This is a genomic window from Macrococcus epidermidis (assembly GCF_003259695.1).
Lineage (GTDB): Bacteria > Bacillota > Bacilli > Staphylococcales > Staphylococcaceae > Macrococcoides > Macrococcoides epidermidis.
The window spans coordinates 115,344-173,014 of the sequence record NZ_PZJH01000004.1 but is presented as its reverse complement, the minus strand read 5'-3'; the positions used below and the strand labels follow the sequence as shown (position 1 = coordinate 173,014).

Genomic DNA, 57,671 nt, shown 5'->3' with positions numbered 1-57,671 from the left:
CATTTTTTTGGTGCATTAAATCTTCTGATTCTTTAAACATCGCACCAAATGCTACACCTTTTTCCAGGTTACGTGCATATGTTCCACCACCGATAGTATACGGTTCTGTCATATCTCCAGTCTGGTTACGATATGCTGTTAATAACTTTTGAACGAATGGATCATTTTTATCGACATAGTGAGGAACCTGGTGCGTTTCAATTTCAATTTCAAAGCCATCTTTAGCAATCTGTTCTTCAAATTTCTTAATTTCAGTTTCAAAATCAAAACCGTTTGGATAGCGTAAGTTTACACCATAATGTCCGCCATCAACGTCCGTATAACTAATTACACCATAGTTAGTAGTTAACTGACCCATTTCTTCAGTTTCATAAGCCATACCTAGCTTCTCACCAAAGTGAGAAGCAAATAAATATGTATCACCAAAGTTAACGAATGACTTTGCTTTCTTATCTAGATCTAATGTATTTAAGAAATTAACAAGATATAGACCAGCGTTCACACCTTTAAATGGTTCCATACCATGAACTGACTTTCCTTCAATTTGAAGTGAAATCTGACCGTTCTCTACGAATTGTTTCCCTGTTAATTTGTTGTTTAATAAATATCCTTCAAAAGCTTGAATGACAGCATCCATCTTTTCTTTAACTTCGATTTTTGCTTCTGCAAAATCCGGGACCATATTGTATCTTTCACCAGCTTTAAATGCCTTTAATTCCACTTCTGGTGCTGTTTCGCTTTCTTCATCACTATTTTGAATAATATCAAATGTTGTGATACCTTTTTCACCGTGAATTAATGGGAAATCAGCATCCGGTGCAATCCCTAGATCAGGCATCGGTTCAGTTTCAAAATAACGGTCCGTACATTTCCAGCCTGATTCTTCATCAGTACCGATAATGATATGGATGCGTTTTTTCCAGTCTACTTTCATGTCGTCTAAAATTTTAATAGCGTAATACGCAGCAATTGTTGGTCCTTTGTCATCTAAAGTACCACGTGCAATAATTTTATCCTCAGTTACGACAGCCTCAAATGGATTACTATCCCATCCACTACCTGCAGGTACTACGTCAACGTGACATAATATACCGAAAATATCCTCACCATTACCTGCTTCGATACGTCCAGCGATATGATCGATATCCACTGTCTCGTATCCATCACGTTGTGCTAATTCATACATATAATCTAAAGCTTTTCGTGGGCCTGGTCCAACAGGATTTTCACTATCAGCTAAACTGTCATCACGTACACTTTCTATATTTAATAAACCCGTAAGGTCTTCAATAATTTTATCTTCATATTGTGCAACTTTTTCTCTCCACATAATGATTCCTCCTAATGCTTGTATATTCCTATATTACATGATACATAAAGGAATTCAAAATAATAATCGTAAAATTTATCAAAATAAAAAGCCAGCATGCGCTGACTTTTATAGCGTTATTATTTTAATTCGTCTTTAGATACGGCATTAGGATTTTTTTCAGCAACTTCTTTGTCTGTTACGACATGGATGTTGTTCGCTCCACCTTCGTCGTCAAAGTTTTGTTTTTCTTCTTCAACAGTAACATCTTTTTTAGTTAATTTATCAGCTAATGGTGCCGCTTTTTCTTTTAACGGAGCAACTTTTTCTTCAACTTTAGAAGTTAAGTTTGCTTTGTAAGCATTTGGATCTTCTTTCGCTTTGTTGATTTCTTCTTTCGCTACTTGTTGTAAGTTAGCAGCTTTGCCTTTAGCGTTATCTGCATAACCTTTAGGATCTTGTTTCGCTTTGTTGTATTCTTCTAATACTTTATCTCTGTTTTCTTTTTTTGAAAGGAATGCTGCTACTGCAGTACCACCAATAACTAATGCTGCTTTTAATAAACCTGTTTGATTGTTGTTCGCCATGTTAAACACCTCTTCTTTTGATTTGTACTGTAATTATACCCAAGGTGTAATGGTCTAAACATTTATAATCATTTTCTTACTAAATTAATTTCATTCTGCATTAATTTCTTATATTCTCCAGGCTTTAAGCTACTATCTAAAGACAAATCACCCATCTTAATACGTTTTAGGTAAGTTACTTTCATACTTACTGCCTCAAACATTCTTTTCACTTGATGAAACTTACCTTCCTGGATTACAAGTTCTATTTCACTTGTATTATTATTCGTATCAACTGAAAGACACGTTAAATCACCAGGCATAGTATGATACCCATCATCTAAAGTTACGCCTTGAGCAAATTGTTCCACCGTGTGATCAGTGACAATGCCGTCAATTTTGGCATAATACGTTTTATTCACATGTTTCTTAGGACTCAGCACGTCATGCGAGAACTGACCATCATTGGTTATGATGAGCAACCCTTCTGTATCTTTATCCAGTCTGCCGACCGGATGCAGGTCATAATGATCCAGCCCTGTAATAAGGTCAATGACTGTCTTATCTTTATCATGTGTGCTTGAAACTACGCCAGCCGGTTTATTAAGCATAAGATAGATAAAGGGTTCAAAGTGAATCATCTCACCTTGAACCTTTATGATATCTTTTTCCGGATTAATTTTAATATCTGATTTCGTGACAACTTCCTCATTAACCGTAATCACTTTTTTCTTGAGAAATGCCTTAACATCTTTTCGTGAGCCTACGCCATGGTTGCTTAAAAATTTATCAAGTCTCATCGCGTTAACCTATTTCTTAAAGATTGGATACGTGAACCGAAGAATTGATCGGCTAAACGTGATTTCATCGATAATGATGCATAGACTAAAGCACCGACTACTGCTCCAATCACTAAAATGATAAGTGCATCCAGTTTATTGGAAACTGTGAGGAATTGCATTAAAATGACATAAACGATTTGTACAACTAGTACCATAATTAAGCTGTATAACGTAATCATCAACATTTGACGGGCAGTCGTTCGATACTGGAATCCCGCATATTTCTTGATGACATAAAGATTACAAACAATATTAAAGGTCATCGCAATCGCAGTCGCAAGTACTGCGCCTACTGTATGGAATACCATAATTAACGGGATATTAATCACTAATTTAACAAGGAGCGCAGCAAGCACGATATAAACCGTTAAATTTTGTTTATCAATACCCTGCATCATCGCAGCAGTTACAGAAACAAGCGCAAGTAAAATGCCTACAGGTGCATAATAAAATAGAATATTATTCGCAATTGGATTATAGCTGTAAAATACCGTATAAAGTGGTGCAGCTAATACCATAATACCTAATGAAGCTGGCACTGTAAGAAACATCAGTAAACCGAAAGTCGTTTTAATCTGATGATGCATTTCTTTAATCTTGCCTGATGCATGTGTTCTTGTAATTGACGGAACAAGACTAATTGCAAACCCTCCAGCAAGTGAAGTCGGAATCATAACAAGTTTATTAGATGTCGTATTTAATATTGTAAGGAGCATATCATTCATTTTTCCAGGCACACCTGCTAAACCTAATGCATAGTTATGTGTAAACTGATCAATCGTTGTATAAAGCGGCACACACAAACTTACGATAACGAATGGAATACTGTACTTTAATATTTCTTTATACATACTACCGTAACTAACATCAGTATTAGAATCATCGGAATCAACCATCTTGTCGATAAATGGTTTACGCTTTCTCCAGTAATACCAAAGTGTTAGAATTGCAGCGACCGCACCGATTGCTGCTGCAAATACAGCAATCTCATTAGCCAGTAGCATTGATTTATTCATAACGTTAAGGACAACGAACGTACCTCCTAGTAAAAATAGTATACGTGCAATTTGTTCAATAACTTGTGACACCGCTGTTGGTCCCATTGAATCATAACCTTGAAATATTCCACGCCATGTCGCTAAGAAAGGAATAAACAACACTGCAAATGAGATGATGCGAATAATCTCGGTAATATCTTCAACAGTCCATTTACCTTCAGAACCAGCAAGTGATGCCTCAGCAATCATCGGACTTAAAAAGTAAAGAATAACAAAGCCTAAGAAACCAGTGATACCCATTACTAATAATGATGACTTATATAGTTTATAGCTAACTTTATAGGCACCAATCGCATTATACTTCGAAACATATTTAGCTACCGCTAACGGTATCCCACCTGCAGCTACAGTAAGCATAACTACATATGGTGGATAAGCCATATTATATGGTGCTAAATTTTCTTCACCACCGATAATGGCATAGAACGGAATAATATAAAGTATCCCTAAAATCTTAGTAATAAAAATACTTGCCGTTAATAAGAACGTACTTCTGACAAGTGAATCTTTCTGTGACATAACTTCATCCCTATCTTTTTTAAAATAAAAGCTTCATAAATGATTAAACCCATTTTCAATGTAGATTATCATACCACCATTATAAATTTTTAACTACTGAATTCATATATTTTACCATAAATAAAATGTATAATAATTGAAAATGGAGGTATCAAATATGTATCAGACAATTGTCATAGGTGGTGGCCCTAGTGGATTGATGGCTGCAATCAGTGCGAGCGAAAATAATAACAAAGTCTTACTTATCGATAAAAAAGATCAGCTAGGTCGTAAATTACAAATATCCGGTGGTGGACGTTGTAATGTTACAAATAACGTCACTCATGAAGAACTAATTAAACATCTGCCTGGTAACGGTAAGTTTTTATATAGTGCATTTAATACATTCGATAATTATGCCATCATCGAATATTTCGAAAATCTTGGTGTCGCTTTAAAAGAAGAAGACCATGGTCGTATGTTCCCTGTATCCAATAACGCAAAGGATGTTGTCAACGCCCTTAAACAACAACTTATCAATAATAAGGTGGAAGTTCGAACAACGACAAAGGTTGAATCTTTAATCATAGAAGAAGATAAGATTAAAGGTGTGATGCTATCAGATAACATACCTGTATATTCAGAAAAAGTCATTATCGCGACCGGTGGCAAATCTGTACCGCATACCGGTTCTACTGGAGATGGCTACGTATTTGCACAGCAAGCAGGACATACGATTACCGAGCTGTTTCCTACCGAAGTACCAATCACATCAAGTGAACCATTCATAAAATCTAAGATACTACAAGGACTTAGTCTGCAAAATGTCGGGTTAAGTGTATTGCGTAAAAATGGTAAACCACGCATTACCCATCAAATGGATATGTTATTTACACATTTCGGAATATCAGGACCAGCAGCTCTTCGCTGTTCACAATTTATTTATCACGAGCAAAAAAGTCAGAAGAAACAAGAGATACAGATGATGATTGATGTATTTCCAGACATGACTATCGGTCAACTTACACAACACATCGAAAAAATCATTAATGATAATAAAGATAAAGCCATCAAAAATAGTCTAAAAGGTTTGGTGCAGGAACGTTATTTACATTTTTTACTGGAACGTGCTGAAATTAACCTTGAAGAAAATGGTCATCATATCAAAAAAGAAAGTCTTAAGACATTTATAGCTCTATTAAAAGGATTTGCATTTACCGTTAACGGTACATTATCAATTGATAAAGCGTTTGTTACCGGCGGTGGTGTTACTGTAAAAGAAATCGTACCAGCAACGATGCAGTCTAAAATACATGATAATCTTTATTTTTGTGGTGAAGTGTTAGACATACATGGCTATACTGGTGGTTATAATATTACAAGTGCACTAGTCACTGGTTATGTTGCCGGAATGAGCTGCAGATAAAACTAAATATAATGAAACAATTCCGGATACGCTTAGTATCCGGAATTGTTGCTTTACATATTATTAAATTTGGTTTCATCTTTGCCGGATACTCCTAGTATCCGGAAATGTTGGCTACATATCCATCAAATTTAACTTCATCTTTGCCGGATACTCCTAGTATCCGGAAATGTTGGCTACATATCCATCAAATTTAACTTCATCTTTGCCGGATACTCTTAGTATCCGGAAATGCCTGCCACACATTTATTCACTTAACATCGGTTCAATAACTGCCATGCCACCTTCTACATTCACAGCTTTATAATCATTTGCTAATAAATAATGAGTAACATTCGCACTTCTTACTGCATGTGCACAAACAATATAATATTCTTTTTCACGATCTAAATTTTCCATCTGTTCAGGTATATCATTCATCGGAATATGCATTGCACCTTTGATCATACCTTGTTCTACTTCAAATTGCTCACGCACGTCAATAATGTTCATCGCTTCATTAGCTTTAATCTTGGCTACAAAATCTTCAGTTGATATATTCATCATAACTCCTAGTTTGCCACAATATTGACTAATTTATTTGGTACTGCGATAACTTTGCGAATCGTCTTACCTTCAATTTGTGTTTTTATAGCATCCTGCTCAAGAGCAAAAGCTTCTAACGCCTCTTTATCAGTATCTTTTGATACTTTCGCTTTAAGTTTTACTTTTCCGTTTACCTGAATGACAATTTCTACTTCGTTATCAACAAGTTTACTTTCATCATATGTTGGCCACGCTTCATAAGTAATTGTTCCATCATGTCCTAAAATTGACCAGATTTCTTCTGTAATATGAGGCGCAATTGGAGATAATAACTTCACAAATCCTTCAACGTATTCACGACTTACAGCATCTTGTTTATAAACTTCATTGATAAATACCATCATTTGAGAAATTGCGGTATTAAATCCTAAAGTATTATAATCATCTGTTACTTTCTTCACTGTCTGATGATAAACTTTTTCTAATGCTGGTGTCTCTGTATCTACAACTTTAGCAGATAAAGTACCCTCTTCGGTAATAAACGCACGATATACACGGTCTAAGAATCGGCGAGCACCGTCTAATCCATTCGTACTCCATGCTATGGATGCATCAAGTGGCCCCATAAACATTTCGTAAAGTCTTAATGTATCTGCACCGTGACTTTCAACAACATCATCAGGGTTTACGACGTTTCCTTTAGATTTACTCATTTTTTCGTTGCCTTCACCTAGAATCATCCCTTGGTTAAATAACTTCTGGAATGGTTCTTTCGTTGGGACTACACCTAAGTCATATAATACTTTATGCCAGAAGCGCGCATATAATAAATGAAGTACAGCATGCTCTGCCCCACCAATATATAAATCAACTGGTAACCAGTATTTTAATTTTTCAGGGTCGGCTAACGCTTCACTGTTATGTGGATCGATGTAACGTAAATAATACCAGCAAGAACCTGCCCATTGCGGCATCGTATTCGTTTCGCGTCGGCCTTTCATACCAGTAACAGGGTCTACTACATTAATAAATTCATCAATATTTGCAAGCGGAGATTCACCTGTACCTGATGGCATAATCTTATCCGTTTTCGGTAACATCAAAGGTAATTCGTCTTCTGGTACAGTCGTCATTGAACCATCTTCCCAGATGATTACTGGAATCGGCTCACCCCAGTAACGTTGACGTGAGAATAACCAGTCACGTAATTTATAAGAAACTTTCTTCTCACCGATTTGTTTCGCTTCAAGCATTTCGATTGCACGCGCAATACCATCTTCTTTGTTTAAGCCGTCTAGTTCACCAGAATTAATATGAACGCCGTCACCAGTGAATGCTTCTTTGTCGATATCTCCACCTTCAAGTACCGGTTTAATTACTAGTCCGAATTGTTTCGCAAATTCATAGTCGCGTTCATCGTGCGCCGGTACAGCCATTATCGCCCCAGTGCCGTATGATGCTAATACATAATCAGAAATCCAGATCGGCATCTGTTCATTCGTAAATGGATTTATCGCATAGCTTCCTGTAAATACACCAGTCTTATCTTTCGCTAAGTCTGTACGTTCTAGATCTGATTTTCGGCTTGCCTGCTCCTGATATGCCTGAATCGCCTCGCGTTGTTCATCAGTAGTGATTGATGCTACAAGTGTGTGTTCTGGTGATAATACAGCATAAGTTGCACCAAAAATAGTATCTGGACGTGTCGTAAACACTTTAAATGAAGCATCTTTCCCGTCTACTTTAAATTCAACTTCTGCACCTTCAGATTTACCAATCCAGTTACGTTGCATATCTTTTAATGATTCCGGCCAATCCAGCTCATCCAAATCCTCTAGCAGTCGATCTGCGTATTCAGTAATTTTAAGTACCCATTGACGCATCGGTTTACGGATTACTGGATGTCCACCACGCTCTGATACACCATCGATTACTTCCTCATTTGAAAGTACTGTACCGAGTGCAGGACACCAGTTAACAGCAACTTCATCGACATAAGCTAACCCTTTATTGTACAGCTGGATAAAGATCCACTGCGTCCATTTATAATACTCAGGATCTGTCGTATTTACTTCGCGATCCCAGTCATAACTGAAACCAAGTTCCTGAATTTGTCGCTTAAATGTTTCGATATTTTTCTTTGTGAATTCAGCAGGGTCATTACCTGTATCAATCGCATATTGTTCAGCAGGTAAACCAAATGCATCCCACCCCATCGGATGTAATACGTTATAACCTTGCATGCGTTTAAATCTAGAGACGATATCAGTAGCCGTATATCCTTCTGGATGACCAACGTGTAATCCAGCACCAGATGGATAAGGGAACATATCTAAAGCGAAGAATTTTGGTTGTTCCATGTCTTCTCCAGTTTTAAAAGTTTTATTATCTAACCAATATTTCTGCCATTTCTTTTCAATACTTTGATGATTATAGCTCATAACTTTTCCTCCTTTAATATATAAAAAGACAGCCATCCCTAAAATAAGGGACGACTGTCATATATGACAACCGCGGTACCACCCGCAATTCACTTTAATAAGTGCAGCTTTTGTTATTTATTTCAACACTAGCAAGTTCACAAGTTTCAAATACCAGTTCACAGCACCCACTGGCTTTCTTTAAAATGATTGCTTGTTACTACTCTAGATACATTTACTATAAAGGAGCTTTAAATCTTTTTCAAGTCTTTTTACTAAAAATAAAATACATCTCAATCAATTAATTTGAATTATGCAAATATTTTAAATTTTTAGTGTAAAATTAAAACCTTATCGATTATGTCGTCTGTTTTATATTTTTATCAAATATTGACAAAAATATAAATCCGATTAAGACAAATCCAATCATCGTATAGAACATTGCATGCATATTGTATAGGTCAACGATAACGCCACCTAAAACTGGTCCTATCGCTCTACCTAATGTTGCGGTTGAATTAACAATACCCTGATAGACACCAATTCTCCCTTGAGGTGCCAGTTCATTGGCAATGGTCGGAACTGCTGGCCAGACAAACATTTCACCGATCGTCAATATAACCATCCCAACAATAAACATTGAAAAATCCTGTGCAAAACTCGTTACGATATATGAAATAATAAATATAATCAAACCTGTTGCTATCTGCATCTTTATCTTTTCACTCATAAAATTAATCACCGGTTTAATCAGTGGTTGTCCAACAATGATTAATACGCCATTGATGGCCCATAATAAACTGTACTGTTTAAGCGATATGCCGAGATCTTGCGTATAACTTGAAATCGTTGACTGCCACTGTACATAACCAATCCAGCATACACAATAGGTAACACAAATGAGTATGAGTGCTGTAAAGCGATCCTTATCTTTAATATTGCCGACATCTTTCATTACATTCCCACCACTATGGACTACACCAGCTGTTCGGTAGCCAAAGAATGCGATAAAGAAAAATACGACATACAGCAATAGATTTAACATGAATATATAATCGAAACTCAGTTCAGCGATAAAACCACCAAGTGCTGCCCCTAATGCCACACCTATATTTTGAGATAAATAGATGGCATTAAATGTTTTACGTCCTCCTTGTGGCCATGCTGTACCTGCCATTGCATAGATAGAAGGAAATACGATACCTGATCCAAAACCTAAAATGATGAGCCACACAGCATACCATGGCCATCCATGTAAGAATAAAATACCGATTAAACTAAGCATTGAAATAACGATACCAATCAGTATCGAACGGTAGCCACCGTATTTATCGAACATCGTCCCGCCTAACAAGTTGCCAAGCACAGAAGCACCAGAATTAAGCATTAATACTAATCCTGCTAAACTTAAACTTTTCCCTAGTTCATTATGTAAATAGATGGTATTAAGCGGCCATACTAAACTTGCACCTGTAACGTTTACTGCCATTCCGATGACAAGAAGCCAAACGAGTTTTGGCATTTTCATTGCATTTACCTCACTTTCTTAAAATTTATTTTTTCCGATTTCCTCTATTATATGTTAAAATCCATATGTTAAGAAAGAGGGAGACATAATGACACAATTTAAATATGCACTAGATTCAAAACTTTATCATACATGGAACTATCATTTAAGACAAAAATTCGGTACAAAGATATTCAAAGTTGCTTTAGAAGGTGGATTCGATTGCCCCAACCGTGACGGCACTGTAGCGTTTGGCGGTTGTACGTTCTGTTCTGCTGCGGGAAGTGGTGACTTTGCAGGTGATCGTGTAGACCCTATCCCTGTCCAATTCGAAAAAATAAAAAATAAAATGCACGAAAAATGGCATGATGGTAAATATATCGCCTACTTTCAAGCTTATACGAATACACATGCTCCACTCGACGTATTAAAAGAAAAATATGAAGCCGCATTAGCGCAACCCGGCGTTGTCGGATTATCTATTGCAACACGTCCCGACTGCCTGCCGGATGACGTCGTTGAATATTTAGCAGAATTAAATGAAAGAACATACCTCTGGGTCGAACTTGGTCTTCAAACCGTTCACGAAAAAACTTCTAACATCATCAATCGTGCACATGATATGCAGTGCTATTATGACGGTGTTGCGAAACTGCGTAAACACAATATCAATATTTGTACGCATATTATTAACGGATTACCGTTAGAAGATTACGACATGATGATGGAAACAGCACGTACTGTTGCACAAATGGATGTACAAGGCATTAAGATCCATCTACTTCATCTATTAAAAGGTACACCAATGGTAAAACAATACGAAAAAGGCATGGTCGAATTTATGAGTCAGGAAGATTATGTGAAACTTGTTGCCGATCAGTTAGAAGTTTTACCGGAAGAGATGATCATACATCGTATCACAGGTGACGGACCTATTGACTTAATGATTGGACCGATGTGGAGTGTCAATAAATGGGAAGTATTAAACGGGATTGATGCAGAACTCAAAAATCGAAATAGTTATCAAGGAAAATTTTATAAGAAGGAAACAGTATAAATGAAAGCCTTAGGTATACTCCCTTATGCACGTGCACTTTTAACAAATTATATCGAACCGGACGATATCGTTATCGATGCAACGTGCGGCAATGGCAATGATACTTTATATTTAGCCCAACTTTTGAATAATACAGGTCATATACACGCATTCGATATTCAGGCGCAGGCAATTAACAATGCTAAAGAAAAAACGAAAGATTTTAATAATATTAGCTTTCATCAGACAGGTCATGAAAATGTGCTGGATGTGTTAAACCAAACTGTAAAACTTGCTATTTTTAATCTTGGTTATTTACCGAAGGGTGATAAGAGCATTGTAACGGTACCAGAGACAACTATTCAGGCTATCGACAATATATTTTCAATACTTGAAGTTGGAGGCATCATCATACTCGTCATCTATCCTGGACATCCTGAAGGAAAGGTTGAAAAAGATGCAGTATTAGACTATCTTAAACAAATAGATCAGAACAAGGCGCATATCTTTAAATATGAATTTATTAACCAGAAGAATAATCCACCATTTGTCGTAGGGATTGAAAAAAGATAAAAAAAGCAAGTGTTTGTCATTAGACATCCACTTGCTTTTTCTATAATCCACAAATCTCTAATATCGAATCAAATTGTTGCTTTAACTTTTCTTTCTTACCTTTCAGGTTAGAACAAGCTGCATCTACTATCTTTTCTTTTTCAGGTAGACGATCCTCATTGTAATATATCATAACAGTACGCTCATCATCTGCCGGACGAACTTTCTTAATCCAGCCATTCGCTACTAGATTATTGTAGAAACGCGTTCTTTTATATGGCTTAATATCCAAATATTTGTCTAATTCTTTCATCGGCATCGGTCCCTTGTCCCAAAGTGCCACCATTACGATATATTCTTCTTTCGTTAAGTTAAATTCTGAAGATATCATTTCGAAAATTTCATCTATTTCTTTCTGTAAGTCATTTAACAGAACCATATCACTTACTTCATGTTTATCTTTTGACATTCATTTTCACCCTCTAAATTTGCAATATCTTATTCTATACCCACTTCCTCTGTAATCAATCCAATATAATTCATTCTATTGTTCATAAATGATTCGATATAGTATAAAACATTGTCTTTTTCAGGCTCATTGTGAAGTTCATGAAATAGCGTACGCCAGTTTTTAATGTATATTTCAGAAGACTTAATTTCCTGTGAAAATAATTTAATCTGATCGATATCTGCAATACGGTCTTGTTCTGAATACATTATTAGTACCGGGATATCATTGATTTTGTGAATATTCTCCATCGTTTCCTTCATGATTTCAATAATTGACTTGTACCAATTAAAACTAACTTTTTGGAGCATCAAAGGATCACTTTTCATTTCAGCAATAATTTCTTTATCACGCGAGAAATCTTCTAAAGGAATATTCATATCAAACTTCGCATCCTTTGATATAGAACTTAAACTTGATGCGAGGAAATTTTTACGTGTAGTAACTGTGTTCTGAAATCCAAATAAAGGTGAAATCAACATCACACCTTCTAGTTTTATATTGACCTTTTCAAGTAAATTGACAGCGATTAAGCCTCCTAATCCAACACCTAGTAAAAATACCGGAAGATGATATTCTTCAGCAACTTCAATCCATTCCAATACTTTCTCTCGATATTCATCGAAATTTTCGATATGTCCTCTATTTACACGGGAAGTTTGTCCTTGTCCCGGTAAATCTCCCATAATTACATGATAGCCATCACGTCTTAAATGTGTGATAAACCATGCATATCTTCCATGATGCTCTAATATATTATGTACAATTACAACTATCCCTTTCGGTGCCTTTTCAGTTTCCCATTTCCACATAATGATACTCCTTTAATAATTTCTTTATCCGTCTTTTTAATGATATTATTATTATATCAAAACTTATGAAAGGTGGTTACAATATGTTATATGAATATGATGGTAAGTATCCTGAAATTGATGATAGTGCGTTTATCGCACCGAATGCAGTGATAACTGGCGATGTAAAAATCGCAAAAGATGCTTCAATCTGGTACGGTACAGTAATCCGAGGAGATGTCAGTCCAGTTATTATCGGAGAACATTCAAATGTTCAGGATCTATGCTGCCTCCATCAATCACCGGATGCACCGCTTATCATTGAAGAGAATGTAACGGTCGGACATCGCGTCACGCTTCATTCAAGTATGATTCGTAAAGGCGCACTCGTAGGAATGGATTCTACAGTTCTCGATGGAGCAGAAATTGGTGAGGGTGCATTTTTAGGAGCAGGATCTTTGCTTACACAAGGTAAAAAGATTCCACCAGGTATGCTCGCGATGGGCAGACCAGCCAAAGTAGTAAGAGCTTTAACAGAAGAAGATAAACAAGATATGGCACGCATCCAGCAGGAGTATGCTGATAAAGCGAAAGTTTATAAGGCGATGCACGAAAATAAAGCATAAAAAAGGTGAAGCCGAATCGGCTTCACCTTTTTTAAAATAATTATGCAATTCCAAATTTCTTATGCATGAATGGTAATCCAGCGATAATATAGCTGAATACGAACTCATAGAACATTGAGAAGAAATTAGCAAAGAAATATGTGAATGTATGACTAATCACTGCACCCATACCTTCAGCAGCAAAAGCAAAGTTTGCATCAATTGCACTATCGACTAAGTTTAATAAAATAATTACAATTCCCATTAACCACGCTTTTTTTGTTACCATTGCAACAATCAACGCGATAATTGTAATAACAATCGGTTCAAATACGAATAATTGGAAAAATGGATCTAACCCACCGAAAATATAATATGCCATATCTTTAAACATGTAGACACCTCTTCATTGATATACTTTATAATTCACTTTTTATTCTATCATTGAAAAGGAATAATCAATATTAAGATTATTTAAAGATTACTCAGTTACATTTACAAAGAATTTACAAATGACTGGTTATGTTGATTTAGAACCATTGAATCACTTCGTCAACAGACTTTCTAGATTTTTCCTGTCGGGGGTCAAACTTTCGATAACCAAACGAAACCATTACGGAAATTCCTTCTTTCTGACGATCGATGATACCCGCTTCTTCTAAAATAGCATTTACCTTACGATAATCGAACCCTTCTATCGGACAAGAATCAATACCGATTTGTGCAGCAGCAGTCATCATATTCCCAAGCGCAATATATGTCTGTTTACTTGACCAGTCAAATAAAGCACGCTCTGAATCTACTACTTCAATATGTTCCGTCTGAAATTCTTCATAGATCGATAACATACGCTTTAATTTATCTTCATCCGGTTGACGTTGTTTAAAATGCTCAATAAAATATTCCGAATCATAACGTACATCCTTTCGCGCTAAAATCAATACGAAATGACTTGAAGTCGCCAGTTGTTTCTTTGCACCCCAGGCTACATCGCTAATGCTATTCTTTATTTCTTCATTCTCCAATACAATAAATCGCCACGGCTCTAAACCCACTGAAGATGGACTAAGTCTTGCCACTTCCAGAATAAAATCCATATCCTCTTTAGGAATTTTCACTTCATTATATTGTCTTGCAGCATGTCTAAAATGATGTGCTTTTAATATTTCTTCCTTGATTATTGATTTATCCATTATTGTCACCTCTTACATTATATATACAACGCCTATGTTTAAAATCAAAATAAAAAGACTCAACCGAGTCTTAAATTAATGCTTTTGTGTTACCGCAAAGTAGTTACCTTCAAAATCTGAGAAGTTGAATACTTTACCTGTCGGCATCTCAACAAGCTCACCTACTGTTACATCCATTGACTTCATTCGCTTATATAATGCTTCTAAATCATCTACTTCAAACATTAATGATGGTGGATCAAGTGTTACTCCAGGACTATATTTTTCGATAAATGCTCTATCAAATAACACAATCGTCGTTTCACTTTCTTTCGTCGCACCAATTTCATAAGATTTATATTCTTCTATTAGCACCGACTCATTAATGATTTCAAACTGCATAACCTCAGTCCAGAACTTAACCGCCTGCGCCTGATCTTTAACATAAAGCATCACACTTTGTAATTTCATCTGTATCTCCCCCTTTTTTATCCATTATATATGAAATATAAAAAATTCTCCCTTATATAAGAGAGAATAAAAAATTATTGTTGTGTTTCAATCTGAAGTTTCTTCCAGTAGTAGTATCCGTATACACTATTAATCAGGAATCCAATCCACATCACAACCATTGTAACACCTGTCGCATCGATTGCACCAGTATGCATCATTTTTCTCACCCAAAGTGTAATAGATACGATATTAACAACAATCCAGAAGAACCATTGTTCTTTAAATCGAAGTGACATCAATACTTGACCAGTTAAATTTAAACTGACATTTAAGGCATCAAGAAATGGTTGACCAGACTTTATACTTTCAAGATATTTAGCAAATGCGAAGTAAAAAGCTCCGCCAAGCAATAAAGTGATTAACCATTGTATCGCTGTTAAACCTTTCGTATCAACTTCCTGAACTTCAACTTTAGGTGTGCTTAACGTATGCATATTACGAATCCATGCATATAAACCGATAAATTGGAATACACCAAATACAACCTGTAAGTAAACTTCACCCATTAAATTTGCCTGGTAACTGATCCAGCCATATGTGATGACCTGAATTAAACCGTATAGGAACGTACTTAAACGACCTTTCGCACTCATGATCACACATAGGATACCAGAAATACTTGCTATGACGTTAATCCAGTCAATATCCTTCGTTTTGATAAAGAAATACACAAGAATAGCTACTTGCGCTAATAAAAATAACCCAAAAAATATTTTTTCATATTTCGTAAATCCTCTAAAATCTTTAATTAAAAACATACCCCATCTCCTTAGTTATCTTTTCCATCTGCTAAAATTTCATCTACAAGACGATGTGCTTCTTCATATTTTTCCTGGAAGCTGTCCCCTTTAAGCACAACCATCTTATCTTCCAGTCCTTGATATTTTATTTCATCTAAGAACATCTGATGCATATCAAGACGTGCTTTCTGATCCGCCATACTCATATCACGGAAACCATCATCGACATACTGCGTCGTAGGAGGTAATACGATGATCAATGCCCACGTCTGTAAAGAAATATAATAATCAAAGACCGGTGCAATTTTTTCGTAATCTTCTGGTAGTGCATATAATTTCGTATAAAGTTTTGTTGTCATTACGTCTGTATCTGCAAAGAATACTTTACGTGTACCTGGCGAATGAATATGCTTACGATTTAGTTCAAACTGACCAATTCCGATTGCATGTAAGTCTTTAATATCAAGTTCATCATCACGCACCTGGCGTGTCGTCTGGTATTCTCTTGAATATTCTAATGAATACGAAGTAGAATAACGGCGTGCTAAATCTCGTACGAGTGTTGTTTTACCCGTGCTTGCCGTTCCGATAATCAATATATTCTGTACAAAGAAACGTCTGAATGGGCGCGTTACAAAATCCCAGTTTAATATTGGATTCTCACGAATAGAAGTTCCGCTTATACCAGTGATACGACGATCCACTTTCGTAATCTGAACGTCGCTTGATTTGAATTCACCTTTAAAATACTCATCAAGCGGCTGAATATATTCTTCTTCACCAACATAAAATGTTACAGATTCCATCGCATAGTCATTTTCTTTTGCTGCTGTTTCAATCTTTTCCTGAAGTAAAGCAAGCCATGGACCCCAACCGTCAGGATAACGTGGAATATTCGTTTCATCCAATGTTAAAACAGTAACATTCGTGTCATCCTTTAATAATTCACGCATTGCCTTCACACGGTTTGTTAAACTCATACCTGCTAAATCACCACGATCGCCATCATATCCAGAAACAATTACTAACGCATGCGCATTTTCACGTTTCGCTCTAATAATCTGTTCCAGATGTCCAACATGACACGGTGCGAACGTACCAAAATAAATTCCTAAATCTCTCATCTGTCTTACCCCTTTTATGTAAATTAATATCATTATAGCAATTATACGATAATTATCTATCTTATTATTATTTACAATTTCTATATAAACACTTTACATATAATTCATTGCTTCTTCATATTCAAAGTATAAACTGAATTTAAATATGAAGGAGGCGCGTTATGAAATTTATAAAAAAATTAATCATCGTATTATCTATCTTTTTAGCTTTACCCCATTTTATAAAAATTAGTAACGAACCTATCGAAAAAACATTCGTCGCAGATATGAAAAAAGCTCAGTCAAATGACTAAGCTTTTTTCTTTGATTAAAAAGTGAAATTTTTGTGAATTTTGTGTTAAATGATACTTAATTTTTTATGATTATTTAAATTTTCCTTTGACCTTTAAAAGCGTTTTCATTATGATTATCCTATTAGGGGAGTGTAATCAGATGATTACTATAATTAAGGAGGAACAATAGATGGGATTATCAAGAGATTTTTTTATTGCTTTAAGTGAGAACGCAACTTTAAATGAAGCTGCAAAAAAGTATGGTTTAGCATTAGGTGCTAACAAAGTTGTTGCTGGAACTGATGTTAAAACAACAATCGAATCAATTCGTGCATTAAATGCACAAAACATTTCTGCAACTGTTGATAATTTAGGTGAATTTGTTTTCTCTAAAGAAGAAGCAACAGCAGCAAAGAACAATATTTTAACGATGATCCAGGCATTATATGATGCTGGTGTAGATGCACATATGTCTATCAAGTTAACACAAATCGGTTTAGATGTAGATCCGGAATTCTGTTACGAAAATGTACGTGAAATTCTGTTAAAAGCACATGAGTGTGGTAACATGCACATCAACATGGATACTGAAGACTACAATCATACAGTTCAAACTTTTGAAATGTTAGATCGTTTAAAAGGTGAATTTAAGAATGTTGGTACAGTAATTCAAGCTTACTTATTCCGTGCAACTGAAGAAATCGAGAAATATAAAGATGTACGTTTACGCTTAGTTAAAGGTGCTTATAAAGAAGATGCATCTGTTGCTTACCAATCTAAAGAAGATATCGATGCAAACTATATCAAAATTATCGAACAACGTTTATTAAACGCTAAAGCAATGACTTCAATTGCAACACATGATCATAATATTATCGATCACGTGAAGAAGTTTATCGCGCAACATAACTTAAATAAAGATTTAATCGAATTCCAGATGTTATATGGATTCCGTTCTGAGTTACAAGTTGAAATCGCAAACTCTGGTTACAACTTCTGTACGTATGTACCTTACGGTGAAGACTGGTATGGTTATTTTATGAGACGTTTAGCAGAACGTCCACAAAACTTACAATTAGTTTATAAATCAATCGTTACACCTGAAGTAGAGCGTGGTGCGATTGTTGCAGGATCAGCTTTAGCTGGACTTGTAGTTTTAAGAAAATTATTTAAGAAATAATCGTTTGAAGACCGTGAACAAATTGTGTTCACGGTCTTTTTTGTTTTTGAGGTTTTGAAATTGGGGTTTCACCAATTTCGCACTAGATTTCGCACTCCAAATTGGGGTTTCACCAATTTCGCACTAGATAGATTCAACCATCTTATTAAGATTTGCCATCTCGATTGCACCGATTGCCGCTTCTCCACCTTTATTACCTGCTTTCGTACCTGCTCTTTCAATCGCCTGTTCGATTGTTTCAGTTGTAACTACACCAAATATTACTGGTGTTCCATATTCTCCAGCTTTAGCAATCCCTTTTGCTGCTTCATTACATACGTAATCATAGTGTGTTGTCGCACCGCGTATCACACATCCTAAAGTAATGATTGCATCATACTTTTTCTTTTGAGCGAGTTTACTTGCGATAAATGGTAATTCAAACGCGCCAGGTACTAAGAAAGTATCAATGTTCTCACTTTCTACGCCATGTCTTTCTAACGTATCAACCGCACCTTCTGTTAAACGGTCTGTTATAAAATGATTAAATCTTGATGTAACAACTGCAATCTTTAAGCCTTGTCCTGTTAATTGTGCACTATAGTTCATATTAATTTCTCCTCCAGTAAATGTCCTAATTTTTCTTTTTTCGTTTCTAGGTAATGTTTATTTATTGCATTGCTTTGAAATTGATGTGGAATTCTCGTTTCAACTTCTATGCCATATTGCTCTAATCCGTTAATCTTTCTCGGATTATTTGACATGAGATTCACTTTACCTATTCCTAAATCCTTTAATATTGAAGCAGCAACAGCATAATCACGCATATCACTGTCAAATCCCAATACATGGTTGGCTTCAACTGTATCAAGTCCTTGTTCAATCTTTTCATATGCTTTTAGTTTATTGATCAGTCCGATGCCACGGCCTTCTTGTCGTAAATAGATTAAAATACCGCCATTTTCTTCAATATGCTGCATGCCTTTTTCTAGTTGTATCCCGCAATCACATCGTTTACTATGGAACACATCTCCTGTCAGACATTCAGAATGTATTCGAATATCCGGAACACCACTATAGTCCTTAACATATGCAACGTGTTCTTTATCACTATAAATCTCACTAAACCCATACATCGTAAAGTCACCAAATTCAGTTGGCATATTTACTTTAGCTTCGCGTGTTACGAGTGGCTTTTCACGTTTTATATATTCAACTAAATCGGCAATAGTTATCATCTTTAATCGATGTTCTTCTTTATATATTGCAAGATCATCTCTTCTTGCCATCGTTCCGTCATCTTTAATAATTTCACAGATTACACCTGTCTCGGTTGCACCACAAAGTTTTGCTAAATCTACACATGCTTCTGTGTGTCCGACACGTTCAAGGACACCGTTCGGTTTAGCAATTAACGGGAATACATGTCCCGGTTGATTGAAGTCACTCAAAGTAACATTTGGGTCCGCCAATGCCTTCACCGTACAATATCTTTCAAATGCACTGATACCTGTGGTCGTTGAAACATGGTCGATACTAATGGTAAATGCAGTTTTATTTGGATCCTGATTATTAAATGTCATCGGCTGTAAATTCAAGCGCTCATTTAACGCTGCAGATATTGGTGCACACACCAATCCTCGAGCATGTGTAATCATAAAATTTATCGTATCTTCAGTCATAAAATCTGTTATCGCTACAAGGTCACCTTCATTTTCACGATCTTCATTGTCAACCACGATAATTGGCTTACCTGCCTTCAAATCTTCTAATGCACTTTCAATAGCATCAAACATTACATCATCATCTCCAATTTAGATAAAGAAAGACCACTTTCTTCTTGTTTACTGTTCAATATATACTTTCCTAACATATCGAATTCAATATGTACTTTATCACCTGATTTAAGTTCTGACAGCATCGTACTTCTTACCGTTTCAGGTATAATATTCAGCTCAATTGCATGATCTAATTTAAATATCGTTAAAGATATACCATTAACTGCGATCGAGCCTTTCGGTATAACAAATTTACGAAATTCATCTGGAAGTCTGAGCTTTAACTGCATTGTCTTTTCCATGTGTTTTACGCTTTCTACAACGAGACTCGTATCGACATGCCCGCTTACAAAGTGACCACCAAGCCTTGTTGTCGGTAATAATGCACGTTCTAAATTTACCTTAGTACCTTGCTTCATATTTCGAAACAACGTAATAGCACGCGTATCTTCTAATATATCCACATTGAAGCTCGAATGATTAAAGGCTGTGACTGTAAGACATACACCGTTTACACTGATAGAATCACCAATGTGCATGTCTTCTATAATACGATTACACTCAATCGTCATAAAGGTAGTATCACCCTGTTTATTTAGTTGTGCTATGACACCAACTTCTTCAATGATGCCTGTAAACATCAACATCATCCTTTCTGTAAATCAGTAATACATCCTGGTCGAAAGTCTTAACAGAGACAAGAGAAAGGTCAGTAATTTCTGACATTTGTGAAGGTTGATCAGTTGTTAAAAATTGATGCTTTGAGGATCCACCTAAAATTTTCGGGGCAATATACTGGTGTATTTCATCAAAAGTTCTGGCAGATACAAACGAACGCATCGTCTGCATACCGCCTTCTATAATTATGCGGTTAATTTTATGTAAATATAAAGCTTCTAAAATGGTTTCAGGATGTAGATCAGTGAGTACAATTACCGTAACACCATCAATCGACTGTTTAGTTGTCGTCACAACGATTAATCGTGATTTATCATAATCATTATTATCTTTGTCATTGATTTCGAATAATCCATTAGAAATAACAACTTTCCTGATCCATTTATCTTTATAGTTTCTACTATCAAGAGTTGGCTGGTCATGTTTATATGTATTGTAGCCTACTAGTATGGCATCGCTGGCATAACGGACACGGTGTGCATGATTTCTTGATGCGTCATTAGTAATCCACTTACTAACGTCACTATCATCTGCTGTCTTTCCATCAAGCGTTACACCCATCTTTAATATCGTATATGGTAATTTGTGCAGCTTCGCTTTAAAAAATGGCTGATAATAGTCGTAAATTTCACTTATATACTCTTGTTCTACTTGTATCCCGTGTGCTTTCATATCATCGATACCAGAGTTTAGTGATTCATCACGTACTGCAAACACAACATGTTTAATACCACTATCAATAATTTTTTGTGTGCATGGCGGTGTTTTACCAAAATGACTACACGGTTCGAGCGTACAGTAAAGCGTAGCACCGTCTGCATGCGCACCAGCCATATCCAGTGCATTCACTTCAGCGTGTGCTTCACCTTCCGTAAGATGTGCACCAATACCTACTATTCTGTTATCTTTTACTACAATACAACCAACAGCTGGATTACTGCCTGTTTGACCATCCGTCCATTGAACAAGTTCAAATGCTTTATCTAAATACAAGTTATTATTCATCTCCTATAAAAAAATGCCCAAATCATAAGATTTGGGCATTTGTATTTTAGGTTCAATAAATAAGACCATGATAATAGTATTTGCAGAATTTATGCATCAACAAATAAACCATCAAAATGGCACCTTATTCTTTCTCCCATCCAGACTATACTGTCGGTTTCTGAGTTTCACAGAATCAGCATCAAATATATATTATCAGCTCACGGACTATCACCGCCGGTTGGGAATTTCACCCTGCCCCGAAAGAATAGTTATTAACTTGTCTGTCAATTAAGACAATTTCATCATAGCGAAGATTGTATGAAAAATCAATGCAAATAATTTAATTCATCGAAAAATTTAAAGCGTTTGATACATAAATCTAGGCTCTCTTCTTTTTAACAGCTTAAACGGCGGAACAGAAGTTGCCCCTGCGACAAAAACCGAACATAAACTATAAATCAAAGAACAATTTATTAGTTTTGTTCGGTTTTTGCTTGTGGCAGACCTCTTCTGTCCCAGCCTCTGAAATTATAATTTAAATTGATTATTCACAATCACTTTACCGTTATGGATTACTTTTTCTGCATGGTTCACTCCATAATGATAAGGGATATATTCATGATTCTTTGCATGCCAGATGACTAGATTCGCTGCATCACCAGCATCGATCGTACCTGCGTCAACACCGATTGCTTTCGCTGCATTAACCGTTACTGCATTCCAGATTTCTTTTGGAGATAATTTCAATTTAAGCGCAGCGATACTCATTACCATCTGTAAATTACTTGTAACACAACTTCCCGGATTATAATCCGTTGCAATCGCAATTGCTCCATTGTTGTCTAACATGCCGCGAGCATCTGCATATTCTTCTTTATTTAAATAAAAAGTTGTTCCTGGTAATAATACAGCTACTGTATCACTATCTTTTAACATCTGCTTACCTTTTTCGCTTGCTGCAACAAGGTGATCAGCACTAATTGCTTCTTCTTCTATCGCTAACTCTAATCCACCTAACGGGTCGATTTCATCTGCATGAATCTTAACAGGTAAACCAGCAGCTTTTGCTGCCTGCATATATTTACGAGACTGATCTATTGTAAATACACCTGTCTCACAGAAAATATCTGCAAAATCTGCAATATCCTTAACTTCCTGTAGATCTTTAATACATTCATCAATAAATGTTTCACTATCTTTATCTTTTGGTACTGCATGCGGTCCAAGATATGTGTGTTTCATATTGATGCCGTATTTCTCCTGAAGACGTTTAGATACACGCAGTTGCTTTAACTCATGTTCTAAAGATAAGCCATATCCACTCTTGCTTTCTACACTTAGTACGCCGTGATGAATCATTCGTAGTAATTCATGCTCAGCTTTCTCGAATAGTTCTTCTTCAGATGCTTCACGCGTAGCTTTCACCGTCGAATGAATTCCGCCACCTTGTTCTAAAATTTCAAGATAAGAAACACCTTGACGCTTTAAACTCATCTCATGTTCACGTGAACCACCATGTACTAAATGTGTATGGGCATCAACAAGTGCAGGAGACACAGTTTTATGCATTCCATCGATCGTCTCTTTAGCCTCAAAGTCTTCGCTAAATTCACCGGCATATATAATCTTGCCATCTTTTATCACAACTGTACCATTTTCAATTACTTTTAGCTCAGCAAGTTCAGCACCTTTAAGCGGCTTTTCTGTTTTCTTTGGTAAGATCAGTTCACTAATATTCTGAATGATGATATCGTTCATTTTCTACATCCTTTCAAATATATATTGATAGTTTAATATCAGTATTAAACTATTTTATTTATCTAACATCGGTACGTTGATACCTTTTTCTTTCGCAACATCAATCGCAATATCGTATCCTGCATCAACGTGTCTCACTACACCCATACCTGGATCAGTTGTTAACACACGTTGTAATCGTTCTTCAGCATTCTTCGTACCATCTGCAACAACAACCATTCCTGCATGTAGCGAGTAACCCATGCCCACACCACCACCATGATGGAATGAAATCCATGATCCACCTGCTGCAGTGTTAATTAAAGCGTTCAATACTGCCCAGTCACCAACTGCATCACTACCATCTTGCATGCTTTCAGTTTCTCGGTTTGGACTTGCAACACTACCTGCATCTAAATGGTCACGACCAATTACGATTGGTGCAGAAATTTCACCTGTCTCAACAAGTTTATTTAATGCTAACCCCATTTTAGCGCGTTCACCATAGCCAAGCCAAGCGATACGAGAAGGCAATCCCTGGAACGCAATCTTCTCACTTGCTAAATCTAACCAGCGCATCAATTTCTTATTATCCGGGAATAGCTTTCTCATCTCTTCATCTGCACGTTCAATATCTTTTGGGTCACCACTTAATGCTGCGAAACGGAAAGGTCCTTTACCTTCACAGAATAGCGGGCGAATGTAAGCAGGAACGAATCCAGGGAAGCTGAATGCATCTTTAACCCCTTCATCAAAAGCAACTTGTCGAATATTGTTTCCGTAATCGAATGCTACAGCACCACGATTTTTGTATTCAAGCATGTATTCCACGTGTTTCGCCATTGATTGCTTCGCTAAACGCACAACTTCTTCAGGATTTGTCTTACGTAACTCAATTGTTTCTTCGAGTGAATACTCTACAGGCACGTAACCATTTAACGGGTCATGTGCTGACGTTTGGTCAGTGACAATATCAACTTTGAAATCTTTTTCGAGTAATGCTTTGTATACATCAACAGCGTTTCCTACTAAACCGATAGATAACGCTTCCCCTTTTGCTTTCGCTTCATTCGCTAAACGAATAGCTTCATCTACGTCATGTGTCTTAACATCACAATAACGTGTTTCGATACGCTTATCAATACGTGATTCATCAACATCGATACCGATCACAACACCGCCGTTCATCGTTACAGCTAAAGGTTGCGCACCACCCATACCACCAAGACCTGCTGTTAATGTGATCGTACCTTTTAAATCACCATTAAAATGCTGGTTTGCAAGTTCACCAAACGTTTCATAAGTCCCTTGAACAATACCTTGAGAACCAATGTAAATCCAGCTTCCTGCAGTCATCTGACCATACATCATTAGACCTTTCTTATCTAATTCATTGAAATGTTCCCAGTTTGCCCATTTAGGTACTAATACTGAGTTTGATAACAGGACACGTGGTGCCTGATCGTGAGTTTTAAACACTGCGACAGGTTTACCGGACTGGACAAGTAAAGTTTCATCTTTCTCTAAGTTGCGTAAGCTTTCAACGATTGCATCAAAACTTTCCCAGTTACGTGCTGCTTTACCGATTCCGCCGTAGACAACTAAATTCTCTGGATGTTCTGCTACTTCTGGATCTAAATTATTATATAACATACGAAGAACAGCTTCCTGTTCCCATCCTTTACACTCAATCTCTAAACCTTTCTTTGCTCTAATATTTCTCATCATAAAATCCTCCTATTATATTAAAAAATGAATAATGCGAATGGAATTGTGATTAATAATGTTAATACGACTCTTTCAAACCAGATAACAACAAGTTTCCAAATTGGAATCTTAATATCAGTTGAAATGATAACAGGTACTACACTTGAGAAGAAAATAATTGCCGAGATACTCATAACACCTGTCGTAAATCTCGTTATCAAATCTGCATCCTGAGATATTGCTGCCGGTAATAACATTTCAATGACTGAAAGTGTAGATGCTTCAGCAAGAACAGGAACGTTAATACCAGGGAATAATGATAATATCGGATAGAATATTAATGATGCATATTTAATAATTGGTGTATACTTCGCTACGAGTAAACCCAGAAGTCCAATCGACATGATTGAAGGCATAATCGCCATCGTCATGACCACACCATCTTTAATGTTAATAATGATGTTTTGTAGTAATGTGTTCGCATGCTTTATGGCCTCTTTTGCTTCTGAATATGCTTCTTTCAATAAAGGCATCCCTTTACTTATCTCCTCTTTATAAGGAATATCATTATATGTTTTATTCGATTCAAATTTAATCGGCGGAATATGAACAGTGATCGCAGTCACTATAAAAGTGATAACCAATGTACTCCAGAAAAATAAATTCCAGTGATCCATAATTCCTAAAGTTTTTGCAACGATGATCATGAAAGTTGCAGATACAGTTGAAAACCCTGTTGCGATGATAACTGCTTCCTTATGTGTATAATGTCCTTCTTTATATACTTTATTAGTAATTATCAATCCGATTGAATAACTACCAACAAAAGAAGCTACAGCATCAACAGCTGATTTACCTGGTGTATTAAATACCGGTCTCATAAACTTTCTGCAAAGTACACCGATAAATTCGAGTAATCCATAACCAACAAGTAAAGAGAGAAATACCGATCCTATTGGAATCAATAAGCTTAACGGAACCGCTAATTTTTCAAATAAAAATGGTCCTAAATCAGGTAACAAAACAAATTCTGGACCCACTTCAAATACAACCATGAAACCAACAATTACTCCTAGAATCTTAAATATTGTAAATGATAGATCAGTAAAACTTTTCTTCCAGCTACCATTTAAAAATGGATAAATCGCTCCAACAATAATTAACAGCAATACATAGTATGGTAACACTGGTGCTAAACTTACTTTTAACCAATTCACGATATGATCGATAATAATCGTATTATTCTCTCCAATTGTGATTGGAACAAAGAAACAAATAATACCTATGATGCTATAAACATAAAACCTCCACATCTACATCCTCCTCATTTTCTGAATATTCTATCTACATTTTCATTATAATTTGTTATCATATAGATATCTAATATCAATAAACTAATAATTAATAGTTTCAATCTATTAATAAAAGGAGATTATATGAAAATACTGCATTTTGAATATTTTATCGCCGTTGTAGAACACAATAGTTTCACGCGTGCTGCAGAATATCTTCACATCGCTCAACCATCGTTAACAACAGCAATAAAAAAATTAGAACAAGAATTAGGATATGCGCTTCTTACACGTTCGACAAAAGCAATCAAAATTACTGAAAAAGGCATATTGTTCTATCAGTATTCAAAAGAAATTGTCAAAGCTTATCACCATACTGTTGAAAAGATGTATGATTTGAACGAGAGTGATTTCCCTAAAATAAAGATCGGTATATTGGAATCAACAAATCGATGGGTATCACAAGTCGTCAAAAATCACGCAAATCAATTTGAATCACAGCGATATCAAATTAAAGAAATTCTTTCGGTGAGAGATTCTTTAAAAGCACTGATAAACTATGATGTGGATATTGCAATTACAAATGAGTTAATCAATGATGAAGCGATTAATTCCCTTCCTCTATACACTGAAGAATATATTATTTTAGGAAATCAAAATGATTTGGCGGATAAAGTCGTTACATTAGACCAACTGCCGTTAATATTACCGAATGAATCATTTCAAGTCAGACAACATTTAAACGATTATTTTAATCGCCATGCAATTAGACCAAATATTGTAATGGAAGTCGATCGTTTCGATACTGCATCTAATTTTGTGCATGACGGTTTAGGATATGCAGTTGTTCCCAAAATATATTATCAATCCTTTAATGCAAACCAACTCACTGCCCATAAAATCGAACCAACAATTAATCGTACGATTTATATCAACTATCACAAAAAAAGAAAGCACTCATCAAGAGTACTTTCTTTAATTGATAGGTTTATTCAATATTGGAATTTCGATGCAGTATATGAAACATAATATGACCGACCATTTTAGCTGTACGTCCGTCAATATCATATTCCGGGTTCATTTCAGCAATACTGATATGTTGCGTTTTATCATACTTCAATACTTCTAAAATCAGACGGTACACCTGCTTTGGACTTAATCCAAAGCTACAAGGTGCACTAACGCCTGGTCCATATGCACTATCAATCACATCAAGGCATAGCGTAAGCATAATGACATCATATTTATCAATAAATGATGCGATGCATTCGTTTGTACTGTCCTGATCAATCTGTTCAGCGAGCACATATTCAACACCACGTTCCTTTGCAATGTTAAACAGATGCTGTGTATTTGCTGCTTGCTGAATGCCAAGTACCAGATAACCTGCTTCAGGATCTTCATCTATAATCTGCTTAAACCCTGTGCCACTTGTTGCATATTTTGCATCACGTAAATCGAAATGCGCATCAATATTAATTACACCAATGGATTGATGTGGATAAATCTGTCTTAATCCTTTGTAATGCGCATATGAAATATCATGACCGCCACCTAATAACATATGAAACTTCGCAAGTGAGTGGCTTTTCTTAATCATATCCGCATATTCAATTTGCACGTTTTCAACATAGGTTTCATCAGTCGATATATTCCCAAAGTCACCAATCGTTATATCGTTCATCAAAGCCATATTGCCAAATTTTTCTCTTATTGCATCCGGTCCCTGTTGTGCTCCAATGCGACCTTGATTTAAGTACACGCCACGGTCAACGGCATATCCAAGTATACCGACATCATATTGAGGTGCATAATCTTCTATTTGTTCATTTTCACGATTATCATCTATTTCTTCAAGATCAACGACATCCACAACCTGAAAATTTCTAAAATGCGCTCTTTTTTCAGTATCATCAATTCTACCAGTCCATAAATTTTCATCGCCCTTTGTATACACCACTATTCCCCCTTCGTATGTTGTACAAAGCCTTTAACAACACGTTTCGCTTCTTCAGCAAGTTCAACGATACCATTGTTATAAATATTGACACCACCTGATCTTTGGCCAAGTAAATAAAAATGCTCTAACTTACCTTTTGCACTTATCACTTCATTATTGACTGGTGTTACATAAAAACCACCATCTGGATGCGTAATCAACAAGTTTTGATCCACAAGATTTTCGATAAGTTGATTAGGTTCAATCGCATCTTTATAATCTTTCGCTGGACCTGTTGCATTAATGACATAGTGCACGCGAATTTCTTTTTGTTTCGTATGAATTCTATATTTATTATATTTATATTCAACTGATGATATATCACTTAAAATTTCAATCGTATTGTTGTTAATGCCTTCAATCATCGCTTCTGCTGTAGCTTCCGGCATTGGATTTGAATAGGCAGTAATCACATCAGCGTAATGATCCTTATAATATTGTTTGTCCGACTTTGTCATAAACGGCCAGATTAAAGGCGCTGTTCTTGTTAATTCTAAGACGAAAGATTGAAGATATCCGACTTCTTTAGGATTTGCTAAATCGAATGTCATCGCACGCAATGGGTTTACACGACTTACATTAAATAATTTATCCGCATTAATATTATGATATTCAACTTCTTTGTCAAATAAAGCTTTTAATTCTGCTAAAGGCAGGAAGCCATTATGCTTTGATTTTATCTTCTCTAATTGAGATAACGTTAAATATTTAAATGTTATTTCTACCATCTCTCCACGTACAGATTGTACTTTACCATCCCTACTCACAAGATAAAGCTTCGTTTTTAATTCCGGTGTAAAATATCGAACAATGTCAACAGCAGATAGCCCTGACCCGATTACCGCATAGTCTTTTTCCGGTTCAATATTTATACGATTTAACGGGTATGGCCATTTGAAATAATTCGGCGTATCAATCAGTTGATAAGGATCCATCGGACCGAACTGACCTGGTGATAAAAACACAGCATCGACTTCAAATGTCTCATCCTGTGTTGAGACAAGATAACCGTTATCAATCTGTTCAATATTCCTTACATGATTACTGACAATCTTGACGTTTTTCTTCTTAGCAAATTTCTCAAAATGATCTGTCATATATTTACCGAATAACTGCCTTGAATAATATTGATTCTGAGATTTATTTTCATTATCTTCTTTATGTATCTCTAACTGAATCACATCTTCATTTTTGGCAATCCACTTCACAAAATCATCCGGTTTGTTCGGTTTCATGCTAATTAAATTACCAGGATAATTCATGAGTAATTCCGGATCATCATATTGAAACGCACGACCGTTTCCTAAATATTTCTGATCATCGAAACAAATCACCTTGAAGTCATCCATTTTACTTTTTGATAAGTATTTAAGGACATTTACACCTGCTACACCTGTACCTACTATTGCAATTTTCATAAAAAGTTCCTCCTTTTATATATATATTATCAAAAAATAGGGTAAACAAACTTAATGAGCGGGATTTAATCATAAACAAATATATTTATCTTGCAAAAACAACAATTAGAGGTGACATTATGTTAGAAATCAACAATGTCTCGAAAGTATATCGAGGCGGAAAAAAGGCAGTCAACAAGCTAGATATGACAATCGAGAAAGGTGAGTTTATCGCCTTCATCGGAACTTCTGGTTCAGGTAAAACGACCGCAATGCGCATGATTAACCGCATGATTGAACCGACAAGTGGTTCAATTGTATTGAACGGAAAGAACATTAAAGATATGAACCCCGTACAATTACGTAGAAACATCGGTTATGTTATTCAGCAAATTGGATTACTCCCTCATATGACAATCCGTGAAAATATTACGCTTGTTCCTAAACTTCTCAAATGGTCAGAAGAAGAAAAAAATAAAAAGGCAGAAGAATTGATTCAACTTGTAGACCTTCCCGTATCTTATCTCGATATGTATCCATCACAACTATCAGGTGGACAACAACAACGTATCGGTGTCATCCGCGCACTCGCTGCAGATCAGGAAATCATTTTAATGGATGAACCCTTTGGTGCATTAGATCCTATTACACGAGATACGCTTCAGGATTTAGTAAAAGAACTGCAAGTCAAATTTAATAAAACATTCATTATGGTAACGCATGATATGGACGAAGCGATTAAACTTGCGGATAGAATCGTGATTATGAGTCATGGTGAAGTGATTCAGATCGACACGCCAAATAACATATTACGCAATCCAGCAAACGATTTCGTAAAAGATTTCATCGGAGAAAACAGGTTAATCCAAACAACGCCAAATATTAAAACTGTTGATGAAGCAATGAATAAGCCAATATCGATCACACCAGAAAAATCAATAGGTGAAGCGATTAATCTTATGAGAACAAAACGTGTAGATACACTGTTTGTTGTAGATGATCAAAATGTACTTGTCGGTTATGTTGATATTGAAGACTTATCGGAAGCACATAAAAAACATTTAAGTTTATCGCGCATTATGAACCATAAAGTATATTTCGTACGCACCGGGGTTTACCTTCAGGATACTGTTCGAACGATACTGAAAAGAAACATACGCGTCATCCCTGTACTGGATAAACAAGATAAATTATTAGGTGTTATTACACGTGCCAACTTAGTAGATATCGTGTATGACACAATTTGGGGTAACGAGGAAGAGGAGGCATAAACATGATTGAATTTTTAAAGGATAATCAAGCCGAACTCTTTACGAAGACGATTGAACATATTTCAATATCACTACTGAGCCTACTCGCAGCAATAATCGTTGCCGTACCTCTTGGCATCTTGCTTACGAAGTCAGATAAATTAGCGAAAGTTGTACTCTCTATCACCAGTGTATTACAAACCGTACCATCACTTGCAATACTTGCGATGATGATTCCATTCTTTGGTATTGGAACACTACCAGCAGTAATCGCATTGTTCCTATATGTGTTATTACCGATCTTAAATAACACATATTTAGGTATACAGTCTGTAAAGAAAGATGCGAAAGAAGCTGGACGCGCGATGGGAATGACATCTAACCAAATTCTCAGAATGGTAGAATTACCGCTTGCAGTACCAGTCATAATGAGTGGTATTAGGTTATCAGCAGTTTACGCAATCAGTTGGGCAACACTCGCATCATATATCGGTGCAGGTGGACTCGGAGACTTTATCTTTAATGGGTTGAACTTATTCCAGCCAAAATTAATCATTGCCGGAGCTATTCTCGTGACATTGTTAGCACTTATAACAGATTTAATTCTTGCAGTAATTGAAAACTATACGACCCCAAAAGGCTTAAAAGTAACAAAGGGGGATTTATAATATGAAATGTAAAAATAAAACTATCTTATTGTTGAGTGTGATGATACTTATTATTTCACTCACAGCTTGTTCTAATAAAAATGATACAGATAAAGTTAAGATTGCTTCAGTTTATACAACTGAAAATCAGATTTTGGCACATATGATAAAGATACTTGTAGAAAAAGATACAGATCTACCTGTAGAAATCATCAATAATCTAGGCTCAGGTACTGTTGTACATCAAGCTATGGTTCGTGGAGATGCGAACGTATCAGCAGGAAGATATACAGGTACAGATTTAACCGGTGCTTTAGGTAAAGACCCTATCACTGATCCCAAGAAAGCAAGAGAAGTCGTAACAGAAGCTTTTGAGAAAGACTTTGATCAGCACTACTTTGATTCATATGGTTTTGAAAATACTTACGCTTTCATGGTAACCAAAGAAACAGCTAAAAAGTATCATCTCAAAAAAGTAAGTGATTTAAAGAATGTGGCATCTAAGCTTAGAGCAGGTGTCGACTCTTCTTGGATGAAACGTAAAGGTGACGGATACGAAGGATTTAAAAAGAAATATGGCTTTGACTTTCAGGATACTAAGCCGATGCAAATTGGTCTCGTATACGAAGCAGTTAATGCAAACAAGATGGACGTTGTGCTAGGTTATACAACTGACGGTCGTATTCAAAGTTATGATCTTCAAATCTTAGAAGATGATCTTCATTTCTTCCCACCTTATGACGCTAATCCTGTAGCTAGTAATGCATTATTAAAGAAACATCCTGAAATCAAATCAATATTAGAATCAATGAAAAACAAAATCTCAACAGAAGAAATGCAGAAGCTAAACTACGAAGTAGATAACAACTTAAAAGAACCTGCTGTTGTGGCTGAAGCATATCTGAAAAAGCATAACTACTTTGAAGGAGGTAAATAAGATGGAAAAAATGAATACACTCGAACAATTCATCCATTACTTCCAGGATAATGCGGGTTATGTATTTCAATTGTTTATCGATCATTTCTTAATCAGTATCTACGGTGTACTACTAGGTGCACTTGTCGGTATTCCGATTGGTATATGGATTGCGCGTCATAAACGTTTAGTAGCTCCTGTTATTGCTATCGCAAACATTATACAGACCGTTCCAGCAATCGCCCTACTCGCTTTGTTGATGTTAGCGTTAGGTTTAGGTAAAACGACTGTTATTACAACTGTATTCTTATACTCATTACTTCCTATCATCAAGAACACGTATACAGGTATTAAATCTGTTGATACACACTTAATTGATGCAGGTAAAGGGATGGGTATGACAAAACGTCAGTTACTGACAATGGTCGAACTGCCTTTAAGTCTGTCTGTTATTATCGCTGGTATTCGTATCGCACTCGTTATCGCAATCGGTGTAACAGCAATCGGTTCATTTATCGGTGCACCGAGTCTTGGTGATATCATCATCCGCGGTACAAATGCTACAAATGGTACTTCTATTATACTAGCCGGCGCATTACCTACTGCTATTATGGCTGTATTAGCAGATATCATTTTAGGATTTATTGAGCGACGTCTCGATCCGATTAAACGTAATAAAGTGTTGAAACAAGCACCACAAGACAGATAATAATATCCTGCTTAAGTCTTATTTTAATAAATTAAAGTTTTGTGCTATGATTTATTTAATGACTTAAGGAGGATTTTTCTATGAAATCAAAACATTTATTATCAGCATTACTTAGTACGACTTTAATTTTTGCAGCGTGTGGCAATGATTCTACCGATAAAACTGAAGATAAAGCTAAGACTGAATCAACAAAATCTAATACTGATAATCAAGCAACTGAAAAAGCTAAAACTACTGAAAGTAAAGAAACTACCTCTGAAACAGCAGATACAACTAAAGAAAACAAAGATGCTGTAGACTTAATTGAAAAGGCAAAAGATGCAGGTAAAGATATTAAGAGTTATCACTCCTCTTTAAGTGCAACTATGGAATCAGATGGAACTAAAAATAATGCAACTATAGATGTTGCTTCAGATGCCAATAACATAATAAAAGTAGAAAATACTAATGATAACCAAAAATCTTTAATGTACTTATTTGATGATAAGGTAATAGTAAACCAAGATGGTAAACAATTTATTGACGTTACTAAAATCATGGGTAAAGAAGTCAAAAAACAGATTGATCAAATTGAGTACCTATCATACGTAAATTCATTAGATATTTATAAAAATGCACAATATAAAGAAACAAAAGATGGATACTCTTTAACAATGACGTACAAAAATATAGAAGATTATAAAAAGGTTGCCAAAAATATCGGTGCAGATGACCTAGTTAAATCAATTGAAAAGCAATTAAAAGATATTAAAGGTTCTGAAACAGTATATTTTAATAAAGATTACTTAGTTACATCATCTAAAAGAGATGTTGAAATGACAATTAAGGATAAAGTTATAAAAAATATCACAAATATAAGTTACGATAAATTTAATAATGTTGATAATATCAATATTCCTGCCGATGTAAAAAATGCTAAAACATATGAACAGTATCAAAAAGAAATGCAGGACAAAATGAACAGTTCTTCTACTGAAACATCAACTGAAGCAAAATAATATCAAAAAAACTACCTTGAGGTTTTTCCTCAAGGTAGTTTTATTTATTTCTTGCCTTCAATGTAAGCTTCTTTATAGTTATTAATACCAGAGCTGTTTACGACAACGCCTTTCACATATGGTTTATCCATAAATGCTGATCCACGTTGAATCACCGGAATTAAAGCTGCATCATCAAGTAACATCGTACTTGCTTCACCTAAAGCCTTCCAGCGTGCTTCAGGGTCTTTCAGTAACGGCCCTTTTGCATCTTCAATTAACTTATCGTAAGCCGGATTATTATATCCAGTATTTGTTTCAGTTGATAAGAATAAATCTAAGAATGTCATTGGATCTGCATAATCCGGGAACCAGTTACCATATGAAATATCATACTGCCCTTTTTTCTCTAAATCTAATTTTTGTTTAAATGGTTGTTGTTTAATCTTAATTGTTAAACCATCTAAGTTAGATTCTAACTGCTCTTTAAAGTACTCAGCATCTTTTTTCGCTGTATCGATATCTACTGTTAATAATTCTAACTCTAATTTATCGACTCCTAAAGCAGCTTTCGCTTTTTTCCAGTCTTCTTTAGCACTTTCTCTATCAAATTTTAAGTTTTCTCCACCTGCAATTTCAGAGAAGTCACTGCCGTCTGGTCCTTTATAGACATCTTTTGGTGTTAATTGATTTGACGCTACAGATCCGTTATTTAAATTGTTCTTCACATACTTATCTTTATCGATAGATTTCGCTAATGCTAAACGTAAATCTTTATTCGATAATTCTTTCTTATGATCACCTTTATAAGAAATTCTGAAGAATGATTGCGCTGCAGATAATTCTGTTTTAAAGTCTTTATTAGACTTATATTTATCTACGTTTTCGGCAGATACACCCACTGAATCCACTTTACCTGTTTCATATAAATTCAATCCAGTTTGCACATCTTTAATCACTTTATAGTTGATTTCATCTAACTTCACCTTATCTTTATCCCAGTATTTATCGTTCTTAACGAGCTTTACGCTTTCTTCTGTTTTCCACTCTGCCATTTTAAATGGACCGTTGTATAACGTTGATTTTGCATCGATACCATATTTATCCCCTAATTTTTTAGCAAACTTTTCATTTTTAGGCATAAAAGTTCCGAAAGCGAGTAATCCTTTGAAATATGGCTGATTATTTTTCAGTTTAATTTCAAGTTTGTTATCATCGATTGCTTTAACACCAAGCTCTTCAGGTTTCTTTTCACCTTTGTTAATTTCCTGAGCATTCTCAATATCATACATAATAAAAGCATATTCTGAAGCAGTCTTAGGATCTACAACGTTTCTCCATGCGTAAACGAAGTCGTTCGCTGTAACAGGATCTCCATTCGACCATTTTGCATCTTTACGTAATTTAATTGTCCACGTCTTACCACCATCTGTTTCTTTTGGATCTCCTTCAGCTAATGCTGGAACCGGCTTCGTATCTTTATCTAAACGATATAATCCTTCCATAACATTCTCATACATCTGGAAACTTACCATATCAGTAGCCAGCGCTGAGTTCATCGATGGAATATCAGATGATGTTACTAAATTTAATACTTGTTTCCCCTTACTATCTTTATCGCCGCTGCCCCCACTACATGCAGCGAGTACACTTGATAATACTAATACAAATGCAATTAACCATGAATAATTCTTCCTCATGCTTTCTCCCCCTAAATGAATAAAGTACTAACTTAAAATTATTTTATATTAAAAATTCTGATAATTCAATCTTTTATTAAAATAAATTTTTATGTATAAAAAAACAGCAAGCGTCTGCTTACTGTTTATAATAGTAACGAGTAAAGTACTTACCCTCTAAATTTAATCTTTGATAGTCTTTTGCAATACCGCGTGCGTTATGATGTGCCCAGCGTACATCTGTAGCATATTGATGTTTGCCAGGATGATTTGGATTAAAGCGCATGCCGTATAAAGTATTTTGATGTGCTTTAGATATAAATTCATCTTTAATGAATTTCGCACCACCCATCACAGCTTTCTCAGGTGTATCCCATCCTTCTTTAAAGGCAAACTTCGCCGCTTCATTTACAGGGTCATGATCATACGCACCAATACCGAAGAAATTATAATATTTCTTATCACCTTTACCAACGCGTCCTTTATCATCGACTTTAACCCCACGCGCTAGTTCACTCTTACCTTTACCTGTCTCAAGTAACGCATGATTGACCAGATAGATTTCATTGATATCTTCAATACGACTGGCTTTAGCGAATGTTGTACCGAGACCATCTAAAGTGCCTTTCCCTTTAAGTAAGGTATTTAATTTAGCAGCAGCTACTTTCTGACTCATGCCAAGATTTAAAAACTGGTAACGCTGTTCAGGGTGATGATAGTATTTTTTAGGATTTAAATAATAATCAATCTGTTTTTTCGTCGCATTTTTCCACACGACGCCATTAGAGAACTGAGCTGCACTTTTCATCTGTTGATTCAATGCAAATTGATATGAATGTGGCATTTCAACTTTATAATTCATCATTTTCTTTTCGTATTGTTTAATCGAATAACCTATCATTAAATAAATGATGCATGCAATGCCGCAAAGTATCAATAACAATATCATTTTATTTCTTTTTTCCTGTCGTTTAGTAATTTTCGCCATCGTGTACTCCTAATTTAATCTATTTAATTATTTATTATACTATAACTCTTTTTGTGAAATTAAACACATATAAAAAAAGACGAGACCTAAGTCTCATCCAATCTCTATTTCGGATAGCCAGGCGCAAGTACTGGTTTACCTTCACTATCCAATATCGGTGTTAAACCAGCACCATAACCCATTGCAGCGTACAAATACTGCACACCTGTTTGTTCATCAGTAATGATATAAGTACTCATCATCTTTGAACCTTTATCTGAACCATCTTTAATATTTGAAAATCGTTTATTTTCACGAGACATTATTTTTCCCCCAGTGATTTGATAAATAGTAACATCTGTCCTGCATCGAGTGCTCTTTTGTAATCAACCTTTGAAATATTAGATAAATTTTCCGCTTCATAATGATGACTAGAAACGTCTTTACCTGTGAAGAATGCTTTAATCTTGTCCGGCATATTACCATCAGCACTAATATAATTAACGTCCTGATCAATCAATGCCAGTCCGTCTATCTTACTTTTAGAAACGATAAATAAATCACGCGTATCAATACCTTCTTCTCTTAACTGTTCAATCTTGCCATGTAAAGGTTGTTCACTTGTGAAAGCATCTACAAATTTCACGTTAATCTCCTCCAAAGCATTGTGTTACTTTACTATTCCCATAACAACTTATTATGAAACAAAACTAGTTATTTTACGTAAGAAGATTTAAATAATATTTTTAAGTTCTAATAAATTATGGATACGATATTTCGCCTTGCTCTCTTTATTCGAACCGAAATAACAGGCATCAATACCAGCATTGATGGCACCATAAATATCTGAAGTTTCAGTATCACCAATCATCAGAACTTCTGATAAATCTGTAATATTTAATGATTCTATAATCACATCGAAAAAGGCTTTCTGAGGTTTCTCGTATCCTACTGCTTCTGAAATAAATTGATGATCGAAGTATGAGATAATATTTGCATCTGTCATGCGACGCATCTGAGTACATAACACACCATTTGTTGCTGAACAAATCACATAACCCTTCGACTTAACGTATTCAAGAATTTCAATGGCATGTGGCACAAGCTGATGATTTTCATTGATACCAATTCTAAAGATATTCTCTTTCTCCTGAGGATTTACATTGATCCCTTTCTCGCTAAAGAACACCTCAAAACGTTTCGTCAGCACCTCTTGTTTCACAAGTTTACCCTCTTCAAGTAAGCCCCACATCGATTTGTTAATCTCTGAATAACGTTTAAAGTTTTCCTCACTATCATCAATCCCTTCAGAATCAAACACAGCACGAATCGCTTCTCTTTCACCTTTGCTGAAATCAAGTAACGTATTATCTATATCAAATAGAATATATTTGTACATTGTTAAACCTTCTTTGTTTTTTCTTCTATTATATTATAGTTGTCAATAATATCTATCAACATAATAATAACCTAAGCATGGGCTTAGGTTATTATAAAAGTTTATTTAACTAAAGAATCCGCAAATACCTCTTCACTTATCTCTTTTATCAGCTGCAATTTTTTCCATTGATCTTCTTCAGTGAGTATATTCCCTTCTTCTGTTGATGCAAAGCCACATTGTGCACTTAAACTTAATCGCTCTAAAGGGATATATTTTGTTGCTTCCTTAATTCTTTCTTTAATCGCTTCTTTATCTTCTAGCTCAGGAAACTTAGAAGTTATCAAGCCTAACACAACTTTCTTCTCTCCACTTACTTTTTCTAGAGGCTCGAATCCACCTGCGCGTTCTGTATCGTACTCTAAATAATAGCCATCGACATTTTCTTTACCAAATAACTCTTCAGCTACTGTTGTATATGGTCCGCTTGATGCATAATCAGATTTATAATTACCACGGCAAACATGAGTATTTATGATTAAATCATCTGACGCATTCGCAATGACACGGTTATTAATCTCTAAAATTTCCTGAATCAATGCTTCGCTAGATTTATCCGTACCTCCACCTTGTCCATGAATTTTTTCTCGAATTTCCGGTGAGATATGAATGCCCCATGAACAGTCATCCAGTTGCAGAACTTTTAATCCTTCTTTATGTAAGTCATCGATTACCTGTTTATATGTTGTAACGATATCATCATATAGTTCTTTTTTATCCGGGTACACAGCATCTACTGTCTCTTTTACACCAGGTCGTGTTAATTCAACGAGTAACTGCGCAGGTGCAGGTATTGTCTGCTTTACTGTTAAATGACTCGGTGCGTTATTTCTTACAAATTTAAAATGCTCAACGAACGGATGATCTTTCCCATTAATTTTATCCACGAACTTTACTGAATCACTACGTGTTTCAATATTGTTAAACTGATAACCATGATCTAGCTGCTGCTGTTCAATACCATTGAATCCAAAGAAGAAATCCAGATGCCAGTAACTACGTCTGAACTCACCATCCGTCACTGTTTCATAACCAAGTTCATCTAATTTTTGAATTAACTTTAAGATTTCTTCATTTTCAATTTTTGTCAGTTCATTCTGCGTAATTTCGTTATTTTTAAATTTTTCACGTGCCACTTTTAAAGCTTCCGGTCTTAAGAAACTGCCTACATAATCGAATTTTGGTTGTTTGATTGTATTAGTCATATTGATCATCCTCCAGTAAGTTTAATTTTTTGTTTATATATATTTGCATGTCGTACATATCACTATCAGCCATAATAAAAAACCCCACACTCCTTTACACTTTAGTAAAGGGTGAGGGGTTTCCCACGGTACCACCTTTATTCATATAGCCATCACTGACTATACCTCATTGAGTACAAATAATACTCTGACGTTGATAACGAGCGCCAATCCTCGGACATAACCTACTAGAATACGTTCAGCATGCAACTAAAGAGGCCATTTTCAACTTAGTTCAAACACTCCATCTCACCACCTGAAGCTCGCTGTAGAAATTCGTAAGTTTACTTTCCTCTGTACGTTTTGTAAATATTGAATTAATACACATTATAAGAACGATGTTTCTATTTGTCAACAACAATTCTGAAAATTCTTATTTTTTAATTGGATTTTGGTGTGGTACGCGCAACTTTTGTTAGATTCTTACTTTTGGTGCGCGAGACTGTAAGCAGCCATTTACTTTTTTATACAATTTATGCCCACCTCTAAAACAAAGTGGGCACCTGATTACTTTTTTATACAATTATTGCCCACCTCTAAAACAAAGTGGGCACCTTATTACTTTTTTCTCCAATTATTGCCCACCCCTAAAACAAAGTGGGCACCTTATTACTTTTTTATACAATTATTGCCCACCTCTAAAACAAAGTGGGCATTGATTTACTATATTCACCAAATACTCTATGCTACAATCTTATAATCTACCAATCGCATCTGCAATCGCTGTATCACCATTGACCACTTGGAACTCTTTGCCGACAGTATTGTCATTCTCAATAACCGTCTTCAAGACTTCGGACACGTCTGCTCTTGTGATCTTAGCAACTTCTAATGTTTCTGCAACTTTGACATTACCAGTTTCAGCATCGTCTGATAGGATTCCTGGATGAACAATTGTATAATCTAGTCCAGCTGCTCTTAATACGTTATCTGCATAATGCTTTGCTACAACATAAGGTCTGAAACCAGCATCCGCTTCTTGAATTGCGTTACGTGTTGTATCAAACGAACTCACCATGACAAAACGTTTAATGCCAACTTTCTTAGCTGTATCAATCGTTTTCACGGCAGCATCTAGATCAATCAGCATTGTTTTATCAGCACCTGTACTACCACCAGAACCTGCTGTAAATATTACGCTATCGACATCTTTAAATACACTTTCATATGCTGGTAGATCATCTTCCAAATCTAATATTCTTGCTTCGACATTTAATCCATCAAAATATGGCTTTTGTTCATCCTTACGAATGACCGCGATAGGTGTTACATCACTATTCTTCGCTAACTTCTCAACAAGTTGTTTACCTACCTGTCCATTTGCTCCGATAATTAATGTGTTCACTAAAAATCACCCTTTCGAATTTGTACCATCATTGTACAGAACACAATACAAATTTCAATTTATCTGTTTATATTTCTAATTATTTTCTGTATCATCATAAATAATAAAAGGAGGTTATCACAATGACAAATCTAAGACTCGTTCAACCTACACTACAATTCAAAGAAGATATCTTAAGATACCAGCAAGAATTTAATTCGACAAAAGAAGTAATCCACGGTTCATCGTCACTGCACAAATTCGAAGATTTCGACGAGTGGTTTAACAAAATACAGAATAGTGATAACCTCGAACGTATTCCTCATGGCATGGTCCCTGCAACGCAATTCCTATGTGTAAATGAAGATAATAAAATAGTTGGCATGGTAAATATCCGACACTACCTCAATGAAAATTTATTACAAATTGGTGGGCATGTCGGTTATTCTGTCCGACCTGATGAAAGAAGAAAAGGTATCGCAAAATGGATGCTTAAAGAAAGTCTAAAGTTCTTACAGGAAAAAGAAGTTGAGCGTGCGTTGATTACATGTGATGTCGATAATATCGGTAGCAGAAAAACGATAATTGCGAACGGCGGGAAATTTGAATCCGTTGTTCATGATGAATATGATGATATTGATGTTGAACGTTACTGGATTGACATCAAAGGAGTAAACTAAAATGGATAATATAACCATAAATACTTTCACAAATACGGTTTCAATCAATCCTTATGATCACTCAGCAATGTACTATTTACTGCAAAGTGAATTTCCTGACACAGAATATATCCCACTTAGCAATACATTTAAACAGCTGGAAAAGATTGTACTAAAAGAAAACGAAGGATATTTCGAAGGGAGTATTGAGTTAATCGCTAATAACAAAACTATAATTACAAGAGATATTACTTCAAGCGACTTATATCTACTTTGGTATGATTTATATTTAACAACAGTTCAACAATCCCATGATTTCGACTATCTGGATATTAATTATAAAGTAATCACCGAGATCATTGACGATAAAATTAATATTGAAACGCATGACTTAGTACTGACGGAAGAAGGTAAAAGACTAACTGAAAATGATTTAGTGACGGATATTAGTCAATATACAAAAAAAGAAATCAGCAAAGTATCTTGTACGTTTGAATCATATCAAAAAGCAGTTCATGATGGACTTACATTATTCTTTGAACATCTCAATCATGATTTTAAACGTAACGCGTTTGATAGTCCGTATTACTTTGAATTAGAAAAAATTTATAAAAGATTACAACAAAATTTAAAAAAGCAAGATTCCATCAGTACATGATGGAATCTTGCTTCTTATTATATTACTTCTTCGAATTTCTACCTTCGTCTCTATTGATGAATATATTTGCGATTCTGCCGAATATATCGTTATTAAAGTCCGCTCCACCAAAGGCAGCTTTTGCATAAGTGTCGTCCTCTCTACCTTTTAAACCTGGTGTATCATAATTTGTATTGCCAGTACGACCTGCAGGATTGTGTTCACCATGATGTTTCGGTGGCCAGTGATTATTCTTCTCAGTCATAACACATTCTCCTTTGCAAAATAAGATATATTTCTTAAATGTATTATACCATAAATAGAGATTAAAACATAAAATGTAAATATCCAGTATGAAAAGAAGGTATCTGAATAATTTTCAGATACCTTCTTTCTAGTTATTCGCCATCCAGCTTTGATACTTAATACCTGACGCTTCACAACCCATTCTGTCACCATCGCGATCAAATTTAGATTGATACGAAATGTGACTATCCGTAATACCATAAGGATAATATTGTTTCACTTCAGTACAATTAGCAAGCACTTTAGGTGCACCAGTTTTATAGCGAGAAGTTGGATAACCAGCACGAGATGGTGTTGGTGATTTTTGAACTGTGCTCGTATTATTCGTTGAAACAAATCCAGACACATTACTACTTGTCGTTGATTTAACAGGTTTAGCAGTTTCTTTATAAATATATCCCTCACCTAATGGATTTACATAACCTTTAATTGACCATATTTTATAATGCTTCTGTTTCGCATGAGATTCATTTGTCTTTAATAAATTTAAGTAATATTTCTGTGTATATACGTAACCTACACGCGCATAACCATAACGCACCATCTCTTTATTAACTAATTTGCCGTTTGCATAAAGATATACAAGATGACGACCGTACTTATCTAACTTCTGATTGTTGTCATATTGAATTTGGAGTTTACCGTATCTCATATAATTCTCTAAATATTTTGCCGCTTCTTTGGCATAAGGTTGAACAGGCTTTCTCGGATCTTTTGATTCTGGTGTGTCGATGAGTAACATACGAATCTTAATCGTCTTTTTACCAAGTTTTACGTACGCTGTGTCACCATCAACCACTGAAACGTATTGTACATTGTATTTCGATGACAATGCCTGTGATTCTTTTTGTGGAACGAGGATAAATAATAAAATTATTGCAATAAACATTTTTAACACTTTCATAAAAATTCCCCCAAATGAAATAATCTACTTAAAGTAAGTATATATGATTCATTTGTAATTGGGGTAAATATTTCTAAAAAAACAGTACTTAAAAATAAGTACCGTTAATTTACTACTATTCTATTGGTTCATCTGATTTAAAAACTTCAATTTCCTCTATGTGATTACCATCTCTTTTAATAATTTTAAATAGATAGTTATCATGATAAATCTCATCTTTATTTTCACTGATAAATGATAACATCCAGCCACCGATAGTATCGACATTATCTACCTCAAATTGAACACCTAAAAGTTTTTCTACATCACTAATTAATACACTTGAATGCATCTTATAATGATTATCATCCATTCTAATTATCTTTTCTTTCTCATCAGCATCAAACTCGTCACGGATTTCTCCGACAAGCTCTTCGATGATATCTTCTATAGTAACCAATCCACTTGTACCACCATATTCATCCATTAGAATTGCTAAGTGTACTCGATTTGCTTTCATCTTATGCAGAAGTTTAGTTAAAGCTACTGTTTCAATTTCTCTCATAACTGGATGGATATAATCCGTTAATTGCTTCTCTTGTATAATCTTAATATCTTGTAATGTTAAATCAATAAAATCTTTTATATGAACATAACCTACAATATTATCTTTATCAATTTCATATACTGGATATCTTGTATAACGTTCGTGCTGTATCATTTCTATGACGTCAATAATATTAGCATTGATATCAATTGCAATAATTTCATTTCTTGGTGTCATTACTTCTCGAGCAACTTTATCATCAAACTCAAATGCGTTATTAATTACTTTAAGCTCATTGATATTGATTTCACCAGATTGATAACTATCTGCAAGCAACATACGTAATTCTTCTTCAGTATGGGTTAATTCATGTTCTCCTACTGGTTTAATACCGATTGCTTTCAATAATAATCTTGCTGAACCATTTAATAACCAAATAAACGGATAAAGTATTCTATAGAAGAACATTATCGGTTTACTAAACGCCAATGTCACTGCTTCTGCTTTCTGTATCGCAATTGTTTTCGGAGCTAACTCACCCACAACTACATGTAAAAAAGTAGCGATAATGAATGCAGCAACTAAAGTAAAAATATGAATTAAATCAGTTGGTATGCCCATCATCTCAAACATAGGATGAAGGATAAATTCAAAAGTCTTTTCCCCAACCATACCTATACCTAATGCTGTAATTGTAATCCCTAATTGACAAGCACTTAAATATTCATCTAAATGATTTACTACTTTACTAGCAGATAAAGCGCCTGGCTTGCCTTCATTAACAAGCTGATTTAATCTTGAATGTCTTACTTTGACGATTGCGAATTCTGTTGCGACGAAAAATGCGGTTAAAATGATTAGTATCGTAAATATAAGTAAATTTATAGTTGTTTCCAATAATATATTCTGTCAAATGACAGAATACTCACCTCCATTAATTTTGTATAAATAATAGTAATGTTTTAATTAAAGCTAAATCTTTCTTGGCTAAAGATCTTGCTTCGGTTATATCTTCAGACTGTGCAATATGCTTAATATCATGTTCTAATTGATTCATCTTTAATCTTAAATCTTGAATATCTATGACTTCATGTGATGTAAATTTATTTTTAATTTCATTTAAATGCATACCTTCTTGTTTAAGCTGCTCAATTTCTTTAATCCTGTTTACCATTGTGTTTGAATAATATCTGTAGTTTGATTCACTTCTATTAAATTCTAATAATCCAAGATTGGTGTAATAATCTACCGTTCTATTTGTTACACCTGCTAATTTAGCAAGTTTGCCTATTTTTAATATGTCCTTCCCAATTAGCTCTCCTCCCTCCAAACCATCACGTGATAGTTTATATATTAAAGAATCTTTAATCTAACCTCAATAAATATGTATATATATCTGCAAAATATTTTTATAATTGTGAATATTTTCGACACAAAATAAAAAACACCCTTTTCAGGGTGCTTTATCTAATCGATTAAACCAAGAATAAAAATTTCCTGGACAATACCATTATCATCAAAATCTACTCTTACAAGAAAACCATTCGTTTTATCGTTATCATAGAATATACTATTCTCTTTACGGATATCAACCTTACTCTTCCAAGCTTTCTCTAATGCATCAATATGCACATTTTGATCAGCAACGTTGAGCTTGATGCCAATCACTCTATCCTCTATCATCTCAAAACCGAAATTGCCAAATTCTTTAATTGTACCATTTTCACTATATTCACCAAGATCATCAAGATTTGGAGTATCTCCTAAACCTATACCGTTAATCTTAAATGCTGCGGTACATACTTGATATGCAAAATCAAAGTTTGTAATGTCAGGGAAATTGTAATATGCAGTGCCATCACGCATTTCTATATTTGGGTCATCTACAGATGTATTATTTTCTGTATCACCATTCTTATAATCACCTTTACGGATATTAATAGTTTCAACTATATGATCAGCATTTTCAGTTACTACAACATGGTAACCATTATTATTAATACCATCATAAATAATCGATGATTCTGTATTATGCGTAACTTTTACACCCCATGCTTTAATTAAATCATCCGTTCGTACGCCTTGATCTTTAACCTCTAGAACAAATGTACTAAAATCTCTCGTATAAATATCACCACCAAGAACCATTTCGAAATTATCATATTTTAAGCTGTTTTCATGTGATAATTTTCTATCTTCTCTAAGAATACTTGGCACATTTACCTCTTTGTTGATTCCCCATCCTTCAATATTAAAGGTATTACTTAATATTGAATCAGCAAAATTTTTATTTAATATTGACGGAAAATTATAATGAGACACACCATTAACTAACGTTAACTGACCTTCTTTCGTTGATTGCTGGGTATCCTTATCTCTATCTTCAGTAGTAACGGCTTCTTTCTTCTCACTATTCGATACTTGCTTATCCTTTATATCGTCTTGTGATGTATTACTTTCGATTTTTGTTGCACCTTTTTCTTTCGTCTCTTCTTCTCCACAGCCACTTAAAATTAATGAAAAACTAGCTAAAGTAATTAAAAATTGCAGACTTTTCTTCATAATATTTATCTCCTATGATAATATTTGGTAACTATTTTTATTTAATTATAATAAATTTTATTTCTTATTACACTACATTTTTAATAAACGTCGGAATTATCATGATTGAAATACACTTTACAAATCTATTTTTTACCATCACAATAAAAATATAACAACACTATGAGGTGGTAATAATGAATCCATTTTATCTGTTTTTAATTTTAAGCTTAAATTTATTCTTAGGATTCTTCCTAAAAGAGAACGTATCCGATATTATGTTCCATTTGTTCATGAGCAATCTGCTTGCTGCTCTTCAGTTTTCTGATGAAATGAAAAAACAAACCTTATTATCTAAAGATTATTACATGTATATTTTCATCCATATAATCTATAGTGTTATTTGCGTAACTATCCTCAGTTTTTATTTTAACTTTTGGGTGAAAATCGGACTATTCTTAATGCTGTTTATTATTGTTACTACTTATCTAAAATTTATTAAAAATAAATAAGCCCTACTAAAGTAGCGCTTATTTTCTGAATCAATGGGATTTATTCGTGTGATAAGCACAATAAATCCCATTCTTTTTCTAAGTGCTCATGTTTATCCATGCTCCTAATATTCCTTCTCAATATCCATCGACTGTGGCCAGCCGGATATAGATTGTTTCTTATCGAGTAAACGCAATAAATTCATATCTTCATTTGTAATCTTAAAATCAAAGATATCAATATTATTCTTAATATGTTCTAAGCGTGTAGACTTTGGAATAACGACAACCTGTTCCTGGATTAAGAATCTTAACATAATTTGTGCCGGTGACTTCTTATATTTATTTGCTAATTCTTTCACGACTGAGTTGCCTAATAAAGCACCTTCTCCAAGTGGCGACCATGCTTGATGAACTATTTCTCGTTCTGATAAATACTGATGTAACTTCTTCTGTTGAAAATTTATATGCGTCTCTACTTGATTCACTACAGGTTTCACAGTAGCAATATTTAGTATTGCTTCAGTCTCTTCTGAATTAAAATTTGATAAACCGATTGCGCGGACACTTCCGTCTTTCACGAAACTTTCTAATGCCTGATAGGTACCAATACTATCATTTGTCGGCCAATGAATGAGTACGAGATCACAATAATCGACTGCAAGCTTCGTAAATGAATCGTTCAATGCAGCAATCGTCGCATCATATCCATCAGACATTACTTTCGTCGTTAAGAAAATATCTTCACGTGCAACACCAGACTTATGAATAGAATAACCAACCGCCGCTTCGTTATGATAATAAGCAGCTGTATCAATTAAACGATAACCCGCTCGAATCGCCTGCTCTACGTACTTTCCGATATGCGTGTTATCACTTAAATAAGTACCAAACCCCAGTACCGGCATATCCATTCCGTTATTTAACTTAATCGTTTCCACCTGTATCATCTCCTTATCCCTATTATATAACAGCATTTATATTTCTAATAATCTTAGCAACGCTCAATAAAATATTTATTACTAAAACTAAATATATTATCATTTTCTTTTTTAATACACATGTATTAAAATAAGATTATATTATTTAATACACGTGTGTTAAAAAGGAGATTAACGATGCCGAAAATAGTAAATCATGAAGCAAAAAAGCAACTAATATTAGAAATTGCCTATCATAATATACAGGAACTCGGTAAACAAGGCACATCTGTTAGAAGTATAGCCAGTGCAGCGAAAATGACACCTGGCCAAATCAGATATTACTTTCCAAATCAGTCTGCATTACTTTCAGAAATACTAAATATGCTTACTGAATCAATTGAATCAAATATCAAATCAATATTTATGGACCGAAACATACCTCTTGAAAAAAGAATTGTCGATGCGATATTACTAACAATGCCGCTCGATAAGAAAAGAACTGCGGATATGATCGTGTGGTTGGCGGTACAAGAAGAAAATAGCACAATTGATGAAAACACGATGAGTGATGAAATCTATGTATTAGTACAAAAATCTTTTGAACTCTTGCATCAAAATAATAAAATAAAGCCTTCAATCGACAAAGAAAAAGCCATCACAAAAATGCATGCTTTAATTGATGGATTAGCGTTACATAAACTTTATCAGCCGAAACATCTATTAAACACTTTAGTAGAACAAATCATCACTGAAGAAATTCAATCATGGATGGAGTGAGTAAAGTGAACAAATTATCAAAAATTATTTATATACTCTCGTTCTCAATTATTCTGTTGTCTTGTCTTTACGTTCAATCTAAAACTGAAGGATATATTAAAGTAAGTGCTGATCATAATCACAAAATACATTTTCTGCTAACATGGCTCCCAAGTATTATCGGTATTCTACTAATTCTTATAACACAAAAACCATCCAATAAATTCAGTACATTAATAGATACAAATGTAAAGTCAATCAAATTTTTTATTTTATTATCAATTGCATTAATACTATTAATGATCATTACGCCGAAGTCCATTGTATTTAACCTATTTTATATTTATAAATTATTACTTTTACTAGTTATACCCATGATATTTTTCTATAAGGAAAATATAAACATATTAAAATCAACAAAAAAACAGAGACTTTGGTTGATACCGTTAATCATATGTATCGCTTGGTACATCACCTATATCATCGTTAACTTTAACACATTAACGCTACATAAATATAACATTCCATATGACTATTTAATTATAGGCGCTACTATTTCATTCATTTTAAATGCAGTATTAGAAGAACTATTTTACCGATCATGGTTACAGACGCGACTTGAACCAATGCTCGGCTTTATACCAGCTATCTTTATAACGAGTATATTGTGGGCTTTATGGCATATGGGAATCCAATATCATTCAAACATTTTACTGACCTTTGCAAACGTCATTGTATTTCACAGTATTACCGGCATCTTCTTAGGATTATTGTGGTTAAAATATAGAAATATCATCATAAACATATTCGTTCATGGATTATTAAACTTTCCTATTTATATCGTTACTTATTGGTTTAATTAATGATTAGAGATAAAAAAATAAGCCCTGCATTTGCAGGACTTAATATTAGTTTTTCGCCATCCAAGCTTTAAATACCATATCTTTTGCTTCACATGCCATTTTGTCTTTATCTCTATCAAGACTTTTTGCATAAGAAACATGGTTATAAGTAATACCGTAAGGATAATATTTATTTACTGTCTTGCAATTCGAGAATTTTTTAGGTGCACCTTTTCTATATTTAGAAGTTGGGTATCCAGCTTTTGTAGCTGCCTTTACTGTATGAGAATCATTTACAGTATCAATTTGTGAAAATGGTAAAGTTACTGTTAATAAAGCAATTGATGTTAATACTTTTAAAGTTTTCATGTTTTATCTCCTGTCTGCACAATAGTTACATATATATTAATTATATATAACCATACCAACTATGGATTGTAAATAAAATAAAGAAAAAGGAGGTCTCCAATGCGCAAACTAAAGATTGTCCCATATAATTCTGAATGGCCAAATATGTTCCAAAATGAAAAATCGCATTAGCTCAAATTCTGAACGATGAACTGATTAGTATCCATCACATCGGAAGTACTTCAATACCTGGTCTAATCGCTAAACCCATTATCGATATCTTAATCGTTGTAAAAGACATTAATAAAATCGATGATTATAACGCTGCGATTGAATTAATTGGTTACGCGGCAAAAGGAGAAAATGGTATTCCTAATCGAAGATATTTTCAAAAAGGTGGCGATAATAGAACACATCATCTGCACATCTATGAAGTGAATGACTTTAATATTATAAGACATATTGCATTTCGGGATTATTTAATCGCACATCCTGAACAAGCGAATCGATATGTAGATAAGAAACTAGCGTTAGTTAAACAAAATGCCACTGACATAGAAGCATATATAGAAGGAAAAAATGATCTCGTAAAAGAATTAGAGGAACATGCGATTGAGTGGTATGAAAAATAATAATATAAAAAAATCAATATTTTTGGTAAGTAGCTATTTAAACGTAACGCAGTATTACATTAATACTTAAAAATCTTTGTATTATCACCATTGCATTTATTATCTCATAAGAGTTATTCTAGATTATACAAGTTAGCAAAGATAAATGGTTAACTATTAATTAATGACAATAATCAACATATGATGTTAATTATTCATTATACTTTTTTTCAACTTAATCCTGTAAGGTAAAAAATATATGACAAAATTTAAGAAGAACAAATATTTCACATTATTATTTTAAAAAATCTTTTTAAATCTAACTATCAACTATAAATTATGATATGGAGAGTCCAATGTTATATCGTTCCAAAAAACAATTTATCAAAGAAACTGCACTTGATATTATAGAAAACTTGAGTGAAGAACAAAAAAATTCGTTAATTTCAAACCCAAATCCTTCACATTACCATTTCACTTTAGGTATTTATATCCGTAATAAATATATTTATAAAAACCAACTAAAATTTCATTATAACCATGCAGATCATTTATCCTATGAAATTATAGATTCTGTTCTTGCGCGTATCGTTCCTAAATATAAAAAAGGACAACATAGAAGTTTTTTGAAGATGATATAATACAAATATTTAAAAATAATTATAACTGGAGGTCTCCAATGCGCAAACTAGAGGTTGTTCCGTATAATTCTGAATGGCCAAATATGTTCCAGAAAGAAAAAATCGCACTAGCCCAAATTCTGAACGATGAACTGATTAATATCCATCACATCGGAAGTACTTCAATACCTGGTCTAATCGCTAAACCCATTATCGATATATTAATCGTTGTAAAAGACATTAATAAAATCGATGAATATAACGCTGCGCTTGAATTAATTGGTTACGCGGCAAAAGGAGAAAATGGTATTCCTAATCGAAGATATTTTCAAAAAGGTGGCGATAATAGAACACATCATCTGCACATCTATGAAGTGAATGACTTTAATATTATAAGACATATTGCATTTCGGGATTATTTAATCGCACATCCTGAACAAGCGAATCGATATGCAGATAAGAAACTAGCGTTAGTTAAACAAAATGCCACTGACATAGAAGTATATATAGAAGGAAAAAATGATCTCGTAAAAGAATTAGAGGAACATGCGATTGAGTGGTATGAAGATTAACGTCTTTGATTTAAAAGTTTTTTAATGATTAAAAATGGTGAAATTATAAATGCAACTACTTGAACAAGCGATCTTACAGCTTTAACTTTTAATGCGAATGCACTAGCATCCATAGCAATCAATGGATAGCAGACCAATGACAATATAAAGTATCCTGTAACTATGTTATAAGGAAAATGCCAAGGGTTAAGATGATAAATGTTTCCCATAGCAAATAAATACAATCCAAAAAATGCAATACTTAGTATAATTGTAATAATTCTAAAGAAAAAGTTATCAGATTTCATCCAAATTACTCCTTTACATATTTATATATAATTATAAACATATATGCTAAAATATGTATATAATTTATAATGGTATACATTTAATTAAGGAGGATTATTAATGACGATAAAAGAATTTATAAACCACCTATTAGAAAAGAAATGGACGATGGAAGATTTATTATATATATTCTTATCAGCTTGTATTGCTGGTGTGATTGTAACACCAATATTTGCTTTACCAGTAGGATTAATTATTTATTATTACTTCTTCTATGATGAAGAATAAATTTGAAAAAATAGAAAATGCATAAAACGTTAAAGACAATCACTTTCTGCATTTTTGATTTTTTGTAGAGGTGATTTACTTGAAGAAGAAAGTTATAACACTCAATATTCTAAATTACTTATTGTATATTGGTTTGATGTTATTTCATATTTACGGAAATAGTATTATTGAATTGGAAGGTATTTGGGTGTACTGCTCAATTGGTATAAGTTCATTAATAATTATTTTTTATATGTTTCATCTGCTGGATAAATATCCTGGATATAAAAAATTATTATATTTTTCACTCGCAATTAATTTTTTTAATATTGTAGTATATATACCAGTGATGTACTTGATATTACTTTCATTCCCTTAATACCGAGGTATCATTTATATTCGATACCTTCTCCATTTTCCTAGAAGTATATATAGAAGGAAAAAATGATCTCGTAAAAGAATTAGAGGAACATGCGATTGAGTGGTATGAAAAATAATAATATAAAAAATTCACTATTTTCTAAGAAACTAATAATTATTAAAAAATAAGGCAGCCATATTGCTATGACTGCCATCTGTTATTTATCTTTCTTTTTATTTGTGACTGGGAATAGGACTAAGAATAAAATAGGCAGCATAATGATGATCCAAAAATACCATTCCAAAAGGGCTTCCTCCTAAATTATCACAAATTGTATTTCATCTCACATTATATCAGGGAGAAGAAGCATTTAAAATTAATAATATCATTATATATATATCTATTTTTCAGCGTTCTTATACAAATCCATAATTTTATATTTAACCTCTTTATCTTTAAATCTTAAAACAATAACATCTTTCTCGTCTATTTTTTCTTTTTCATTATCTGAATTGATTATCGTATTTTTATTTAGAAAAGTTATAGGAATATCAATACCTTTATGTAATGAAGCAGGATCATTCAAGCCCTTTCGTCCTTCATATACAAGATAAATTCTTTTATTTTTTGATTTAATATAAATTTCTTGACTTGGTAACACAAAATGATGTTTATTCTTTGCTGTAATATGCAAGTTTGCTGTGTCAGCTTTAAATTCTTTTTGTACATTCACGTTATTTGCGTCAGTAACCCATTGTGTGGCATATAAATAAATATAAATACCAAATAAAACTGTAGAAAATAATAAAGCTCCTAATATAGACAAAATAACTTTCTTTTTATTCGACTTCTTAACTTTCTTTAACGCATCAAATTCTCGTGCTTCCTGATGTTGATAATCAGTTTCTTCACTCAATTGCTCTTCCTGTAAACGCTCATATAGCGCTCTGCAAGCTTCACATTTATTCATATGGTCATTCATCAATTCATTTGTTTCATCACTTGTCAGACCATCGATATAGTTAGGTAACAAGTCTTTAAATAAACTATGATTCATTATGATACACCTCGATTAATTTTTGTTTTGCTCTAAAATAAGTAACCCTAGCCCAATTTTCAGTTTTACCAAAGACAACCGCTATTTCATTGAATGTGAGTTCTTTCTCAATTCTTAGTAACACGATTTCTTTTTCAAGTGGTTTTAATTGATCAATCAAATAATACAATTCACCTAATTGTTCTTTTAATAGATAATCCTTTTCGACGTTCATTGAAGTACTGTTAATATTATTCGATAATCTATCCACTAAATTTCGTTGTTTAGTATTCTTATGTAGGGCTTGTTTCGCCAGATTTAACGCTATTTGACATAACCACGATGAGAATTTGGTATTCTTATCAGGATCAAATTTATCTAACGACTTAATCGCCTGATAAAACGTTTCCTGCGTTATTTCTTCAGCAAGATCTGCATTATTCATATACTTTAACAAGAACTTATAAATAAAATCACGATATTCTATATAAATCTGATTATCATTCATCCTGAACCTCCTTCTATATATTATTCGTTTTTCTAATACTTTCGTTACAAAAATATATCAAAAAAACAAAACGCATAAAAAGTTCTAGACAAACTTTTTATGCGTTGTTTAAGTATTGATTATCTATATAGGTAAAATATATATTTCTTTGATTATGTAAATTTTTATTCTATCGATTAATTTTCCTAACATTATATTCTTTAATAACAATTAAAATTATTAAGAAAAACACCAAAAATGGAATAACATTATGAGATACCTCTGACCATTCCCATACATTACCTGTAGTTAAATAGCTCATAAAAAATTGAACGAGCAGTACACCGAAACATCCTCCTAAAGCAGCGTAAACAACATCTTTATTTGTTTTCATATTTAATAAACATTCCTTTGATTTTTATATAATTATATACATATATTCTAAATTATGTATATAATTTAGAATAAGTTATATTTTTTTAGAGGTGATTTACTTGAAGAAGAAAGTTATAACACTCAATATTCTAAATTACTTATTGTATATTGGTTTGATGTTATTTCATATTTACGGAAATAGTATTATTGAATTGGAAGGTATTTGGGTGTACTGCTCAATTGGTATAAGTTCATTAATAATTATTTTTTATATGTTTCATCTGCTGGATAAATATCCTGGATATAAAAAATTATTATATTTTTCACTCGCAATTAATTTTTTTAATATTGTAGTATATATACCAGTGATGTACTTGATATTACTTTCATTCCCTTAATACCGAGGTATCACTTATATTCGATACCTTCTCCATTTTCCTATAGGCATATCCTCTAAGTCTTCTTTGACTTTCTCTGCAGTTAGGATAATGGCTTCAAGGATTAGAATAATACTGAGATAATAGAATTGGTCACCCAGAGCGATGAATTCATAAGGAAATATCTTACTTCCGAAATAATATATTAGTGATAGCGCAATAACCGTATCTAGACTATACATGACGATTCTTAATATAGTTATATGTCTTTTAAAGTTCATTTTAATACTCTTTCTATTTTAAGATTTATAAATATAAATTCTTCAATGAAAATATATTTTAATACTCCCCCAGCCACTCCGCTTCTGTCATTACCTCATCAACATCAAAGTCATGCGCATAATCATATTTATATTCCTGCTTAATCCACGCAATAAGCGCTGTATCCTCTGAAATGACATCAATATAAAACGGACTTAATCGAATAAACGTTTTATCATTATAAAGATAACTAAAAAATGGCATCTTTTCTTTCCTTTTATGATATCTCACGTAATTGATTGCATCTTCTAAAGGTAATCCTTTAATATTAACATGCGTAAAATCCTTCTTTAATTCTTCATTATAGACGATATACTCATTGTACCTTTTGATATCAATAATCTTTCCTAACCTATAATGCTGCGCATTAATATCAAATCCATTGTATAGCAAATCATATTTGTTTGAGATTTTCTTTAGTAACTTCATATAACCAAAGTACGTAAGTCTAGATCCATAAAATCTTACACGTTTATCATTCTCTACAAACATAAAAGGTGAAACCATTTGATTTAAAATATCGATACCAGCAACTTTAATTGATGTCATGATTCGTCTCCTTTACTTTGTATTAATATATAGTATTCTTTCAAATCGTCACGACTGTCTTCCGTTCTCAAGATGAGTTGCTAAATTCTTAAAATACATTGGCATACCGATCATTAGAAGTACACCTGCAATGAGTCCATGAAAACTATCCGGTTTAATATCAAATAGTAACGCATATCCAATAAACATAAATGCGATGATACTGAGCGCCGCACCAATATAAAGTTTATGACATGATTTCATTACTTTTATCACCTCATTTTCTTTTTATTATACTATCTCAATCCATGTACTTTACCTTAAACTTACCTTAAAAATATGGCTCAAAAAATATTACAAAATGATTTCGAAGGGCTCTGAATAAAAAAAGTATGTTATAATTAACTTACAAAAAAATAGCTCGTATCTTATTCAGAGTAGGTGGAGGGACTTGGCCCTATGAAACCTCAGCAACAGGCTTATGCACTGTGCTAATTCCAACAAGATGATATCTTGAAAGATAAGAAGTTCTTACTTAAGCTCTTCTTTCTTTAAGATGAGCTTATTTTTATTGTAAAAACGATTTAAGGAGTGTATATAATGAGAACAAGAGCAGACGTATTAGCAGAATTAGTAGAGGCACAAATGAAGAAACCAAACAGTTGGTCATCTAGCATGGCTAGAATGGGAAAGATTTCTCAGCTTAAAAGTGAATTAAATGCACTAGATGCTGAGCTTAATACACAGGGGCCGGAAGAACCAACTATTGTCAAAGAGAACCGTAAAGTTGAGTTTGTTATTAATGGCTACAAAGTGACCGTAGAACCACAGTTTTAATAAAAGTGCCTATCAAGCGATAGGCACTTTTTTCAGTAGTTACAAATTATGATCATTACTCTCTTTTTCTTTTTCTAGCTTGTCTGTAATCTTTCGAACAACTACGAAACTATAAATGCTACTAACCAGCATCATAATAATGATAATTACGAGTAACATCACTACAGAATAAGATTCTGTTAAAGGAGAAAAAGTTAATATTAATAACATTATAGGTGCATAGACACCAAAATAATTAAGCATAAATCTTACATTTTTTAGTTTTGAATACATAATGACCACCCACTTTTATAAATCGACTCATCCTTAATATCCATACGTTCACTAAATCTCCGAAAAATGTTAGGCTATATTAACCTCATTTTATCTCTAATTTTTCCATTTCAACCTTAAAGTTAACTTAAACAAATGACCCACAAATGTAAGTCATTATAATCAATATATCACCTGATTGTTAAAAACATTAACTTTTAGTTCTTCGAGTGTGTAACCAAAGAATATTTTAAATATAAATTTTTCAGGTTTCACATACTTACAAGTAATTATTAACCCCTAAATCGAAAGCAAGAGTAAAGCACTTTAAATCCTTCTAAATTTTATACTCAATATATTTCCGCTCTGTGCATTTTCGTACTAATATTATTTTTCTTTGATACGTTAAAATCACCTTAAGAATTATAAGAACAATCACATTTAATATTATTTTGTAGTGACTACAAATAGATAGATA

Annotated in this window: 64 protein-coding genes, 2 riboswitches and 1 other annotated feature (1 of these 67 only partly in view); of the genes, 21 read left to right on the top strand and 43 right to left on the bottom strand. The window is 34.0% G+C overall.

Annotation, left to right across the window (positions count from 1 at the left end; genetic code table 11):
* From pepV to BHU61_RS09830, 4 genes are all read right to left on the bottom strand, one after another.
* Positions 1-1,330 carry the 5' portion of a dipeptidase PepV gene (gene pepV / locus BHU61_RS09845; protein ID WP_111716526.1) on the bottom strand. Its footprint begins 83 nt before the window's first position, so only the first 1,330 of its 1,413 coding nucleotides appear in the window; its start codon is at positions 1,328-1,330; its stop codon lies off the left edge, out of view.
* A gap of 119 nt (positions 1,331-1,449) precedes the next feature.
* Positions 1,450-1,896, bottom strand: a complete 447-nt coding sequence (locus tag BHU61_RS09840; RefSeq protein WP_099579801.1) for a YtxH domain-containing protein — start codon at positions 1,894-1,896, stop codon at positions 1,450-1,452.
* A 68-nt stretch (positions 1,897-1,964) separates the two neighbouring features.
* Entirely contained in the window at positions 1,965-2,675 is a 711-nt protein-coding gene (locus tag BHU61_RS09835; protein ID WP_111716525.1) for a pseudouridine synthase, read from the bottom strand.
* Positions 2,672-4,294: a putative polysaccharide biosynthesis protein gene (locus tag BHU61_RS09830; protein ID WP_111716523.1), complete on the bottom strand. Its 1,623-nt coding sequence runs from the start codon at positions 4,292-4,294 to the stop codon at positions 2,672-2,674. The genes BHU61_RS09835 and BHU61_RS09830 overlap by 4 nt, the downstream gene beginning before the upstream one ends.
* A gap of 157 nt (positions 4,295-4,451) precedes the next feature.
* Here BHU61_RS09830 and BHU61_RS09825 point away from each other — a divergent pair, with 157 nt between their 5' ends.
* Complete coding sequence (locus BHU61_RS09825; protein WP_111716521.1) at positions 4,452-5,699, top strand: BaiN/RdsA family NAD(P)/FAD-dependent oxidoreductase; 1,248 nt, start codon at positions 4,452-4,454, stop codon at positions 5,697-5,699.
* A 246-nt stretch (positions 5,700-5,945) separates the two neighbouring features.
* Here the strand turns inward: BHU61_RS09825 and BHU61_RS09820 are convergent, their stop codons facing one another.
* From BHU61_RS09820 to BHU61_RS09810, 3 genes are all read right to left on the bottom strand, one after another.
* Positions 5,946-6,242, bottom strand: a complete 297-nt coding sequence (locus BHU61_RS09820) for a rhodanese-like domain-containing protein (RefSeq protein WP_372486724.1) — start codon at positions 6,240-6,242, stop codon at positions 5,946-5,948.
* An 8-nt stretch (positions 6,243-6,250) separates the two neighbouring features.
* Positions 6,251-8,665, bottom strand: a complete 2,415-nt coding sequence (leuS, locus tag BHU61_RS09815) for a leucine--tRNA ligase (RefSeq protein WP_111716517.1) — start codon at positions 8,663-8,665, stop codon at positions 6,251-6,253.
* A gap of 337 nt (positions 8,666-9,002) precedes the next feature.
* On the bottom strand, positions 9,003-10,172 hold the full coding sequence (locus tag BHU61_RS09810) for an MDR family MFS transporter (RefSeq protein ID WP_111716516.1): 1,170 nt from the start codon (positions 10,170-10,172) through the stop codon (positions 9,003-9,005).
* Positions 10,173-10,260: 88 nt separating this feature from the next.
* Here BHU61_RS09810 and mnmL point away from each other — a divergent pair, with 88 nt between their 5' ends.
* Both mnmL and mnmM read left to right on the top strand, forming a co-directional pair.
* The gene (gene mnmL / locus BHU61_RS09805) at positions 10,261-11,208 is read left to right on the top strand and encodes a tRNA modification radical SAM protein MnmL/YtqA (RefSeq protein WP_111716514.1); all 948 of its coding nucleotides are present in this window, start codon (positions 10,261-10,263) and stop codon (positions 11,206-11,208) included.
* Positions 11,209-11,760 (top strand): tRNA 5-(aminomethyl)-2-thiouridylate-methyltransferase MnmM, encoded by a 552-nt coding sequence (gene mnmM / locus BHU61_RS09800; RefSeq protein ID WP_111716512.1) that lies wholly within the window; start codon positions 11,209-11,211, stop codon positions 11,758-11,760. It begins immediately after the preceding gene.
* Between the two features lie 40 nt (positions 11,761-11,800).
* On the opposite strand, the gene BHU61_RS09795 is transcribed toward mnmM, so the two are convergent.
* Entirely contained in the window at positions 11,801-12,208 is a 408-nt protein-coding gene (locus tag BHU61_RS09795) for a transcriptional regulator, SarA/Rot family (protein WP_099579783.1), read from the bottom strand.
* Between the two features lie 29 nt (positions 12,209-12,237).
* The gene (locus BHU61_RS09790; RefSeq protein ID WP_111716511.1) at positions 12,238-13,059 is read right to left on the bottom strand and encodes an alpha/beta fold hydrolase; all 822 of its coding nucleotides are present in this window, start codon (positions 13,057-13,059) and stop codon (positions 12,238-12,240) included.
* A gap of 83 nt (positions 13,060-13,142) precedes the next feature.
* Here BHU61_RS09790 and BHU61_RS09785 point away from each other — a divergent pair, with 83 nt between their 5' ends.
* Positions 13,143-13,664, top strand: coding sequence for a gamma carbonic anhydrase (locus BHU61_RS09785; RefSeq protein ID WP_111716509.1), 522 nt, complete (start codon positions 13,143-13,145; stop codon positions 13,662-13,664).
* Between the two features lie 40 nt (positions 13,665-13,704).
* On the opposite strand, the gene BHU61_RS09780 is transcribed toward BHU61_RS09785, so the two are convergent.
* From BHU61_RS09780 to BHU61_RS09760, 5 genes are all read right to left on the bottom strand, one after another.
* Positions 13,705-14,037: a hypothetical protein gene (locus tag BHU61_RS09780; protein ID WP_111716508.1), complete on the bottom strand. Its 333-nt coding sequence runs from the start codon at positions 14,035-14,037 to the stop codon at positions 13,705-13,707.
* 136 nt (positions 14,038-14,173) lie between these two features.
* Positions 14,174-14,836: an NAD(P)H-dependent oxidoreductase gene (locus BHU61_RS09775; protein WP_111716506.1), complete on the bottom strand. Its 663-nt coding sequence runs from the start codon at positions 14,834-14,836 to the stop codon at positions 14,174-14,176.
* Positions 14,837-14,911: 75 nt separating this feature from the next.
* Positions 14,912-15,286 carry a VOC family protein gene (locus BHU61_RS09770; protein WP_242444246.1) on the bottom strand — a complete coding sequence of 125 codons (375 nt, stop codon included), beginning with the start codon at positions 15,284-15,286 and terminating at the stop codon, positions 14,912-14,914.
* Positions 15,287-15,360: 74 nt separating this feature from the next.
* Positions 15,361-16,086: a nicotinamide riboside transporter PnuC gene (gene pnuC / locus BHU61_RS09765; protein ID WP_111716502.1), complete on the bottom strand. Its 726-nt coding sequence runs from the start codon at positions 16,084-16,086 to the stop codon at positions 15,361-15,363.
* A gap of 11 nt (positions 16,087-16,097) precedes the next feature.
* On the bottom strand, positions 16,098-17,192 hold the full coding sequence (locus BHU61_RS09760) for an AAA family ATPase (protein WP_111716501.1): 1,095 nt from the start codon (positions 17,190-17,192) through the stop codon (positions 16,098-16,100).
* 161 nt (positions 17,193-17,353) lie between these two features.
* Here BHU61_RS09760 and BHU61_RS13685 point away from each other — a divergent pair, with 161 nt between their 5' ends.
* Entirely contained in the window at positions 17,354-17,485 is a 132-nt protein-coding gene (locus BHU61_RS13685) for a hypothetical protein (RefSeq protein WP_275542454.1), read from the top strand.
* 169 nt (positions 17,486-17,654) lie between these two features.
* The gene (locus BHU61_RS09755; protein WP_111716499.1) at positions 17,655-18,644 is read left to right on the top strand and encodes a proline dehydrogenase family protein; all 990 of its coding nucleotides are present in this window, start codon (positions 17,655-17,657) and stop codon (positions 18,642-18,644) included.
* 123 nt (positions 18,645-18,767) lie between these two features.
* On the opposite strand, the gene ribH is transcribed toward BHU61_RS09755, so the two are convergent.
* The 7 genes from ribH to BHU61_RS09720 form a co-directional block, all read right to left on the bottom strand.
* A complete protein-coding gene (ribH, locus tag BHU61_RS09750) occupies positions 18,768-19,232 on the bottom strand; it encodes a 6,7-dimethyl-8-ribityllumazine synthase (protein ID WP_111716498.1) in 465 nt (154 codons plus the stop codon).
* Complete coding sequence (ribB, locus tag BHU61_RS09745) at positions 19,229-20,419, bottom strand: 3,4-dihydroxy-2-butanone-4-phosphate synthase (RefSeq protein WP_111716496.1); 1,191 nt, start codon at positions 20,417-20,419, stop codon at positions 19,229-19,231. Before ribB ends, ribH begins: the two co-directional genes overlap by 4 nt.
* Positions 20,419-21,042, bottom strand: coding sequence for a riboflavin synthase (locus tag BHU61_RS09740; protein WP_111716494.1), 624 nt, complete (start codon positions 21,040-21,042; stop codon positions 20,419-20,421). The genes ribB and BHU61_RS09740 overlap by 1 nt, the downstream gene beginning before the upstream one ends.
* A complete protein-coding gene (gene ribD / locus BHU61_RS09735; RefSeq protein ID WP_170122527.1) occupies positions 21,023-22,072 on the bottom strand; it encodes a bifunctional diaminohydroxyphosphoribosylaminopyrimidine deaminase/5-amino-6-(5-phosphoribosylamino)uracil reductase RibD in 1,050 nt (349 codons plus the stop codon). Before ribD ends, BHU61_RS09740 begins: the two co-directional genes overlap by 20 nt.
* Positions 22,073-22,208: 136 nt before the next feature.
* A riboswitch (FMN riboswitch) is annotated at positions 22,209-22,335 on the bottom strand.
* A gap of 259 nt (positions 22,336-22,594) precedes the next feature.
* Positions 22,595-23,824, bottom strand: a complete 1,230-nt coding sequence (gene hutI / locus BHU61_RS09730) for an imidazolonepropionase (RefSeq protein WP_111716491.1) — start codon at positions 23,822-23,824, stop codon at positions 22,595-22,597.
* Positions 23,825-23,878: 54 nt separating this feature from the next.
* Positions 23,879-25,528: a urocanate hydratase gene (hutU, locus tag BHU61_RS09725; protein WP_111716489.1), complete on the bottom strand. Its 1,650-nt coding sequence runs from the start codon at positions 25,526-25,528 to the stop codon at positions 23,879-23,881.
* A gap of 20 nt (positions 25,529-25,548) precedes the next feature.
* On the bottom strand, positions 25,549-26,823 hold the full coding sequence (locus tag BHU61_RS09720; protein WP_111716487.1) for a YjiH family protein: 1,275 nt from the start codon (positions 26,821-26,823) through the stop codon (positions 25,549-25,551).
* 123 nt (positions 26,824-26,946) lie between these two features.
* On the opposite strand from BHU61_RS09720, the gene BHU61_RS09715 reads away from it, so the two are divergent.
* Positions 26,947-27,831: a LysR family transcriptional regulator gene (locus BHU61_RS09715; protein WP_111716486.1), complete on the top strand. Its 885-nt coding sequence runs from the start codon at positions 26,947-26,949 to the stop codon at positions 27,829-27,831.
* Here the strand turns inward: BHU61_RS09715 and hutG are convergent.
* Together hutG and BHU61_RS09705 are read right to left on the bottom strand one after the other, a co-directional pair.
* Positions 27,791-28,759, bottom strand: coding sequence for a formimidoylglutamase (hutG, locus tag BHU61_RS09710; RefSeq protein WP_170122526.1), 969 nt, complete (start codon positions 28,757-28,759; stop codon positions 27,791-27,793). The two genes, BHU61_RS09715 and hutG, sit on opposite strands and share 41 nt — an antisense overlap.
* Before the next feature lie 2 nt (positions 28,760-28,761).
* Positions 28,762-30,219 (bottom strand): FAD/NAD(P)-binding protein, encoded by a 1,458-nt coding sequence (locus BHU61_RS09705; protein WP_111716482.1) that lies wholly within the window; start codon positions 30,217-30,219, stop codon positions 28,762-28,764.
* Positions 30,220-30,338: 119 nt separating this feature from the next.
* Between BHU61_RS09705 and BHU61_RS09700 the strand changes: the two genes are divergently transcribed.
* The 5 genes from BHU61_RS09700 (at position 30,339) to BHU61_RS09680 (ending at position 34,718) form a co-directional block, all read left to right on the top strand.
* Complete coding sequence (locus tag BHU61_RS09700; RefSeq protein WP_111716481.1) at positions 30,339-31,469, top strand: betaine/proline/choline family ABC transporter ATP-binding protein; 1,131 nt, start codon at positions 30,339-30,341, stop codon at positions 31,467-31,469.
* 2 nt (positions 31,470-31,471) lie between these two features.
* On the top strand, positions 31,472-32,116 hold the full coding sequence (locus BHU61_RS09695) for an ABC transporter permease (protein ID WP_111716479.1): 645 nt from the start codon (positions 31,472-31,474) through the stop codon (positions 32,114-32,116).
* Between the two features lies 1 nt (position 32,117).
* On the top strand, positions 32,118-33,032 hold the full coding sequence (locus BHU61_RS09690) for an osmoprotectant ABC transporter substrate-binding protein (protein ID WP_111716477.1): 915 nt from the start codon (positions 32,118-32,120) through the stop codon (positions 33,030-33,032).
* Between the two features lies 1 nt (position 33,033).
* On the top strand, positions 33,034-33,720 hold the full coding sequence (locus BHU61_RS09685) for an ABC transporter permease (RefSeq protein ID WP_111716475.1): 687 nt from the start codon (positions 33,034-33,036) through the stop codon (positions 33,718-33,720).
* Positions 33,721-33,800: 80 nt separating this feature from the next.
* A complete protein-coding gene (locus BHU61_RS09680; protein WP_111716473.1) occupies positions 33,801-34,718 on the top strand; it encodes a DUF6612 family protein in 918 nt (305 codons plus the stop codon).
* A gap of 44 nt (positions 34,719-34,762) precedes the next feature.
* Here BHU61_RS09680 and BHU61_RS09675 read toward each other — a convergent pair whose 3' ends face one another.
* From BHU61_RS09675 to BHU61_RS09645, 7 genes are all read right to left on the bottom strand, one after another.
* On the bottom strand, positions 34,763-36,397 hold the full coding sequence (locus BHU61_RS09675) for a peptide ABC transporter substrate-binding protein (protein WP_111716472.1): 1,635 nt from the start codon (positions 36,395-36,397) through the stop codon (positions 34,763-34,765).
* Positions 36,398-36,515: 118 nt separating this feature from the next.
* Positions 36,516-37,364 (bottom strand): N-acetylglucosaminidase, encoded by an 849-nt coding sequence (locus tag BHU61_RS09670; RefSeq protein ID WP_111716470.1) that lies wholly within the window; start codon positions 37,362-37,364, stop codon positions 36,516-36,518.
* Positions 37,365-37,468: 104 nt separating this feature from the next.
* Positions 37,469-37,666: a DUF6440 family protein gene (locus tag BHU61_RS09665; RefSeq protein ID WP_099579681.1), complete on the bottom strand. Its 198-nt coding sequence runs from the start codon at positions 37,664-37,666 to the stop codon at positions 37,469-37,471.
* Complete coding sequence (locus tag BHU61_RS09660; RefSeq protein ID WP_170122525.1) at positions 37,666-37,989, bottom strand: general stress protein; 324 nt, start codon at positions 37,987-37,989, stop codon at positions 37,666-37,668. The genes BHU61_RS09665 and BHU61_RS09660 overlap by 1 nt, the downstream gene beginning before the upstream one ends.
* An 87-nt stretch (positions 37,990-38,076) precedes the next feature.
* Positions 38,077-38,742, bottom strand: a complete 666-nt coding sequence (locus tag BHU61_RS09655) for a YjjG family noncanonical pyrimidine nucleotidase (RefSeq protein WP_111716467.1) — start codon at positions 38,740-38,742, stop codon at positions 38,077-38,079.
* A gap of 101 nt (positions 38,743-38,843) precedes the next feature.
* A complete protein-coding gene (locus BHU61_RS09650) occupies positions 38,844-39,986 on the bottom strand; it encodes a 5-methyltetrahydropteroyltriglutamate--homocysteine S-methyltransferase (RefSeq protein WP_111716465.1) in 1,143 nt (380 codons plus the stop codon).
* Between the two features lie 104 nt (positions 39,987-40,090).
* Positions 40,091-40,333 (bottom strand) — a binding site (T-box leader).
* Between the two features lie 386 nt (positions 40,334-40,719).
* A complete protein-coding gene (locus BHU61_RS09645; RefSeq protein ID WP_111716464.1) occupies positions 40,720-41,370 on the bottom strand; it encodes an SDR family oxidoreductase in 651 nt (216 codons plus the stop codon).
* A 122-nt stretch (positions 41,371-41,492) separates the two neighbouring features.
* On the opposite strand from BHU61_RS09645, the gene BHU61_RS09640 reads away from it, so the two are divergent.
* A complete protein-coding gene (locus tag BHU61_RS09640) occupies positions 41,493-42,029 on the top strand; it encodes a GNAT family N-acetyltransferase (protein ID WP_111716462.1) in 537 nt (178 codons plus the stop codon).
* Position 42,030: 1 nt separating this feature from the next.
* Positions 42,031-42,666 (top strand): hypothetical protein, encoded by a 636-nt coding sequence (locus tag BHU61_RS09635; protein ID WP_111716461.1) that lies wholly within the window; start codon positions 42,031-42,033, stop codon positions 42,664-42,666.
* A 22-nt stretch (positions 42,667-42,688) separates the two neighbouring features.
* On the opposite strand, the gene BHU61_RS09630 is transcribed toward BHU61_RS09635, so the two are convergent.
* From BHU61_RS09630 to BHU61_RS09600, 6 genes are all read right to left on the bottom strand, one after another.
* Positions 42,689-42,910 carry a hypothetical protein gene (locus BHU61_RS09630; protein WP_111716459.1) on the bottom strand — a complete coding sequence of 74 codons (222 nt, stop codon included), beginning with the start codon at positions 42,908-42,910 and terminating at the stop codon, positions 42,689-42,691.
* 129 nt (positions 42,911-43,039) lie between these two features.
* Positions 43,040-43,855 carry a thermonuclease family protein gene (locus BHU61_RS09625; RefSeq protein WP_111716457.1) on the bottom strand — a complete coding sequence of 272 codons (816 nt, stop codon included), beginning with the start codon at positions 43,853-43,855 and terminating at the stop codon, positions 43,040-43,042.
* 115 nt (positions 43,856-43,970) lie between these two features.
* Positions 43,971-45,278 (bottom strand): hemolysin family protein, encoded by a 1,308-nt coding sequence (locus BHU61_RS09620; protein WP_111716456.1) that lies wholly within the window; start codon positions 45,276-45,278, stop codon positions 43,971-43,973.
* A gap of 37 nt (positions 45,279-45,315) precedes the next feature.
* Positions 45,316-45,711, bottom strand: coding sequence for a MerR family transcriptional regulator (locus tag BHU61_RS09615; protein ID WP_199798220.1), 396 nt, complete (start codon positions 45,709-45,711; stop codon positions 45,316-45,318).
* Between the two features lie 137 nt (positions 45,712-45,848).
* Positions 45,849-46,943, bottom strand: coding sequence for a hypothetical protein (locus tag BHU61_RS09610; RefSeq protein ID WP_111716454.1), 1,095 nt, complete (start codon positions 46,941-46,943; stop codon positions 45,849-45,851).
* Positions 46,944-47,538: 595 nt separating this feature from the next.
* Positions 47,539-48,354, bottom strand: a complete 816-nt coding sequence (locus BHU61_RS09600) for an aldo/keto reductase (RefSeq protein WP_111716445.1) — start codon at positions 48,352-48,354, stop codon at positions 47,539-47,541.
* A gap of 177 nt (positions 48,355-48,531) precedes the next feature.
* Between BHU61_RS09600 and BHU61_RS09595 the strand changes: the two genes are divergently transcribed.
* Entirely contained in the window at positions 48,532-49,113 is a 582-nt protein-coding gene (locus BHU61_RS09595; RefSeq protein WP_111716443.1) for a TetR/AcrR family transcriptional regulator, read from the top strand.
* 416 nt (positions 49,114-49,529) lie between these two features.
* Entirely contained in the window at positions 49,530-49,955 is a 426-nt protein-coding gene (locus tag BHU61_RS13450) for a CPBP family intramembrane glutamic endopeptidase (RefSeq protein WP_170122524.1), read from the top strand.
* Between the two features lie 45 nt (positions 49,956-50,000).
* Here BHU61_RS13450 and BHU61_RS09585 read toward each other — a convergent pair whose 3' ends face one another.
* Entirely contained in the window at positions 50,001-50,303 is a 303-nt protein-coding gene (locus BHU61_RS09585; RefSeq protein WP_111716440.1) for an excalibur calcium-binding domain-containing protein, read from the bottom strand.
* 161 nt (positions 50,304-50,464) lie between these two features.
* Here BHU61_RS09585 and BHU61_RS09580 point away from each other — a divergent pair, with 161 nt between their 5' ends.
* The 3 genes from BHU61_RS09580 (at position 50,465) to BHU61_RS09570 (ending at position 52,085) form a co-directional block, all read left to right on the top strand.
* Positions 50,465-50,914: a GrpB family protein gene (locus BHU61_RS09580; protein WP_338066938.1), complete on the top strand. Its 450-nt coding sequence runs from the start codon at positions 50,465-50,467 to the stop codon at positions 50,912-50,914.
* Between the two features lie 335 nt (positions 50,915-51,249).
* A complete protein-coding gene (locus BHU61_RS09575) occupies positions 51,250-51,534 on the top strand; it encodes a hypothetical protein (RefSeq protein ID WP_111716438.1) in 285 nt (94 codons plus the stop codon).
* Between the two features lie 38 nt (positions 51,535-51,572).
* Positions 51,573-52,085 (top strand): GrpB family protein, encoded by a 513-nt coding sequence (locus tag BHU61_RS09570; RefSeq protein ID WP_111716436.1) that lies wholly within the window; start codon positions 51,573-51,575, stop codon positions 52,083-52,085.
* On the opposite strand, the gene BHU61_RS09565 is transcribed toward BHU61_RS09570, so the two are convergent.
* Positions 52,082-52,372: a hypothetical protein gene (locus tag BHU61_RS09565; RefSeq protein ID WP_111716434.1), complete on the bottom strand. Its 291-nt coding sequence runs from the start codon at positions 52,370-52,372 to the stop codon at positions 52,082-52,084. The genes BHU61_RS09570 and BHU61_RS09565 overlap by 4 nt on opposite strands.
* Positions 52,373-52,472: 100 nt before the next feature.
* On the opposite strand from BHU61_RS09565, the gene BHU61_RS13310 reads away from it, so the two are divergent.
* Positions 52,473-52,640 carry a VraH family peptide resistance protein gene (locus BHU61_RS13310; RefSeq protein WP_146608869.1) on the top strand — a complete coding sequence of 56 codons (168 nt, stop codon included), beginning with the start codon at positions 52,473-52,475 and terminating at the stop codon, positions 52,638-52,640.
* A 740-nt stretch (positions 52,641-53,380) separates the two neighbouring features.
* On the opposite strand, the gene BHU61_RS09560 is transcribed toward BHU61_RS13310, so the two are convergent.
* The 4 genes from BHU61_RS09560 to BHU61_RS09535 all read right to left on the bottom strand — a co-directional run bounded on the left by BHU61_RS09560 (position 53,381) and on the right by BHU61_RS09535 (position 56,368).
* Entirely contained in the window at positions 53,381-54,037 is a 657-nt protein-coding gene (locus tag BHU61_RS09560) for an anti-sigma factor family protein (protein ID WP_111716433.1), read from the bottom strand.
* Positions 54,027-54,524 carry an RNA polymerase sigma factor gene (locus BHU61_RS09555; RefSeq protein ID WP_111716431.1) on the bottom strand — a complete coding sequence of 166 codons (498 nt, stop codon included), beginning with the start codon at positions 54,522-54,524 and terminating at the stop codon, positions 54,027-54,029. Before BHU61_RS09555 ends, BHU61_RS09560 begins: the two co-directional genes overlap by 11 nt.
* Before the next feature lie 1,070 nt (positions 54,525-55,594).
* Complete coding sequence (locus BHU61_RS09540) at positions 55,595-56,125, bottom strand: hypothetical protein (protein WP_111716426.1); 531 nt, start codon at positions 56,123-56,125, stop codon at positions 55,595-55,597.
* 48 nt (positions 56,126-56,173) lie between these two features.
* Positions 56,174-56,368: a hypothetical protein gene (locus BHU61_RS09535; protein ID WP_111716424.1), complete on the bottom strand. Its 195-nt coding sequence runs from the start codon at positions 56,366-56,368 to the stop codon at positions 56,174-56,176.
* Between the two features lie 161 nt (positions 56,369-56,529).
* Positions 56,530-56,631: riboswitch (SAM riboswitch) on the top strand.
* Positions 56,632-56,704: 73 nt separating this feature from the next.
* On the opposite strand from BHU61_RS09535, the gene BHU61_RS09530 reads away from it, so the two are divergent.
* Positions 56,705-56,941, top strand: coding sequence for a hypothetical protein (locus BHU61_RS09530; RefSeq protein WP_111716423.1), 237 nt, complete (start codon positions 56,705-56,707; stop codon positions 56,939-56,941).
* Positions 56,942-56,980: 39 nt separating this feature from the next.
* On the opposite strand, the gene BHU61_RS09525 is transcribed toward BHU61_RS09530, so the two are convergent.
* Positions 56,981-57,214 (bottom strand): hypothetical protein, encoded by a 234-nt coding sequence (locus BHU61_RS09525; RefSeq protein ID WP_111716421.1) that lies wholly within the window; start codon positions 57,212-57,214, stop codon positions 56,981-56,983.
* Positions 57,215-57,671: the final 457 nt, after the last annotated feature.

Coding starts and splice junctions, on each gene's coding strand:
- BHU61_RS09840 (WP_099579801.1), bottom strand. CDS start 1,896: ATGGCGAACAACAATCAAACAGGTTTATTAAAAGCAGCATTAGTTATT.
- BHU61_RS09835 (WP_111716525.1), bottom strand. CDS start 2,675: ATGAGACTTGATAAATTTTTAAGCAACCATGGCGTAGGCTCACGAAAA.
- BHU61_RS09830 (WP_111716523.1), bottom strand. CDS start 4,294: ATGTCACAGAAAGATTCACTTGTCAGAAGTACGTTCTTATTAACGGCA.
- BHU61_RS09825 (WP_111716521.1), top strand. CDS start 4,452: ATGTATCAGACAATTGTCATAGGTGGTGGCCCTAGTGGATTGATGGCT.
- BHU61_RS09820 (WP_372486724.1), bottom strand. CDS start 6,242: ATGAATATATCAACTGAAGATTTTGTAGCCAAGATTAAAGCTAATGAA.
- leuS (WP_111716517.1), bottom strand. CDS start 8,665: ATGAGCTATAATCATCAAAGTATTGAAAAGAAATGGCAGAAATATTGG.
- BHU61_RS09810 (WP_111716516.1), bottom strand. CDS start 10,172: ATGAAAATGCCAAAACTCGTTTGGCTTCTTGTCATCGGAATGGCAGTA.
- mnmL (WP_111716514.1), top strand. CDS start 10,261: ATGACACAATTTAAATATGCACTAGATTCAAAACTTTATCATACATGG.
- mnmM (WP_111716512.1), top strand. CDS start 11,209: ATGAAAGCCTTAGGTATACTCCCTTATGCACGTGCACTTTTAACAAAT.
- BHU61_RS09795 (WP_099579783.1), bottom strand. CDS start 12,208: ATGTCAAAAGATAAACATGAAGTAAGTGATATGGTTCTGTTAAATGAC.
- BHU61_RS09790 (WP_111716511.1), bottom strand. CDS start 13,059: ATGTGGAAATGGGAAACTGAAAAGGCACCGAAAGGGATAGTTGTAATT.
- BHU61_RS09785 (WP_111716509.1), top strand. CDS start 13,143: ATGTTATATGAATATGATGGTAAGTATCCTGAAATTGATGATAGTGCG.
- BHU61_RS09780 (WP_111716508.1), bottom strand. CDS start 14,037: ATGTTTAAAGATATGGCATATTATATTTTCGGTGGGTTAGATCCATTT.
- BHU61_RS09775 (WP_111716506.1), bottom strand. CDS start 14,836: ATGGATAAATCAATAATCAAGGAAGAAATATTAAAAGCACATCATTTT.
- BHU61_RS09770 (WP_242444246.1), bottom strand. CDS start 15,286: ATGAAATTACAAAGTGTGATGCTTTATGTTAAAGATCAGGCGCAGGCG.
- pnuC (WP_111716502.1), bottom strand. CDS start 16,086: ATGTTTTTAATTAAAGATTTTAGAGGATTTACGAAATATGAAAAAATA.
- BHU61_RS09760 (WP_111716501.1), bottom strand. CDS start 17,192: ATGAGAGATTTAGGAATTTATTTTGGTACGTTCGCACCGTGTCATGTT.
- BHU61_RS13685 (WP_275542454.1), top strand. CDS start 17,354: ATGAAATTTATAAAAAAATTAATCATCGTATTATCTATCTTTTTAGCT.
- BHU61_RS09755 (WP_111716499.1), top strand. CDS start 17,655: ATGGGATTATCAAGAGATTTTTTTATTGCTTTAAGTGAGAACGCAACT.
- ribH (WP_111716498.1), bottom strand. CDS start 19,232: ATGAACTATAGTGCACAATTAACAGGACAAGGCTTAAAGATTGCAGTT.
- ribB (WP_111716496.1), bottom strand. CDS start 20,419: ATGTTTGATGCTATTGAAAGTGCATTAGAAGATTTGAAGGCAGGTAAG.
- BHU61_RS09740 (WP_111716494.1), bottom strand. CDS start 21,042: ATGTTTACAGGCATCATTGAAGAAGTTGGTGTCATAGCACAACTAAAT.
- hutI (WP_111716491.1), bottom strand. CDS start 23,824: ATGAACGATATCATCATTCAGAATATTAGTGAACTGATCTTACCAAAG.
- hutU (WP_111716489.1), bottom strand. CDS start 25,528: ATGAGAAATATTAGAGCAAAGAAAGGTTTAGAGATTGAGTGTAAAGGA.
- BHU61_RS09720 (WP_111716487.1), bottom strand. CDS start 26,823: ATGTGGAGGTTTTATGTTTATAGCATCATAGGTATTATTTGTTTCTTT.
- BHU61_RS09715 (WP_111716486.1), top strand. CDS start 26,947: ATGAAAATACTGCATTTTGAATATTTTATCGCCGTTGTAGAACACAAT.
- BHU61_RS09705 (WP_111716482.1), bottom strand. CDS start 30,219: ATGAAAATTGCAATAGTAGGTACAGGTGTAGCAGGTGTAAATGTCCTT.
- BHU61_RS09700 (WP_111716481.1), top strand. CDS start 30,339: ATGTTAGAAATCAACAATGTCTCGAAAGTATATCGAGGCGGAAAAAAG.
- BHU61_RS09695 (WP_111716479.1), top strand. CDS start 31,472: ATGATTGAATTTTTAAAGGATAATCAAGCCGAACTCTTTACGAAGACG.
- BHU61_RS09690 (WP_111716477.1), top strand. CDS start 32,118: ATGAAATGTAAAAATAAAACTATCTTATTGTTGAGTGTGATGATACTT.
- BHU61_RS09685 (WP_111716475.1), top strand. CDS start 33,034: ATGGAAAAAATGAATACACTCGAACAATTCATCCATTACTTCCAGGAT.
- BHU61_RS09680 (WP_111716473.1), top strand. CDS start 33,801: ATGAAATCAAAACATTTATTATCAGCATTACTTAGTACGACTTTAATT.
- BHU61_RS09675 (WP_111716472.1), bottom strand. CDS start 36,397: ATGAGGAAGAATTATTCATGGTTAATTGCATTTGTATTAGTATTATCA.
- BHU61_RS09670 (WP_111716470.1), bottom strand. CDS start 37,364: ATGGCGAAAATTACTAAACGACAGGAAAAAAGAAATAAAATGATATTG.
- BHU61_RS09665 (WP_099579681.1), bottom strand. CDS start 37,666: ATGTCTCGTGAAAATAAACGATTTTCAAATATTAAAGATGGTTCAGAT.
- BHU61_RS09655 (WP_111716467.1), bottom strand. CDS start 38,742: ATGTACAAATATATTCTATTTGATATAGATAATACGTTACTTGATTTC.
- BHU61_RS09650 (WP_111716465.1), bottom strand. CDS start 39,986: ATGACTAATACAATCAAACAACCAAAATTCGATTATGTAGGCAGTTTC.
- BHU61_RS09640 (WP_111716462.1), top strand. CDS start 41,493: ATGACAAATCTAAGACTCGTTCAACCTACACTACAATTCAAAGAAGAT.
- BHU61_RS09635 (WP_111716461.1), top strand. CDS start 42,031: ATGGATAATATAACCATAAATACTTTCACAAATACGGTTTCAATCAAT.
- BHU61_RS09630 (WP_111716459.1), bottom strand. CDS start 42,910: ATGACTGAGAAGAATAATCACTGGCCACCGAAACATCATGGTGAACAC.
- BHU61_RS09625 (WP_111716457.1), bottom strand. CDS start 43,855: ATGAAAGTGTTAAAAATGTTTATTGCAATAATTTTATTATTTATCCTC.
- BHU61_RS09610 (WP_111716454.1), bottom strand. CDS start 46,943: ATGAAGAAAAGTCTGCAATTTTTAATTACTTTAGCTAGTTTTTCATTA.
- BHU61_RS09595 (WP_111716443.1), top strand. CDS start 48,532: ATGCCGAAAATAGTAAATCATGAAGCAAAAAAGCAACTAATATTAGAA.
- BHU61_RS09585 (WP_111716440.1), bottom strand. CDS start 50,303: ATGAAAACTTTAAAAGTATTAACATCAATTGCTTTATTAACAGTAACT.
- BHU61_RS09575 (WP_111716438.1), top strand. CDS start 51,250: ATGTTATATCGTTCCAAAAAACAATTTATCAAAGAAACTGCACTTGAT.
- BHU61_RS09570 (WP_111716436.1), top strand. CDS start 51,573: ATGCGCAAACTAGAGGTTGTTCCGTATAATTCTGAATGGCCAAATATG.
- BHU61_RS09565 (WP_111716434.1), bottom strand. CDS start 52,372: ATGAAATCTGATAACTTTTTCTTTAGAATTATTACAATTATACTAAGT.
- BHU61_RS13310 (WP_146608869.1), top strand. CDS start 52,473: ATGACGATAAAAGAATTTATAAACCACCTATTAGAAAAGAAATGGACG.
- BHU61_RS09560 (WP_111716433.1), bottom strand. CDS start 54,037: ATGAATCATAGTTTATTTAAAGACTTGTTACCTAACTATATCGATGGT.
- BHU61_RS09555 (WP_111716431.1), bottom strand. CDS start 54,524: ATGAATGATAATCAGATTTATATAGAATATCGTGATTTTATTTATAAG.
- BHU61_RS09540 (WP_111716426.1), bottom strand. CDS start 56,125: ATGACATCAATTAAAGTTGCTGGTATCGATATTTTAAATCAAATGGTT.
- BHU61_RS09535 (WP_111716424.1), bottom strand. CDS start 56,368: ATGAAATCATGTCATAAACTTTATATTGGTGCGGCGCTCAGTATCATC.
- BHU61_RS09530 (WP_111716423.1), top strand. CDS start 56,705: ATGAGAACAAGAGCAGACGTATTAGCAGAATTAGTAGAGGCACAAATG.
- BHU61_RS09525 (WP_111716421.1), bottom strand. CDS start 57,214: ATGTATTCAAAACTAAAAAATGTAAGATTTATGCTTAATTATTTTGGT.